Consider the following 47,523-nt stretch of genomic DNA (forward strand, 5'->3'; position numbering starts at 1 on the left):
GTGGCTTTGCCTTATCCGGCCTGCAGTCAGGACGAGGCTCTGTGGTAACACAAATGCAATAACGGATATGGCTGCCCAAGATCGTCGACCTCTGCACGCCCTGTCACCCTGAATCCCATCTTCTTATAGAATCCAACAGCTTGTTCATTCTGCTCGTTCACGTTAGTGGTCAACGCGGGCGCTAGCGAAAGCGCATGCTCAATCAACAGTTTACCCACGCCACAGCCCCGAATATCGGGATCAACAAACAGCGCATCCATATGCTCTCCAGTGAGCAACATAAACGCGACGGGCTCATCCTGCTCATTAGCGGCAACCCATAAAGGGGCTTCGGGTAAAAACGAGCGGACCAGCTCCTCCAGCTCGATGCGGTACTCTTTAGACAGAAAATCATGCGTGGCGTCGACCGAACGGCACCAGATTGCAATCAGTTTGTCCCCTTCATCATGCCGCGATCGGCGTATGTTAATAACCATATTCTCTCCTTTTCATTATGCTTATATTCTAACGTATCCGTCGTCGTGAAACTTTCTCACCTTTAACATGCAGGCTCGACATTGGCGTGATTTCTGAGTATCTTCAGCTATCTGGATGTCTAAACGTTTAAACGTATGTAGTGAGGTTATCAGGTTATGCCGATTCGTGTGCAGGACGAGCTACCCGCCGTCAATTTCTTACGCGAGGAAAACGTCTTTGTTATGACGACTTCCCGTGCTTCAGGTCAGGAAATTCGTCCGCTAAAGGTACTCATCCTCAACCTGATGCCGAAAAAAATCGAAACGGAAAATCAGTTTTTGCGGCTGCTGTCGAACTCTCCGTTGCAGGTGGATGTACAGTTACTGCGCATTGATGCGCGTGAGTCGCGTAATACGCCAGCAGAGCATCTGAACAACTTCTACTGTAACTTTGAGGATATCTGCGATCAGAACTTCGATGGCTTGATCGTCACCGGCGCGCCGCTGGGTCTGGTGGAGTTCAATGATGTTGCCTACTGGCCACAGATCAAACAGGTGCTGGAGTGGGCGAAAGATCATGTCACCTCAACGCTGTTTGTCTGTTGGGCGGTCCAGGCAGCGCTTAATATCCTCTACGGTATTCCGAAACAGACCCGCACTGATAAGCTTTCTGGCGTTTATGAGCATCATATTCTTCACCCTCATGCACTGCTGACGCGGGGTTTTGATGATTCGTTCCTGGCCCCACATTCACGCTATGCTGATTTCCCGTCAGTGTTGATCCGTGACTACACCGATCTTGAGATCCTCGCCGAGACTGAGAATGGTGATGCCTATCTTTTTGCCAGCAAAGATAAACGCATTGCGTTTGTCACGGGCCATCCGGAATATGATGCCAACACATTAGGTAGCGAATATTTCCGCGATGTAGAAGCCGGATTAAACCCCGACGTTCCCTACAATTATTTCCCGCAAAACGATCCCCAAAACAAACCTCGCGCTACCTGGCGAAGCCACGGTAATTTGCTGTTCATCAACTGGCTCAACTATTACGTCTACCAGATCACACCATATGATCTGCGTCACATGAATCCAACGCTGGATTAATCGTCTGTCGCTGACGATCCTAAAGCGTTTCAGCATAGTGAATCAGGCACCTTCAGGTGCCTTTTTTATTTCCGAAATGCACTTCAACTTGTGATTAAACTTTATTTTTATTGTTATCAATAGGTTAATTGATAATTAAATTAAAAATGGAAATTGTTTTTGATTTTGAAATTTAAATGAGTAGTCTTAGTTGTGCTGAACGAAAAGCGCACAACGATCCTTCGTTCGCATTGGGAATGCTTTGTTATCAATGACGAGGAGTTACAGAATGAATCAACAGGCAACGACTACCGATGAATTGATCTTTACCAGGCCCCATGGTGAGCCAGAGAAGCAGATCCTGACCGATGAAGCGGTCGAATTTCTCACTGAACTGGTGGCGCGCTTTACGACGAAGCGCAATAAGCTGCTCGCGGCTCGTCTTCAGCAGCAGCGGGATATCGACAACGGTATATTGCCTGATTTTATTTCGGAAACTGTTTCCATTAGAAACGGAGGCTGGAAGATTCGCGGCATTCCGGAGGATTTACAGGATCGTCGGGTCGAAATCACCGGACCGGTTGAACGCAAGATGGTCATCAATGCGTTGAACGCGAATGTGAAGGTTTTTATGGCCGATTTCGAAGATTCGCTGGCACCGGAATGGAGCAAAGTGATCGACGGGCATATCAACCTGCGTGACGCGGTAAACGGCACCATCAGCTACACCAATGAAGCTGGCAAAATCTATCAGTTGAAGCCCAATCCGGCATTACTGATTTGCCGTGTTCGTGGTCTGCACCTGCCGGAAAAACATGTGACCTGGCGCGGTGAAGCGATCCCCGGCAGTCTGTTCGATTTTGCCCTCTATTTCTTCCATAACTACAAAGCGTTGCTGGCCAAAGGCAGCGGTCCCTATTTTTACCTGCCGAAAACGCAGGCCTGGCAGGAAGCAGCCTGGTGGAGCGAAGTCTTCAGCTATACCGAAGATCGTTTCAATCTGTCGCGCGGTACGATTAAAGCCACGTTGCTGATTGAAACCCTGCCGGCCGTGTTCCAGATGGACGAGATCCTGCACGCGCTGCGTGACCATATTGTCGGGCTGAACTGTGGTCGCTGGGATTACATCTTCAGCTATATCAAAACGCTGAAGAATCATCCGGATCGCGTTCTGCCGGACCGCCAGGTGGTGACGATGGATAAGCCTTTCCTTAGCGCCTATTCGCGTCTGCTGATTAAAACCTGTCACAAACGTGGTGCCTTCGCGATGGGCGGTATGGCGGCATTCATCCCGAGCAAAGACGCTGAACGCAATAATCAGGTACTCAGCAAGGTGAAAGCGGATAAAGCGCTGGAAGCCAATAACGGCCACGACGGCACGTGGATTGCGCATCCGGGACTGGCGGATACCGCGATGGCAGTCTTTAACGAGGTGCTCGGCGAGAACAAAAACCAGCTGTTTGTGACCCGTGATGAAGACGCGCCGATTACCGCAGAACAATTGCTGGCACCCTGTGAAGGCGAGCGTACGGAAGAGGGGATGCGCGCCAATATTCGCGTTGCAGTGCAGTACATCGAAGCGTGGATCTCCGGCAACGGCTGCGTGCCGATTTATGGCCTGATGGAAGATGCGGCGACAGCGGAAATCTCCCGTACGTCAATCTGGCAATGGATCCATCACGAGAAAACCCTGAGCAACGGCAAACCGGTCACTAAGGCGCTGTTCCGCCAGATGTTGGCTGAAGAGATGCGGGTCATCCAGGACGAACTGGGTGAACACCGTTACAGCAGCGGCCGTTTTGATGATGCCGCGCGCCTGATGGAGCAAATCACCACTTCTGACGAATTAATCGATTTCCTGACATTGCCAGGCTACCGCCTGCTGGCGTAAATGCCCAGGCTATTTTGTTCGCCATTTTGGCCCCGGGCCGTGCTCAAAATCCTCACGTACGATAAGTACGCTCCGGTTTTTGCGCGGCTTCCCGTGACCAAACAGCCTTCACCAATAACGCCTGGGAAGCCAGGAGAATAATATGGAGCATCTGCACATGAAAACCCGTACCCAACAGATCGAAGCATTACAGAAAGAATGGACACAACCGCGCTGGGAAGGCATCCGTCGCCCGTACAGCGCGGAGGAAGTGGTGAAATTACGCGGCTCGGTTAACCCGGAATGCACGCTGGCGCAGCTGGGCGCGGCCAAAATGTGGCGTCTGCTGCACGGCGAATCGAAAAAAGGTTACATCAACAGCCTTGGCGCGCTGACCGGTGGTCAGGCGTTACAGCAGGCGAAAGCGGGTATCGAAGCAGTGTATCTGTCGGGGTGGCAGGTCGCGGCGGATGCCAACCTGGCGTCCAGTATGTACCCGGATCAATCACTCTACCCGGCAAACTCTGTTCCGGCAGTGGTGGATCGGATCAACAACACCTTTCGCCGTGCGGATCAGATCCAGTGGTCCAGCGGTATTGAGCCCAACGATCCGCGCTATGTGGATTACTTCCTGCCAATCGTCGCCGATGCGGAAGCCGGGTTTGGCGGCGTACTGAATGCGTTTGAGCTGATGAAGTCGATGATTGAGGCCGGTGCAGCGGCTGTTCACTTCGAAGATCAACTGGCCTCGGTGAAGAAATGTGGTCATATGGGCGGTAAAGTGCTGGTGCCAACTCAGGAAGCGATTCAGAAACTGGTGGCTGCGCGTCTGGCGGCAGACGTTATGGGCGTCCCGACGCTGGTGATTGCGCGTACCGATGCGGATGCGGCGGATCTGATCACCTCCGACTGTGACCCATACGACAGCGAATTTATTACCGGCGAGCGCACCAGTGAAGGATTCTTCCGTACGCATGCCGGCATTGAGCAGGCGATCAGCCGTGGCCTGGCCTACGCCCCATATGCCGATCTGGTGTGGTGTGAAACCTCGACGCCGGATCTGGAACTGGCGAAGCGTTTTGCCGATGCGATTCATGCGAAATTCCCAGGTAAACTGCTGGCCTATAACTGTTCGCCGTCGTTCAACTGGCAGAAGAATCTGGACGATAAGACCATCGCCAGCTTCCAGCAGCAGTTGTCAGATATGGGGTACAAATACCAGTTCATTACCCTGGCAGGTATTCACAGCATGTGGTTCAACATGTTCGACCTTGCGCACTCCTACGCGCAGGGTGAAGGCATGCGCCACTATGTTGAGAAGGTTCAGCAGCCGGAATTTGCGGCGGCTAAAGACGGTTACACCTTCGTGTCCCATCAGCAGGAAGTGGGTACAGGCTACTTTGATAAAGTCACCACCATCATTCAGGGCGGCACTTCCTCGGTGACCGCGCTGACCGGCTCGACCGAAGAATCGCAGTTTTGATTAATGCCCGGTGGCGCTGCGCTTACCGGGCCTACGAAGGGATGTAGGCCGGATAAGCAGACGCGCTATCCGGCATGACGTTGTGCCGGATGAGGAGAAGCGATGACGCGTGGCCTGGAGTTACTGATTGCTCAGACGATTTTGCAAGGTTTCGACGCCCAGTATGGTCGATTTCTGGAAGTGACCTCCGGCGCGCAACAGCGCTTTGAACAGGCTGACTGGCATGCCGTGCAGCAGGCGATGAAAAGCCGTATTCACCTCTACGATCACCACGTGGGTCTGGTGGTGGAACAACTGCGCTGCATCACTGGCGGCAAAAGTACCGACGCCGCATTTTTGCTGCGTGTAAAAGAGCATTACACCGGGCTCCTGCCGGATTACCCGCGCTTCGAGATTGCGGAGAGCTTTTTTAACTCCGTATATTGTCGGTTATTTGACCACCGCTCGCTCACTCCCGAGCGGCTCTTTATTTTTAGCTCCCAGCCGGAACGTCGTTTCCGGACGATCCCGCGTCCGCTGGCAAAAGATTTCTTCCCGGATAGCGGTTGGGAACCGCTGCTCACCCGCATTCTCAGCGATCTGCCGTTGCGCCTGCCCTGGCAGAACAAAGGGCGCGATATTCGCTATATCATTGCACATCTGCGTGAAACCTTTGGTGAGGAGACGTTGCAGCAGTGCCATCTACAGGTGGCTAACGAGCTGTTTTATCGCAATAAAGCCGCATGGCTGGTCGGCAAACTCATCACGCCATCCGCCACGTTGCCCTTTTTGCTGCCGATTCATCGCACCGATGAAGGTGAATTGTTTGTGGATACCTGCCTGACCACCACGGCAGAAGCCAGTATCGTGTTCGGTTTCGCTCGTTCCTATTTTATGGTGTACGCGCCGCTGCCCGCCGCGCTGGTGGAATGGTTGCGCGAGATCCTGCCAGGAAAAACCACCGCTGAGTTATACATGGCGATTGGCTGTCAGAAACATGCGAAGACCGAGAGCTATCGCGAGTATTTGTTGTATCTGCGCAGCTGCGATGAGCAGTTCATTGAAGCGCCGGGCATACGTGGCATGGTGATGCTGGTCTTTACGCTGCCGGGGTTCGACCGGGTTTTTAAAATCATTAAAGATAAGTTCGCGCCGCAAAAAGAGATGTCTGCCGCCCACGTTCGCGCCTGCTATCAACTGGTGAAAGAGCACGATCGCGTGGGACGCATGGCAGATACCCAGGAGTTCGAAAATTTCGTGCTGGATAAACGTCAGATCGATCCGGCATTGATGGCGCTGTTACTTGAGGAAGTGCCGGAAAAGATAACCGATCTTGGTGAGCAGATTGTCATCCGTCATCTCTATATTGAGCGGCGGATGGTGCCGCTCAATATCTGGCTTGAGCAGGTCGAAGGTCAGCAACTGCGGGATGCGATTGAGGAATACGGCAACGCGATTCGCCAGCTTGCCGCCGCCAATATTTTCCCCGGCGACATGCTGTTCAAAAACTTTGGCGTCACCCGTCATGGTCGCGTGGTGTTCTACGATTACGATGAAATCTGCTACATGACGGAAGTGAATTTCCGGGACATCCCGCCGCCACGCTACCCGGAAGATGAGATGAGTGCCGAGCCCTGGTATAGCGTATCCCCTGGCGATGTGTTTCCTGAGGAGTTTCGCCACTGGTTATGCGCCGACCCACGCATCGGACCGCTGTTTGAGGAGATGCACGCCGATCTGTTTCGTGCCGATTACTGGCGCGCATTACAGACGCGCATTCGGGAAGGGCATGTTGAAGATGTTTACGCATATCGCCGTCGCCAGCGATTCAGCGTGCGTTATGAAACCGACCGGGCGCTTGCGCCGCCATCCGGCAATGTGCGCCGACCTGCCTGATGGCACGACGCTTATCAGGCTTGCCGAAAATGCTCCTGAGGAGGATTTTGTTTAACGAATCCCGCCGTATGCCAGCGTCACCTCTTTCGCCGCCTTGATCACCATCGCGCCAAACTCGGTCACGCGGTCGTCCGTGATGCGCGAAATCGGGCCAGAGATAGAGATTGCTGCGAACGGCTCGCGGTGTTCGTCATAAATGCACGACGCGACACAACGCAGACCGAGCGCATGTTCCTCATCATCAAAGGAATAACCGCGCTTGCGGGTCTGGGCGAGGTCGTCCTTCAGATGAACCGGGGAGACCAGCGTCGCGTGGGTGTATGCATGCAGCCCTTTGCGGTGCAGCAACTGGGTCACCTGTTCTTCGCTCAGTTGTGCTAAAAACGCTTTGCCTGCGCCAGAGGCGTGCATCGGCAGCTTACCGCCAATCGGCGCGGACATACGCATCAGTTGGGTACACTGTACCTGGTCAATGATAATTGCCTGATGATCACTTTGATCCAGCACCGCCAGATTCACCGTTTCGCCGGAATCTTCCATCAGTTTGCGCAGAATAGGGTGGACGATCGCCAGCAAATTGCGGCTCTGTAAAAAGCTGCTGCCGACGATAAACGCATGCGCCCCTATCGCCCAGTGTCCAAGGTCACCCACCTGACGCACAAAGCCCTGCTGCTGCATAGTGGTCAGTAAGCGATGAGTCGTGGAGTTCGGCAGGCCAGCCTGCTGTGCCAGCTCGGTCAATGCCACGCTGCCGTTGGATTCCGCGATCCATTCCAGTAGTTTCAGGCCACGGGTCAGCGACTGAACCTGTCCGGCAGCGGGTGCGGTCGTCGCGGCGGGTTTTCTGCCGCGTTTGGCGGGAACGGGTGCAACCATAGCGCATTCCTTTTCTGTATCGTGGAAATCATTTTCGTTTTATTCAATTATAATGCAAGAAGTCTTGTACTGATCGGATGAGTGAAGCTGAACATGTCTCATGTTGCCCGTTGTTGGCTTTTCCGTCAGCCCTGTTTATGCCACTATGTTTTGTTGACTTTTTCGGTCTGGTTAAGCGTTGTCGGGAGCAAGTGTGAGCAGCAAAGTTGAACAACTGCGTGCGCAGTTAAATGAACGTATTCTGGTGCTGGACGGCGGCATGGGCACGATGATCCAGAGCTATCGTCTGAGTGAAGAGGATTTCCGTGGTGAACGCTTTGCCGACTGGCCGTGCGACCTGAAAGGCAACAATGACCTGCTGGTGCTGAGTAAGCCAGAGGTGATCGCCGCGATTCATAACGCGTACTTTGACGCGGGCGCGGACATCATTGAAACCAACACGTTTAACTCCACCCCCATCGCGATGGCGGATTACCAGATGGAATCCCTGTCGGCGGAGATCAACTTTGCCGCCGCGAAACTGGCGCGTGCCTGTGCCGATGAGTGGACTGCCCGTACCCCGGAAAAACCGCGCTATGTTGCGGGCGTTCTCGGCCCAACCAACCGGACCGCATCGATCTCGCCGGATGTGAATGACCCGGCATTTCGTAATATCACCTTTGATCAACTGGTGGCTGCTTACCGCGAATCCACCAAAGCGCTGGTGGAAGGTGGCAGTGACCTGATTTTGATCGAAACCGTCTTTGATACGCTGAACGCGAAAGCGGCGATTTTTGCGGTGAAAGAAGAGCTGGAAGCGCTGGGCATCGACCTGCCGATCATGATTTCCGGCACCATCACCGATGCTTCTGGACGTACCCTTTCCGGGCAAACGACAGAGGCGTTTTACAACTCCCTGCGCCATGCTGAACCTCTCACTTTCGGCCTCAACTGCGCGCTGGGGCCGGATGAACTGCGTCAGTATGTGCAGGAACTGTCTCGCATTGCTGAATGTTACGTGACTGCACATCCGAACGCCGGGCTGCCCAACGCTTTCGGTGAATACGATCTCGATGCCGATACGATGGCAAAACAGATCCGCGAATGGGCCGAAGCGGGCTTCCTGAATATCGTTGGCGGCTGCTGCGGCACCACACCGGAACACATCGCGGCAATGAGCAGGGCGGTCGAGGGACTGGCACCGCGCCCGTTGCCGGAGATCCCGGTGGCCTGCCGCTTATCCGGTCTCGAACCGCTGAATATTGGCGACGACAGCCTGTTTGTAAACGTCGGTGAGCGTACCAACGTTACCGGCTCCGCCAAATTTAAGCGCCTGATCAAAGAAGAAAAATACAGCGAAGCGCTGGACGTTGCCCGTCAGCAGGTAGAAAGCGGCGCACAGATTATTGATATCAACATGGATGAGGGGATGCTCGACGCCGAAGCGGCGATGGTGCGCTTTCTCAACCTGATCGCCGGTGAGCCTGACATTGCTCGTGTGCCGATCATGATTGACTCCTCAAAATGGGACGTCATTGAGAAAGGGCTGAAGTGCATCCAGGGGAAAGGCATCGTTAACTCCATCTCAATGAAAGAGGGGGTTGAAACCTTTATCCATCATGCGAAGCTGCTGCGCCGCTACGGTGCGGCGGTGGTGGTGATGGCCTTTGATGAGCAGGGCCAGGCGGATACGCGTGCGCGTAAAATCGAGATTTGCCGCCGGGCGTACAGGATCCTCACCGAGGAGGTGGGCTTCCCGCCGGAAGACATCATTTTCGACCCGAATATTTTCGCGGTGGCGACCGGTATTGATGAGCACAATAACTACGCGCAGGACTTTATCGGTGCCTGTGAAGACATCAAACGCGAGCTGCCGCATGCGTTGATCTCCGGCGGCGTGTCCAACGTATCGTTCTCGTTCCGTGGTAACGATCCGGTGCGCGAAGCCATTCACGCGGTGTTCCTCTACTATGCCATTCGTAACGGTATGGACATGGGGATTGTCAACGCCGGGCAACTGGCGATTTACGACGATCTCCCTGCCGAGCTGCGCGATGCGGTGGAGGATGTGATCCTCAACCGGCGTGATGACGGCACCGAACGATTGCTGGAGTTGGCGGAGAGATATCGCGGTAGCAAGAGTGATGAGGCGGCCAACGCACAACTGGCGGAGTGGCGCACCTGGGAAGTGAAAAAGCGCCTCGAATACTCGCTGGTTAAAGGCATCACCGAGTTTATCGAGCAGGACACCGAAGAGGCGCGTCAGCAGGCGGCCCGCCCGATTGAGGTGATTGAAGGGCCGCTGATGGACGGGATGAACGTCGTCGGCGACCTGTTCGGCGAAGGAAAAATGTTCCTGCCGCAGGTAGTGAAATCCGCCCGCGTAATGAAACAGGCGGTGGCGTATCTCGAACCGTTTATCGAAGCCAGTAAAGAGAAAGGCTCCAGCAATGGCAAAATGGTCATCGCCACCGTGAAGGGCGATGTCCACGATATCGGCAAAAATATCGTTGGCGTGGTCCTGCAATGTAACAACTACGAAATCGTCGATCTTGGCGTGATGGTGCCGGCGGAGAAAATTCTCCGAACCGCCAAAGAGGTGAATGCGGATCTGATAGGCCTTTCCGGGCTGATTACCCCGTCGCTGGACGAAATGGTCAACGTGGCGAAAGAGATGGAGCGTCAGGGCTTCACCATTCCGCTGCTGATTGGCGGCGCGACGACCTCGAAAGCGCACACGGCGGTGAAAATCGAGCAGAACTACAGCGGCCCTACGGTGTATGTGCAGAACGCTTCGCGCACCGTCGGCGTGGTCGCCGCGTTGCTTTCTGATACCCAGCGCGATGACTTTGTCGCCCGTACCCGTAAAGAGTATGAAACCGTGCGCATCCAGCATGGGCGTAAGAAACCGCGCACGCCGCCGGTGACGCTCGCCGCCGCGCGGGATAACGATCTGGCGTTTGACTGGGAAAGCTATACCCCGCCAGTGGCGCACCGTCTGGGTGTGCAGGAGGTCGAAGCCAGCATCGAAACGCTGCGTAACTACATCGACTGGACGCCGTTCTTTATGACCTGGTCGCTGGCCGGGAAGTATCCGCGCATTCTGGAAGATGAAGTGGTAGGTGAAGAGGCGAAGCGCCTGTTTAACGATGCCAACGACATGCTGGATAAATTGAGCGCAGAGAAGGCGCTGAATCCGCGGGGTGTGGTGGGGCTGTTCCCGGCAAACCGCGTGGGTGATGACATCGAAATCTATCGTGACGAAACGCGAACGCACGTGCTGACGGTCAGCCATCATCTGCGTCAACAGACTGAAAAAGTGGGCTTTGCTAACTACTGTCTGTCTGACTTCGTGGCGCCGAAGCTGACCGGCAAAGCGGACTACATCGGTGCTTTTGCGGTGACCGGTGGTCTGGAGGAGGACACGCTGGCGGATGCGTTTGAAGCGCAGCACGATGATTACAACAAGATCATGGTGAAAGCGCTTGCCGACCGTCTGGCGGAAGCCTTCGCGGAATACCTGCATGAGCGCGTGCGTAAGGTCTACTGGGGCTATGCGCCGAACGAAAATCTCAGCAATGAAGAGCTGATTCGCGAAAACTACCAGGGGATTCGTCCGGCGCCGGGGTACCCGGCCTGTCCGGAGCATACCGAGAAAGGCACCATCTGGCAGTTGCTGGAAGTGGAAAAGCACACCGGCATGAAGCTTACCGAATCCTTCGCCATGTGGCCTGGCGCATCGGTTTCCGGCTGGTACTTCAGCCATCCGGACAGCAAGTATTACGCGGTTGCACAGATTCAGCGCGATCAGGTGGAAGACTACGCGTTCCGTAAAGGGATGAGTGTTTCTGACGTTGAGCGCTGGCTGGCCCCTAACCTGGGCTATGACGCCGACTGATTCACGAAACTGTCATCTTTCCTTACAACTAACAGGGTGCTTGTCGGGCACCCTGTCTCTTTCTTGCGTTTAAACCCTTATACTGGAAGAAGGCGATGACCTCTCTGGTTATATTTTTACACGCAATCATTCAAGTTGCGTCGAGGCGGCAAGCCTGGGAATCTCCAGGAGCTTACTGAAGTAAGTGACTGGAGTGAGCAGGCGCAGCCAACAAAGAGGCAGCTTGAAGGATAAAGTGTAAATGATAAGGAGTACCTGATTCCGTGCTAACCCTGCTCCACCTGCTTTCTGCTGTCGCCCTGCTGGTCTGGGGTACCCATATTGTGCGTACTGGCGTGATGCGTGTGTTCGGCGCTCGCCTGCGAACCGTGCTTAGCCGTAGCGTCGAAAAGAAACCGCTCGCCTTCTGCGCGGGAATTGGCGTCACTGCGCTGGTGCAGAGCAGTAATGCCACCACCATGCTGGTAACCTCGTTTGTTGCTCAGGATCTGGTCGCACTGACGCCTGCGCTGGTGATTGTGCTTGGTGCAGACGTAGGGACCGCGCTGATGGCGCGTATCCTCACCTTCGATTTATCGTGGCTCTCGCCGCTGTTGATTTTTATCGGCGTGATCTTCTTCCTCGGCCGTAAACAGTCACGCGCCGGACAACTGGGGCGCGTGGGGATCGGCCTTGGCCTGATCCTGCTGGCGCTGGAACTGATTGTCCAGGCCGTCACCCCTATAACCCAGGCCAACGGCGTACAGGTCATTTTTGCCTCGCTGACCGGCGATATCATGCTGGATGCGCTCATTGGCGCGATGTTCGCGATCATCAGTTATTCCAGCCTGGCGGCGGTACTGCTCACGGCCACCCTGACCGCGGCGGGGATCATCTCCTTCCCGGTGGCGCTGTGTCTGGTGATTGGCGCCAACCTCGGTTCCGGCCTGCTGGCGATGCTCAACAACAGCGCGGCCAATGCCGCGGCTCGTCGCGTGGCGCTTGGCAGTCTGTTGTTTAAGCTGGTGGGCAGCCTGATTATTCTGCCATTTGTCCATCCGCTGGCGAATCTGATGGATGAATTGCCGCTGGCGAAATCCGAGCTGGTGATCTATTTCCATGTTTTCTACAACCTGGTCCGCTGCCTGGCAATGATTCCTTTTGCCGAGCCGATGGCGCGCTTTTGTAAGCGCATCATCCGCGACGAGCCTGAGCTGGATGCGCATCTCAAGCCAAAGCATCTGGACGTTAGCGCGCTGGATACGCCGACCCTTGCGCTCGCCAATGCCGCCCGTGAGGCGCTGCGCATCGGCGATGCGATGGAACAGATGATGGAAGGGCTGAAGAAGGTGATGCATGGCGAGCCGCGCGAAGAGAAGGAACTGCGCAAAATCGCGGATGACATCAACGTGCTCTACACTGCCATCAAACTCTATCTGGCGCGGATGCCGAAAGAGGAACTGGCGGAAGAGGAGTCGCGCCGCTGGGCGGAGATCATCGAGATGTCGCTTAACCTTGAACAGGCGTCGGATATTGTGGAGCGCATGGGGAGCGAGATTGCTGATAAATCGCTGGCGGCGCGGCGGGCGTTTTCTATTGAGGGGTTAAAAGAGCTGGATGCGCTGTACGACCAGTTGCTCAGCAACCTGCAACTGGCGATGTCGGTCTTCTTCTCCGGCGACGTGACCAGTGCCCGGCGGTTGCGCCGTAGCAAGCATCGTTTCCGCATACTGAATCGCCGTTACTCGCATGCGCACGTTGATCGTCTGCATCAGCAGAACGTACAAAGTATCGAGACCAGCTCCCTGCACCTGGGATTATTGGGGGATATGCAACGTCTGAACTCGTTGTTCTGTTCCGTGGCTTACAGCGTGCTGGAACAGCCGGACGAAGATGACGAGCGGGATGATTACTAACAGGCGGTAATGCCGGATAGCGCTTATCCGGCCTACAAATTGCGCTCATTGCAGGCCGGATAAAGCATTTACGCTGCCATCCGACAACGTCGGTTAAAAGCAGTGACCTGCCTCAACGGCAACGGCGTCTTTACCGGCTTCGAACACGTAGGTGGTGTTCGGACCGCCAAGCACCGCCTGACCCTTACTCACTTTAATCCAGTTGCCTTCCGGCAGACCGATCACCGTCAGTTCAGGCGCGACAACCAGCAGCTCGCGAATACGCTGTTCACGCGTTTCGCCTTTGTGTCCTTCCGGCAGCGCGTTAGTGAAATGCGGGTTAATCTGCAACGGGAACAGGCCCAGCGCATCAAAACCTTGCGGATCAACAATCGGCATGTCGTTGGTGGTGCGGATGGTCTTGCAGGCGAGGTTGGCACCCGCACTCCAGCCAATGTACAGCGCACCGCGTTTAACCACGTCAACAATCGGTGCCAGCAACCCGCGCTCGCGGCTCTCTTTCAGTAACTGAAAAGTATTACCGCCGCCGACAATCACCACTTCCGCATTTTCAATGGCCGCCACCGGATCAGTCACGGTGTGAATACCCACCACCTTGACGCCCATCGGGGCGAAGATTGCAGCCGTTTTTTCTGTGTATTCATCCCAGGTTTGTGTGACGCCTGCAAAGGGGATAAATACTGCCGAACGGCGCCCCTCCAGTTGCTCCGCAATCAGCGGCAGCGCATGCTCCATCCAGCCTTTACCCGGCAGTGTCGAGTTACTCAATAAAAGCAGTTCCATCCTTTCTCCCTGTAATCAGTAAATGACAAAACGCGGTCATGCTACCACTGACAGTGTAGCGCCTTACTGACATGGCTCACGATGTTGGAAGGGGGTGTAGAAAGGACCACTGACTCAATGATGAAAAATGCACGATGTGCGTATTAAAGCGAGTGAAGATATTTCTCACTCTGCCAGTATGAACATGTAACGCCTTGATAATACAATAAACCAGGCGTGATTGAATTTATCGTAGTTGAGATGTTTATTCACTCTTTATGAAAAGTGAGAAGGGGATTTTTAAATTTTGACGGTTACTAATTTAAAACAGCAACATTGCGGCATTGCCCTGGATTTATCCCGAACAGGCTTAAGCGTATTGCGATAAGCACTATGAGGTTTCTGGCCCATGCTGAAGCATTGACGTCTGTCCTCTGATCAACAACAGTGTCGCTATTTTCATTATTATGTAACTAAACATTTCAATTCGAATGGAAAAATTATTGTAACTCACTGAAATATAGGATTTTTACCAAAAATTAAAATTTATGTATCTTTTTGTTTTACTTACAAACAGTAAGGTAAATTCCGAAAAAAAGATCGATTACAACGATCGATACCTTTCAAGTGATAGTCTTTAACTATTGATTTTGTTTTATCGATCAGGTTTGACAATCAATATTGCTCATGTACTATTCTGTTTGAATCAATATTATACCGACAGCAGCAGAGTGGGTGTGCCGGACATCGTCAGAATAAATAACCTCGCCGGATAATAAATACCCCCTGAAAATAAAAAACAGGCTGTCCAGGATATAGGGAGCATCATCTGTATGACAAAGGAATATGTAAAGAAGAGCCATATTGCCAGTTGGCCTGAAAATGATGTTTATTTTTCCACGGGTATCTCTGCGCTGGCCAGAAAAGTGACTAATTCTCATTCCGGCTCAGACTATCTGTTTATTAATCTTAATAGTTATACCTTAAAGCTTTTTTTTCGATCGTTCTCTCAATTGAGCAAGAGTGGTTATCAGTTGATTATTATTTCAACCCAACGACTCATGCCGCTGGCTTTTTTCTGGCACCTGAAATGTCACGCCGTCAGCGCAATCTTCGAATCGCGTTGCTCTGTTCATGATGTTATTCGCGGTCTGGATACTGTCGCGACCGGGCGGCAAATCGTCTGGTCCTTCCCGGGGCCTGCCTGTTTACTCTCTTCAAGAGACGTTTTACTTCTGCGGCATTATCTTGAAGGGGGAAGTATGGGCTATTTACAAGAGAAACACTGCCGCGCGTATTCCACCTTGCAGGGATGGAAGACCACGGTCGCGCGGAAATTTAAAGTACGAAAACTCGAACATCTCCTTATTTCGAATTAATAATCATTGTCCAGTATGAATATTTCTGATGCCTGAGCGTCCAGTGGAATATTTATAAGCAAGATAGAACTGCCCGTTTAATAGGGATCTTATTAACTATGGATGTAGATATGAAACGCGTTTTTTACCATACTTTTTTCCCCGCGTTATGTTTAACCGCGTACCCACTGACTGCGGCGGAAATGCTTCCCACACCTTATCCACCCGTGCAAACTACCACGATGCCGGACGACTTATTATCGAATTCGGATTATACGAATCACTGGGATTGGGTGAAAGAAACCTGGGAGAAAGGCTATTCCACTTTTTCCATCAAAGATAAAAAATATATTGCTAACCAGGAAATTACGCTGATCAATCCTGCTTTTTCTAAACAGGTCGTGACGTTATTAAATGAGTCGTATAGTTATAACAATACGTTGAATTCTGTGCAGCTTAATATCGGTGACGGTATATACGATGCCGCCGGTTCTGAAGCCGTGAATACCACGGTGAAAGGGGAATACACCAATAGTAAAGGGAACATTGAAACAGGTGTATTGCAACTTAATGGCGATGGGAAAGCCTTCCATACACTGGTTGAGAATAACGGTGCCCTGACGATGAATGGTGATTCACAGGCGTATGACACCGTGGTGAAAGCCGGTGGTCGACAGACTGTTGGAGGCCGTGCTTATGCTCAGGCGAATCTCATCGATGGCGGTATTCAGGTGCTCTCAGTCACCAGTACGGCGTTGGCTGAAGATACCATTGTGCAAAATGGCGGCCAGCAAATCATTTATAACGGGACCGCGAAAAACTCGCACATAGGCGCCAACAGCTATCAGCTTGCCAGCGGTCTGGCTTTGGATACGTACCTGTATAACGGCGCCTTCCAGCAGGTGTTTAGCGGTAAAGGCGAAGAGTTCGTTGCGGACCGCAATACCACCGTTTATGCCGGTGCGCGACAAACGATAACCTCGGGTATTTCAGAAAATGCGCAGGTCTATGGCACGCAGGTGATTACTGGCGTAGACGGTCAATGGAGCGATGGAGACTGGGTTTCCGACAGTAATTCCAACGTTCGTGTCAATGGGCAGCAGGCGAAGGACGCCACCATCCATGCCGGTGGTTTGCAACGTATTCAAACCGGCAATGCCGATGGCACACAGGTCTATGGCACTCAACTTGTCAATGGTCAGAAAGGTGGCTGGGTTGGGGGAAACTGGGTGGAGCAATCTGGATGGACCGGTGGCATTCGCGCTAACGCGACAAATACGACCGTTCATGCGGGCGGCCTTCAGCAACTTGCCTGGTACGGTGAAGCCAGTAATACGGTTATCGATGGCGGCCGTCAGGAAGTGCTTGCGCTGGGGCATATTTCGAACACAACGCTTCGCAATGGCGGGAGCAGCCTGATTGCCTATGGAGGCTATTCAACGGGGGCACTGACGGTAGAAGACGGTTCACTGACTATGGAAGGGGGAAGTGTACACGACTGGACGGGGAATCTGGGTAAGGGCGCCTGGGCCGCGTCGGTGGACTTACAAGGCCCTTCTTCCGTTCTGTACTTAAAACACAACGCGGATACTGCGGAATCCGTCACGACGATTAAAGCCTTAACGCATAATGGTGTGGTCAATTTTAGTGCGCCAGAGGGACGCAACGCGGGGCAATTTAACCGTCTTGAACTCACCACGCTGGAGGGGACCGGGACTTTCGTTATGAACACCAATCTGTCCGGCGGGATTGGGGATTTTCTGAACGTTTCCGATGCCGTGATGGGGCAATTTAAGGTCACGGTGCATGATTCCGGAAGTGAGTTACGCAGTCGAGCGGCTACTCCTTATCACTTAATTTATGCGAATGGGAGCGGGGCAGACACCTTTGCGATGACCAACGGCAGCGTCGATCTTGGTGCGTACAAATACTATCTGGTGCATGGCGCCGATAGCGATAAGGATAACTGGTATTTGTCACCGCAGGCGAATACGCCAGAACCTGAGCCAGGCCCGGATCCTGAGCCGGGTCCGGGACCTTCGCCTGAACCGAATCCTGAACCGGGAGTTAAGCCGGATTTATCAGAAAGCGCGAAAGCGGTTATTGCCATGGCGAATGTGACACCCACTTTGTGGGACGCTGAGTTGTCAACGCTGCGAACCCGTCTCGGTGAAATTCGTCAGATGCGTGACTACGAAGAGGGCGCATGGGGTAAATACATCAGTAGCCGCTACCGCGTTTCCACAGAGCACGTGGCTTACCGTCAGGATGTGAACGGTGTGATGCTCGGTGGTGATAAGCGTTTTGATTTAGAAAATAGCGCACTGATTATGGGCAGTATGGCTTCCTATACGCGTGCGGATCTCGACTCATCCAGTACCAACGGCAAAGCGGACAGTTACGGCATTGGACTGTACACGACCTGGTTACACAACAGCGGTTATTACATCGATGGTGTGTTGAAAGCCAACTATTTCCGTACGGAGAACAACCCCTACTTCAACGGCGGACGCACCCATGCGAAAGATAATACCGTTGGCGGCGGGGCTTCAGTCGAGATCGGTAAGCATATTGCGCTTGAGACGTGGTTTGTTGAACCCTATCTCCAGGCATCATGGTTTATTGGCGACCAGACCCACTACAAACTCGACAGTGGCATGTCGGTTAAAGCGGATGCTGCGCGATCGTTAAAAGGGGAAACCGGGTTAACCTTCGGTAAGAATGTGACGCTGGTAGATGGGACACTGTTACAGCCGTATGCGAGAGTGGCCGTTCGTCATGAGTTTATGAAGAACAACGACGTCGTCATTAACCACACTGAGAAGTTCAAAAATGACCTGTCGGGGACAAGCGGCAAATATGGCCTGGGGATGACCGCGAAGCTAAACGATCGGTGGTCCGCATGGGGAGAAGTCAGCTACGAAAAAGGCCAACATATCGAGACGCCTTATAGTGGTCAACTGGGTATCCGCTACAGTTTCTGAACGTTGTGATTACGCGTTTAATAACCCTCCTCAGCGTCATCAGAGGAGGGTTATTTGCACATGTTACCCCGCCCGGGCAAATTCAGCGGCTTCACTAATCAGCGCGTCATCCGGGCGTACGCCGGTGTACATTGCGAACTGCTCCACGGCCTGCAACGCAATTACTTCTGCGCCGCTGATGGTCTTTTTACCCAGCTTCTGCGCCAGTTTGATCACCGGGGTATCCGGCGGCAGGGCAACGACATCGAACACTACGCTGGCGCTGGCGACCATGGCTTCGCTGTACGCCAGCTCTTCGCTCTCTTTACCTCCGGCCATGCCGACGGGCGTGACATTGACCAGAATGTCGCAGGCAATGCCTTCCGGCAGCGGCTGCCACTGAAAGCCATACTGTTTCGCCAACGCCGGACCGCTGTCCCGGTTACGAGCGGCGACGATCACATCGCGAAAACCGGCGTCGCGAAAGGCGGCAATCACCGCTTTGCCCATCCCGCCGCTGCCGCGAATCATCACCCGCGCAGTGGTGTCGAGCTGGTGGCTGGCAATCAGGCTTTTTACCGCCATATAATCGGTGTTGTAGCCTGTCAGTCTGCCGCCGTCATTGACGATGGTATTGACGGAATCAATGACTTTTGCCGATGGATCGACCGCGTCGAGAAACGGCATACAACTCTCTTTAAACGGCATCGATACCGCGCAGCCACGAATGCCTAACGCGCGAACCCCTTTCACCGCCGCTTCAATATCCTGGGTGGTAAACGCCTTGTAGATGAAATTTAAACCCAGCTTTTCATACAGATAGTTGTGAAAGCGGGTACCAAAGTTGCCGGGCCGACCGGCAAGCGACATGCACAACTGGGTGTCGCGGTTAATCATGTTAAATCTCCTCGGCGTGCGACAGTAAATACTGTTCGGCTTCCTTAGACCAAATCCCGTAATGGCGTTCCAGAATAGCGCACAGCACGGGATCGTCAATCTGGCTGAGAGCGGTTAGCGGTAACGCTTTCCCGGTATAGACCAGCTTTTTACCGCCGCCCACTTTCGGCAGCTCCAGCGTGGTTTCTCCTGCGGCATTCAGCCCAAGAATGTGCGTGACCACTTTGGCGGCCTGCACTTTCTTCTCTTCAATCAGTTTAACCGCCGTGCGCATATCGTCAGTGTTCCCACCCGAGGTGCCCACGTAGTGAGTGAAGGCGTAATGCACATCGTAGAAGTTGATTGGGGCGCTGAACTGCTTGTCCTGCGGGCCGGCAAAGAAGTTCATACAACCGTCGGGGGCGAGCAGGGAAGAGGCCAGGGTGACCAGTTGTTCGTTCGGCACGAAGACAAAAATATCATCAAAACCGTGGCCGCCGGTCAGCGCCATCAGCGTGTCGTAAGCGGCATCCTGTGCGTGCAGGTAGTGGATCAACGTTTGCGGTTCAGAAGGATAGTGTTTACGGGCATAGCTCAGCTTGTCGTGGTTAGTATCGGTCACCACCAGTAACGCCGGGTTGATCGGGCCATGCAGCGCATAGTCGATCGCCAGCAGCCCCATTGGCCCCGTCCCGCCGAGGATCAGCGTGCGACCCTGTGGACGAATCCCCATGTTGTGGTTATAGGTGCCTTCCTGCAGGTGATAGTTGGCGTTGAACGCGCCGATCACGCAGGAGAGCGGCTCGACCAGCGATCCTTCAAAGTACGTTTCGCCTTCGTAAGCCAGCAGGCAGTCCTGTTCCATCACTACATTGGGGATCACGACGTGTGTGGCTTCGCCGCCCACCCACGGGAAGGAGTAACCGGGGCAATCCGGGCGATCCGCCAGTTGCAGGTTCGCCTGAATCACATAGCGCTGGCCGGGCTGGAACTTGTGCTGCCACTTTTTCCCCACGGCGATAATATCGCCGCAGAACTCGTGGCCGATGATGATCGGGTGGGTCGCTACATCGTCCGGCACCTTTTTATGATCCTCACCCTGATTAGCCTCTTTCCAGGAGGAGAGGCACAGGCTGTCGGTGACCACGGTAGCCAGAATTTCATCGTCCTGCATCTCTGGAAGTTCGAACGTTTCCAGGCGCAGGTCGCGTTTGCCATAAAGGCGCAGAGCTGTTGTTAACATATATTCCACCTCATGTTGAGCGATAGTCCCGGCTGACCACCGGGGCGAAAAAATCAGGACAGGAAGCCCAGTGCGTTACCCATAATCCCCAGACCAAACAGGGCGAAGATCAGCCATACCGGGTTAATTTTCTTGTTGAGCAAACGAACCATCAGCATCGTCAGGCCCAGCGCCAGCAGGCCGGGGCAGAGCTGATCGAGGATGTTCTGCACGGTCATCGTGACGGTGCCGCCGTCCGCGCCGGGGGTTTGCGATACCACCAGTGGCACGTTGATGCTGGTCCACTTGGTGACCAGCACCCCCATCACAAACAGGCCGAGAATCGATGCGCCTTCAGTCAGTTTTTGCAGCAGGTTGCCGCCCATGTCACTGACGATGTTGACCCCTTTATTGAAGCCAATTTGCAAGCCGTACCATTTCATCGCCAGACGGACTGCGTTGAAAATAAAGAAGAACAGCAGCGGGCCGAGCACGTTGCCGGACAACGCCAGCGACGCGCCGAGCGCGGCGGTGATCGGTCGCAACGTGCCCCAGACTAACGGGTCGCCAACGCCCGCCAACGGCCCCATCAAACCGACTTTGATGCCGTTGATCGCACCATCATCGATTTCCGCCCCGTTCGCTCGCGCCTCTTCCATCGCGGCGGTAACGCCAATCACCGGGCCGCACACCGCTGGCGTGGTGTTGAAGAACACCAGATGACGCTTGAGTGCCGCCACCTGATCTTCTTTCAGCGGGTACAGGCGCTTGATGGCGGGGATCATGTCGTAGCAAAAACCCAGCCCATGAATACGTTCAAAGTTGAAAGACGCCTGCTGCAGGTTGGAGCGAACAAACATGCTAAACAGGTCAGATTTGGTCAGTTTTTTCTGTTCCATGATGGGCTCCGTTAGTCATCAAGCTGGTCAAGAGCGGTGGAGGAGGAGGTCTGCGTCTGCGGTTCGGCCTTACGCCACTGTGGGTTCAACTGGATATAGACCAGCGCAATAATCGCGCCGACGCCGCCAAAGGCCAGCAGACTCAGGTCGAGGTAACCACCGGCGATAAAACCGAGGAAGAAGAAGGGCATCAGGTACTTCACGCCCATCATGCGCAGCACCATGGCGTAACCGACCACCACGATAAAGCCACCGGCAATCTGCAGGCCGCGAGTGACGAATTCCGGGATGGCGTTGAGCATATTGCTGACCATATCTGCACTGACAAACAACGAGACAATTAACGCCGGAATGGCGACGCGTAACGCCTGGACGCCCAGCGCAGAGACATGGAGGATGTCGATGGTGCGAAAACGCGCATCTTCTGCGGCCTTATCCGCCGCATGCTGGAACACCACGGTGATAGTCCGGGCGAAGACGGTCAGGACCTGGCCTGCCGCCGCGACCGGCAGTGCGATGGCGATACCGGTTGCGATGCTCTGTTGCCCGACGATAACCAGAATGGCGGAGATAATACTGGCGAGCGCGGAGTCCGGAGATTGCGCGGCACCAACGTTCATCCAGCCAAGCGCGATCAGCTCCAGTGTTCCGCCGAGCATCACTCCGGTTTTTAAATCACCGAGGATCAGGCCGATAACCGTACAGGCAATGAGCGGGCGGTGGGTCTGAAATTCATCCAGCACGCTGCCCATTCCGGCAATACAGGAAAATATAAATATGGCGATAATTTGTAGGGTACTGATTTCCATAATGGGTCACCTTAAAATGTGAATATCCCTGCCTGTTAAAGCATTTACACGTCGTCCTTCAGGTTGCCTCTTTGTTGGCTGAATTACTCGTCTCATCCATGAGACTCGCYCTGACGGGCCGTCGCTTCGCAACGTTCAAATCTKTTCCYGACAGATTTGTSACTCACCCCCAGTCACATCGTTATYTATGYKCCKGWGGATTCACTCATTTGCCGCCGCGATGCTTCCAGAATGACTGTGTAATAAATACAGGCGCTTTTATTTATTCCGCGAACGACTGTTCTTTTATTTTTTCGAGAATATTAATGGAGGGATCGGAGGCGACCACGCGTAAATCCAGGGTGACGCCAAATTTATCCAGTTCGCGAAACGCATTAATATCATCGTCATCTAAGGATACGGCTTTGGTTAATTGTTTTTTACCCGGTCGCCAGGCCATGCCGCCAATATTTAAGGTGGCAATTTTTACGCCCTGTTTGACCATCGCCAGCGCATCCTGTGGGCGGGTAAATAAATAAAATACAGTCTCGTCCTGATACTGTGGATTATGATAAACCGCGACGGCTTTTTCGATATTCACCACGTTGACCTTCATTCCCGGTGGGGCGGCCTGGCGTAATAATGTCCGGCGCACTTCATCATTATAAACGTCGTCATTACAGATAATAATCCGCTGGGCATTCGCCACCTTCGACCAGACGGTGGTGACCTGACCGTGGATCAAGCGGTCATCAATACGGGCAAGGGTAATATTCATCAGAAATCCTCTTCGGTCGTTTCCAGATGCTGCCAGACCACGCAGGTTTGTTGTGCAATGGTCGTCAGGTGTTCGCACAATTCATCCACATTCATACTGCTCTGGTTATCTACCAGTTCCAGCGCCAGCGGCAGGGAAAGGCCGCTGATCACCCGGATGGCCGGATTGCGCATCGCCAGCGTTGCCGCGGCGTTCCACGGACTGCCGCACTGCAGGTCTACGGCAATCAGCCATTCGCTATCAGTGTGAGCACTCACTAACTTTTCCAGCTTTGTGACGATGTCGCTGGCGTTCTCGCCGGGGACAAAGGCGACCGCCTCAACGTTGGCGTCACCGTAGACCATGTGCACCGATTCCAGCATGGCGCAGGCTAGTTTGCCGTGAGCACAGAAGATTGCATGGACCATAACGCCTCCTTAGCCGCGCGTTTTTCCGCCCGCAATGTTAGTGGTTACTCCGGTAATGTAGCTGGCACGTTCAGACAGAAGATAACAAACGAAATCAGCAACTTCGCTCAGGCGTCCCGAACGGCCAATCGGAATCGCGTTCTTGCTATAGCCTTCACGCAGCTGATCAACGGTGATATTGCGGGTCCAGGCCAGCGCTTCTTCATATTCTGGCGTGCGCAGTCCCGTTTTTTCCAGAATCCCGGGAGCAATGCCGACCACGCGAATGCCGTGTTTGCCCAGCTCTTTTGACCAGGAACGGGTGAAGCTATTCAGCGCCGCCTTCGTTGCGGCATAGCAGCTCTGGCCTTCTGACCCTTCCAGCCCGCTTTCCGAAGAGACGTTGACGATAACGCCGTTACGCTGTTTCACCATCTGGCGCGCCACTGACTGTGACATTAAAAACACGCCTTTCTGGTTGATATTGACCATTTTTTCAAACGCGGCTTCGTTTAATTCATACTTTCCTGCAGGCGCTTTTTCATCGACCAACAGGCGGGGAAAGTTAACGCCAGCGTTATTAACCAGACCATCAATACGACCAAAGCGCTGGATGATTTCATCCACGGTGTGATTAACCTCTTTGGCGCTGGAAATATCCGTCGGCCAGAAGTGGTAGTCGTTATTACCTTCATGCCTTGCTTCGCCGCCATGAATATCCGCCATCTGGACATTTGCACCTTGTGCTAATAATTCTTCGACAATGGCTAAGCCAATTCCGGATGCGCCGCCGGTTACAATAATGACTTTATCCTGTAGATTTAACCACGTTTGCATAATTAACTCCCAAATTCAGAGAAGGGGACCCTGCATAAAATAAATTACGTCAGGATCAAGATGAGTATATTTACTTCAACAATAATTCAGCGGTATGGCTATTAGTGACCAGCGCATTAATATAGTTTCCACGTAATGCGCCGAGAATGCCGCTAAGCTTTTCTTCACCCATTGCGATGCCGATGGAATAACGCGCTTGCTTTAATTTGTTGGTTTCGATGGAAAGCGTTTTTTCGCTCATCGTAGTCTCCACCGTCACGCCGTTAATATCGTAAAAGCGCGAGCAAATGTCTCCGGCAACCTGCCGGGCATGCAGGTCGTCACTCTCTTCGCTGCCGTAAAAGGCATGCCAGTTTGCACCGTCGCGAATTGCCGGAGAACCGATCCCTACCAGCGCAACATCCAGATTGTCCCAGTAGGCAGAAATCGAATTAAAGTGCTGGGACTGCATAATACCGTTGCGAATCAATGGATTTTCCAGCAGTGCCGGAAAATCAGCCAGATGTGATTCGCCTTTCAGCTTTGCCGCCGCGCCGTAGGTCAGCGTATTGACGTGATAGCGGCTCTCGAGCTTCCCGGATGGCCCGCCGATAATCGGCACGCAGATCAGCTGGCGTGACTGGCTGGCTGGCGACAACCCTTCGACCAGTGCGCGTACTGCGCGTCCCCAGGAAAAACCAATGATGTCGCCGGGTTCCAGTAAACGTTCCAGCAACTGCGCGCCGTGCACGCCCATCATGGCAAGTTGTTCCTCTTCCTGCTCGTTGTCGCAGGTGATCACCACCGCTTCTTTGAGGCCGAATCGTTGTTTAAGCTGCTGTTCCAGCCACAGGTTTTCGTTGTAATCGTAGTTGATGGCGATAGTGACGATGCCCTGTTCACGACCGCGTTTCAGCAGGCGGCTGATGGTGGTGCGATAAATCCCCAGTTCACGGGCGATCTGCGCTTGTGTCATATCCTGTTCGTAATAGAGCTGCGCTATTTTTACGATCAGGCGGATATCATCACTGTTTTCCATCGCCATTTGTAGACTCCTGCACATTTGTGCAAATCACCAATCTGCCCTCTTGATCTGATATAACCTCATAAAAGGGGGAGTTCAAAGCGATTTTCTCTTCTTTGTGCGTCATGAGCTGGCGATTAATGTTGCACATATGATGTGCGGAGCGCTCGTTGTTGGCACAGATGTGCACATAATCCTAATCTCTTGATTCTGTTAATTTTCATTCAACAAAATTGCACGTAAAGATCGGAGACACTTTTGTGTCGAAAGGTGGGGCGGATCACAAATAGCGCTGAGGCCAATTTGCACGATTATTTTTTATCGCCAGCAAGGTAAGGTATATTCCGCATTCAAAGGAGAAATTATGCTGCCCGACTCATCCACACGACTCAACAAATACATCAGTGAAAGCGGAATCTGCTCGCGCCGCGAAGCGGATCGCTTCATCGAGCAAGGGAATGTCTTCATTAATGGCAAACGCGCCACCATTGGCGACCAGGTGATGCCTGGCGACGTCGTGAAGGTGAATGGTCGGTTGATTGAGCCGCGTGAAGCGGAAGATCTGGTCTTTATCGCGCTGAACAAGCCGGTGGGGATCGTGAGCACCACCGAAGACAGCGAGCGCGACAATATTGTTGATTTCGTTAACCACAGCAAGCGCGTATTCCCGATTGGCCGTCTGGATAAAGATTCCCAGGGACTGATCTTCCTGACCAACCACGGCGATCTGGTGAATAAGATCCTGCGTGCCGGTAACGATCATGAAAAAGAGTATCTGGTCACGGTCGACAAACCGGTTACGGATGAGTTTATTCGTGGGATGAGTGCCGGCGTGCCGATTCTGGGTACTGTCACAAAAAAATGTAAGGTGAAGAAAGAGGCGCCGTTTGTATTCCGCATTACCCTGATCCAGGGGCTGAACCGTCAGATCCGCCGCATGTGCGAACATTTCGGTTATGAAGTGGTGAAGCTTGAACGCACGCGCATCATGAACGTTGGCCTGTCCGGTCTGCCACTGGGAGAATGGCGTGACCTGACGGATGATGAGCTAATTACGCTGTTTAAGCTTATCGAAAACTCTTCTTCAGAAGCGAAACCGAAGGCGAAAGCGAAGCCGAAAACCGCGGGAATCAAGCGTCCGGTGGTGAAAATCGAAAAGACGGCGAACAAAGAGAAAGCGCGCCCGGCGGCAAACGGCAAACGCTTTACCTCGCCGGGGCGTAAGAAGAAAGGACGTTAACGTCTGCCGCGCGTTGGCGTGTTCGCTGACCAGGAAAATGACGCTTCAGCATCCGGTTTATAAGCCTGCTTTTTCTTCAACTGGCGGGCTTTTTTTGCCTCGGCTTCGCGCAAGACCATCAGCTTATCAATGTACTCTTTCTTCACGCTGTTGGTCTCTGCGTTGGTCAATTGACGACCATGCGCGATACGGGCGCGATCCAGCAACGTTTTCAGTTCGCGCTGTTCGCGCTCGGTCATCTCTTTTTGGGTAATGCGGGGGAGTGCCATACGGGTGCCCTCTGTCTGCCTGGTGATTTCAGTGTACGGCAATACGCCTCGGGCGGATAGCGCTCAGTCAGCAATACGCAGTTTTCCGGCGAAATCCTGTTGTGTATAACCCGTTGTTTTAAATCCCTTATCCGTAATGACGTAATCGATCTCTTTGAGAGTCGCGATACACATCACGCCGTCCTGACCAAATTTAGTATGGTCAGCGAGAATCACGGATTTTTTACTCATCGCAATCATCGCTTTGGCAACGTATGCCTCGTCAAAGCTCTTCACGAGTACACCATGCTGCGGCGAAATGCCACCCGCACCGATAAAGCAAATATCAGCGTGAATCGCATTAATCTGCTGGCACACAGAGACGCCCAGATTGGCGCGGAAATGGTAATCGTATTCACCGCCTAAGACATAGACTCGCGCCTGGAGATTATGCTCTTTTATTTTATCGGCAATTAAGGCGGAATTGGTAATAACGGAAAACGCGAGAGGGGGTAAGTGTTCGGCAAGAATAAGATTCGTGGTACAGGAATCAATAAATAGCGTATCGCGCTCGCTGACCATTCCCGCCGCCGCTTTGCCAATCGCCATTTTTTCTTCGCGATGGGCATCAATTCTCGCGCCAAATGCATCTTCCTGAACAACCTGTTTTTTGACCGCGCCACCGTGAATTTTGGTGATTTGACCTTCAGACTCCAGCAAAGAGAGATCGCGGCGAATGGTTTCCGAGGTCACGTTCAGCGTTTCTGATAATTTAATAACGGTCACTTCACCGAACTTGTTTAATTCATCAAGAATATGCTTTCTTCTTTTAATCGGGTTCATTATTTTCCGCCAGGGTCGAACTTTGCCGCATGGTAACTGGATGCGCAGAGCAACGCAACCACTCCAGCGCGCAGACGATACCCTCATCATCATTGGTGGTGGTTACATACCGCGCCTGATGTTTCACGCTATCTGGCGCGTTGCCCATTGCGATGCCGAACCCGGCAACGGCGAACATGCTGATGTCATTCTGTTGATCGCCAATGGCGGCAATCCCGGTGGTTGGCAGATTTAATTGGCGGGCGATTTCATTTAGCGCATAGCCTTTATTTATTTCGCTACGTTGAATATCAATATAATTCCCACCGGTGATTGTCGCCTTATAGTCATTGGGTAACTGACGACTTATTTCCCGACAGAGATCGTCGATCCTGGCGTGTTCTGCGACCAGCGTAATTTTAAATATATCGCGACGATTAAAGATATTCCCTGGTGCGGCGCTAATAAGCGGTAACGCAAATAAACTGGCCTCATAGGATGTCCACGGGGCGATAAGGCGATCGTCGCGGTGATAAATCGCCTGGGCAGTAAAAAAATGGTGAGGATAACGGGACAGCGAAATATGGCGGTCAATCTCTCTGAGATCCATCCGGGTAAGGGCCGCAGAATGCAGAATGCGGTGTGACGCCAGTTCAAGGATCTGTCCGCCGTTGAAGCCTGCGCACCAGTCAAACAGTGTCTCAACCTGCTGCTGTTGTAACAGGCGCGCCATTGAGGAGACCGGTCTGGCGGAACAGGCGGCCAGCAGACCGCCGCGCTGTCGAAAGTCAACCAGCGCCTGACGTGTGCGTGGCGTGATAGTCTTCTGCGACGTCAGCAATGTTCCATCCAGATCGGTAACCAGTAGCATTATTGTTCTCTGTCGTTAGGCATGAGCGATAAACGGGGTCACGGCCTCTTTGGCGGCATTGCAGACCATATTGTCGATTGCCGTACCGACGACCAGGATATTAACCCCGGTGTCCTTAAATGCTTTGGCATTGGCGAGGTTAATGCCTCCTTCCGCCAGCGTCGGGACGTCCACCGCGCCAACCAGCGCCCGAAGACGGTCTTTAATCATCTGCGGGATATCGCCTGCCGCCACGCCTTCATAGCTCATGCCGGTCATCAGGCCGATCATATCGACGCCAATTTCCTGCATACGCTTCGCTACGCTGGCGACCTCTTCCGGGGTGCGTGCCGGAATACCGAAGGTATGCAAATCATCCGGATGACCAATGTAGGCATCCACGGTCAGGCCATACTGATGGGCGAGGTTGACGATGTCCTGCAGGTCGTCCCAGTCTGATTTATGGGTATGTAAACCGTCAGCTCCGGCGCGGGCAATCTCCAGAATCTCTGTTTCGCTGAGCGGGACGGGCAGCGTTTCGGTAAACCCGCCCGCAATGCCCACGGTGATGAAGATGTCGTCCGGGACCACATTACGCACGCCGTGCACAGCTTCTGCCATCTGACCGTTGGTGATTTCGTGGCGGATTTGCTCCGCCGCGTGCATGTTACTCACCCCTTTGTGTCCGCGCGCCAGCGCCAGCGCAGGATGGTTCGGCTCGAGCAGTTTCACGCCTGCCTCACAGACCGCTTTTGCCAGGCGCGCATCGTCGCCGGTGATCCCCGTGCTGAGGATGGTTTGCCCGCCGTGCAGCGCGATGGCATCTTTCACTTTCTGTAACGCTTTGGCGCGTTTTTTATTCATATCGCCTTTAAACATGGTGTACCTCTGGTGTTGGTGCATTTATTAACGGGCAGACGCCACAGATTCACTCTGTACGACAGCCTTAAAACGGTTCGCAATGATGGTGGTGATACAGGTCATTGCCATGACAGTGAACATCACAATCGCCATCTGTAATGCGTTGCTGGATAAGAACGGTGAGGCGAACGCCGGGACGTAGGCCACCCCTTTGATGTTAAAGAAGCCGAGCATCATGCCGCCCATTCCGGCCCAAAAGATGGCGGAACCAAAGACGATTTTGTTGGCGAACATGAAGGGGTAGGCGGATTCCACAAACGTTCCGAAGCCCAGGTTGATAAGCAGGCCTGGTGTGGCGACGGCCGCTTCGCTTTTTTCGCGTGGTGCGATGACGTTAGCCAGGTTAATGCCGGCAGCAACCATCACCAGACCCACCATATCCACAGCGCCGAGGAAACTGACGCCGGATTTCTCCATCTCCAGCAGCACCAGCGGTAGAATGACCGCGTGATAGACACCGCCCAGAATGGCTGGCCAGATCACCAGACCGGCCAGCAGCCCGGCAAGAATCGGACTGAATGCCAGCGTGCTTTCGATAGCCAGCTTGATGTAGTTACCGGCGGAGAGCGCCAGGGGACTCAGCAGATAATGCATGATCAGGCCAGCAGTCAGACCCGAAATCCCGCCGGCAACGATGTTGACGGTGGTCATCGGGAAACGCCAGTTCAGGCACAGCTCAAACAACCAGCGCACAAAAATCCCGGCCATCAGACCGCCGATAATCCCCCCGATCAGGCCGCCTTCAACGGAAAGCACCCCGGCGACGACCCCGGCCACAATGGAGACTTCATCAAGTTCGGAGATCTGTTTTGCCGCCAGCACGGCAACCAGCACCGGCAGACCCTTCAGCAGGATTTCAAAGATATCGTTGAGTTTTTCCAGCCCGGGGATGTGGCTCAGGGCGAGTACGATCGCCATCGCGATAAAGCCTGGCAGCGCCGGGATCATGATGCTGCGGATGTTAAAGCGCTTAAGCAGACTCTTTCCGGAACCGCCTTGTGCAGGCGACGCGCTGCCCAACTGGGGTTTGTATTTGATACCCCAGTATTTACACAGCGAGGCGACGAAAGAGACCGCGCGAGTGCGGCTGGTGGTCCCCGTGGTGCCTGAGGTGGCGACCACATTGGCGCCCTTTGCGGCGACCAGCGCCATCGAGGTGCCGCCGGTGCCGACAATCGGGGTTTTCATTTCTACGGCGGCATCAAAAACGGCCTGGTTAGCTTTTACCGGATCGGCGCTCATCACTACGATCCCGTCGATCTCACCGCGGCGGATCATCCCGGCTATCTGGCGATCGCTCTCAACGACGGAGGCATTCACCTCGGAGAGTTTGCCCTGGAAGATACGTTGTGGTTTTGTGTTGTTTTCTGTGGTTAAGGCATAGACGGCTGCTGGGGTGTCAGGTTTGGCGACATCCATCGACGCCTCTGCTGCAATGAACTGCACGGCAGCGACGGTGACACCCGCGGCTTCACACTGCTGATAAATCTCCTGGAGTAACTTCTCTGGCTCAGCGCCACCCAGGTTGTAGAGGTTGCCTCCACTGCTTCCAATAATCGCAATTTTTTTCATAGCGGCCTCAAAGAAAAGATAGGGTAGGGGGTTATCTGTGTTGTAGTGGGATCATATTCCCAAGCAAAACAAAATAAAGCAACATTAAAAGAACGAATACAGCTCTCGATAAAATAATAAATTTATAATAATTAACTGAAAATAAAGGTATTAATTATATTTTTGTTTTGTGTTGATATTTGTTGTTTTGTGATGAGGTTCAAACAAGGAAGGCAAGGAATGGGGGAAATCCCCCATTCGCAGGGGATCAATTTTCTTTGACAGCACTCTGCTGTTCATCAATCGGTTTACCGGACCAGTACCCTGCCAGCAGAGAGCCGGAAAGGTTGTGCCAGACCGAGAACAGTGCGCCGGGGAGGGCCGCGAGCGGGCCGAAGTAGATTTTACCCAGCGCGGCGGCGAGACCGGAGTTTTGCATTCCCACCTCGATCGCCAGCGTGCGGCAGGTTGACTCGTCAAAGCCAAACAAGCGCCCGCCCCAGTAACCGCCGAGCAGGCCGATGGTGTTGTGTAGGATCACCGCGATAATCACCACGAAGCCGACGGACGCGATATGCGCGGCGGAACCGGCAACCACTGCGCTGATGATCGCCAGAATGCAGACCATCGAAAACGTGGGCAGGTAAGGTTCAACTGCCTTCACGACGCGCGGGAACAGATGATGGATCACCAGGCCCAGCGCAATTGGGATCACCACAATTTGCAGGATGCTGAGCAGCATCCCCATCACATCCACCTGAATGTGCGCATCGACATACAGACGCGTCAGCAGCGGTGTGGCGACCACGCCCACCAGAGTGGAGACGGAAGAGATCGTTACCGAGAGTGCGACATCGCCTTTCGCCAGGTAGATCATGACGTTAGATGCCGTGCCGCTGGCGACGCTTCCGACCAGCACCATCCCGGCGGAGAGTTCCGGCGGCATGTTAAATGCCATCGCCAGTACCCAGGCCGCCAGCGGCATCACCAGATAGTGCAGGAAAATTCCCGCCGCAACCGGTGCCGGGCGTGAGAGCACACGTTTAAAATCATCCACTTTCAGGTGGACGCCCATGCCGAACATAATCAGCATCAACAATGTCGTCACCCACGGGCCGACAGGCGTAAAGGTGGATGGCGTGTAATACGCAATAGCAGAGAGCAGCAGCGCCCATAACGGGAACAGCCTGGTGAGAGTGGCGAGCATGTTGTTTTCCTTGCACATATGTTGTGTTTGCTTGTTATTAACGGGTTGGGATCGAGCCCAACCATCATTATTGTGTATCGTGTGAAGAGGTATTATTCAAACAAATTATGCTTATGTTCTGACTTTGAGATTTTCCCAGCTCAGACCAAACCGAGCCAGGTACTTACGCAGACGGTCGGCATCGTTGGGATTGGCTTTCTTTTGTCGTGAGACGGCGAAGAGTTCACGTCCGGCTTCGGACAATGATGCGCTGCGGCGACAGACCTCAAGCACGGTTTCCAGTTGGCGGCGGTCAAAGAGGTCGAGTTCCATCTCCAGTTCCGGTTGCGACGGCGCCTCTCCCCAGCTCTCCTGCAAAAGCGCAATCTCTTCGTCGACAAGGGCCTGCGTGATACGTCCTTGCTCGGCCAGCGTCGCCATTCGCGCGACGGAGGAACTCAGTTCGCGGAAATTGCCACGCCACTGCGCCTGAGGTGAACAGGCAAACGCCAGATAGCGTTCACGCGCCTCCTTATCAAAACGAATCTGATTCTGTCGGCTGCGGGAGAAGCGTTGCAGCTCATACTCCACGTTAGGGGCGATGTCTTCACGCCGCTGTGCAAGGCCGGGCAGGGCAAAGCGCCACATGTTTATCCGTGCGTAGAGATCTTCGCGAAAACGCCCTTCGGCGACCCACTGCGGCATATCGCGATGGGTTCCGGCTATCAACTGGAAATCGCTGTACACCTCTTTATCTGAGCCAAACGGGAAGAAGGTTTTCTCCTCGATCGCTTTCAGTAGCATGGCCTGTTCATCCAGCCCCAGTTCCGCGATCTCATCCAGAAACAGCACCCCGCCGTCGGCTTCACGTAACAGTCCCGTTCGTGACGACAGTGCGCCCGTAAACGCACCTTTCACATGACCAAACAGCGTCGACATGGCGTTATCGCCGCGCAACGTCGCGCAGTTCACTGCCACCAGTTTTCCACCCACCAGATGCCGTGACTGACGAAGCTGAAAAATCCGTTTTGCGAGGAAGGATTTCCCCGCACCGGTGGGGCCAGTGAGCAGGATAGGATCGCCAGAGCGCAAGGCAACGCGCTCAATACGGTCAATCAGTTTATTGAACGTGGCATTGCGCGTCTCGATACCGCCTTTGAGGAAGGAGATCGATTGCTGCTGCTCACGCTGAAAGCGACTGGTGAGTGTGGCATAACGGCTTAAATCAAGATCGATCACCGAGCAGGTGCCAGCGGCAACATCCTCCTGCGGAGCGCCCTTCGGTGCGGGTCCGGTTTGCAGAAGGCTGGCGGGCAGATAGCGGGCTTCCGTCAGCAGGAACCAGCAAATTTGCGCCACATGAGTGCCGGTAGTGATGTGCACCAGATACTCTTCATTCTCGGTATCGAAGATGTAATGAGTGGCAAAGTCGAGGAACGCGGCGTAGACCTCTTCGAAATCCCAGGGATCGGTAATGGGAATGGCATGTGGACGAACCTCAGTATGTGGTGAGAGCAGGCTAATATCTTCCGCTAACTGCTGACACATCCCGGCATCGCGTGGCTGGTGGATAAGCTCCAGCCGATCGACCGGGAAATCCGGCTGTTGGCACAGTCCGACCGTGGGCCGCCATTTCTTTAACCGGTTTGCCCGTTTGCCGCGTTTATCCAGCACCGTGCCCAGTACACCAATCACCACCCGTCGCTTTTTCATGTTTATCCAAAAAGATAAAGTTCGATAGGTAAGGATAAAAAACAGGCGAGACGTCTGCAATCATCATTTTTGGTGATGAAAATTAATTCCTTATTAATCAATAAAGTAAAAAATAATTTCGTCTTTTTTTCGTTCTGGCACGCTTCTGGCAATAACTCTCTCGTCAACACGTTGAAAGCGCAGGGGGTTAAACCCCGCCGGCACGTCAGGAACGGCTGAGGCTGTATTCCGGAAGTGTTCCGTCAACCGATGACACCTGAACAATGGGTTCGATTCCCGATTCATTCTCCCAATGAAACTGGTTGTTAATCATAGAAATAAAAACGGGCACTGCGCAGTTAACAGGCCCCAAAACAGGTCGCCGGTCACGATGCCGCGCCGCAGGCAAAAGGGAATTCCCCTGTGGCCTCGCCTCCGCACCCGCACCTGACTTGATAAGGAAAAAAGAAAAATGACGAAGAAAATCACGATCCGTAAAGGGCAATTAGGTCTGTTAGCCAAAAACGGCGACTACTATCAGGTTCTGGAGGCGGGTGAACACCGTCTGCCGTGGTTCAACACGCCAGAGGTGCTGGTGGTTAATCTGGACGGCAGCGAAGTGCCGGAAGCGCTGGCGAATTATTTACGCCGCTTTCAACCAGACTGGGTATCACGTTATGCCCTGGCCGTTGATCTTAACGACAGCGAAGCGGGCGCGTTATACATGAATGAGGTGTTGCAGGAGATCCTGCCGCCGTCAACGCGCCGTTTGTACTGGCGGGCCGACGAGGCGTTGAAACTGGTACGGATGGATACGCGTCAGGTTCAGGTGCCTGCTGAGGTCATGAATGCGGTTCTGCAACCGCGACGTAGCGGCGCGGTAAAAGGTCGTGAAGCGATGCTTACCGTACAGGTGCCTGCCTGGCACGCCGGAGTGTTGAAAATTGATGGCGAGACGCAGGCACTGTTGCCGCCGGGTCTGACGGCGTACTGGAAAGTGAATCATCTGGTTGACGCTGAAGTGGTGGATACCCGTTTGCAGGTGCTGGAAGTGGGCGGTCAGGAAATTTTGACCAAAGATAAGGTCAACCTGCGCTTGAATCTGGCAGCGAACTGGCGTTACCGCGATGTGTTGCTGGCGTTTGCACAGCTCACTAAACCGCTCGATCATCTGTACCGCGAACTGCAGTTTGCGCTGCGGGAGGCCGTCGGGACGCGCACGCTTGATGAGCTGCTGGAAGATAAACAGGTAATTGATGAGGTGGTCAGCGCACAGGTGAAAGACCGGTTGGCGCCATATGGTATCGACGTGGCGTCGCTGGGTGTGAAGGACATTGTGTTGCCGGGGGATATGAAAACGATTCTGTCCCGTCTGGTTGAAGCGGAAAAATCGGCGCAGGCCAACGTGATCCGCCGTCGTGAAGAAACGGCAGCGACGCGTTCGTTGTTGAATACGGCGAAAGTGATGGAAAACAACCCGGTGGCTTTGCGTTTAAAAGAGCTGGAAACCCTCGAAAGAGTGGCAGAGCGTATCGATAAAATCTCGGTATTCGGTGGCCTGGACCAGGTTCTGCACGGCTTAGTGAACATTAAAGGATAAGAAACATGGCACATCACGACTATGCGCTGTTGACGTCGCAGAACGCGGCGCCGGTGAAAATGTGGACGCACGGCGTCCCGGTGGAACCCGAGGCACGCCAGCAACTGCTGAACACGGCGAAGATGCCATTTATTTTTAAACACCTGGCGGTCATGCCGGATGTGCATCTGGGGAAAGGGTCAACGATTGGCAGCGTGATCCCGACCAAAGGAGCGATTATTCCGGCAGCAGTGGGGGTGGACATCGGCTGTGGGATGATTGCGGTACGTACCTCGCTGCTGGCTGGCGATCTGCCGGATAACCTCAGCGGGTTGCGGAGCGCGATTGAGCAGGCCGTTCCCCACGGGCGAACCAATACGCGATCCCGTCGCGATAAAGGGGCGTGGGACACGCCGCCAGAGGAGGTGAGTACTCACTGGGGGACACTGGCACCGCGCTTTACGCGCCTGACTGACAAGTATCCCTCGCTGCTGAAAACCAATAACTATAAGCATCTCGGAACGTTGGGAACCGGTAATCACTTCATTGAAGTGTGTCTGGATGAGCAGCAGCGCGTCTGGGTGATGTTGCACAGTGGTTCGCGTGGTGTGGGGAATGCCATCGGCAACGTCTTTATCACGCTGGCGCAGCAGGATATGCAACAACATATCGCGAATTTGCCTGACCGAAACCTGGCGTATTTCCAGGAAGGGAGTCGGCACTACAACGACTACATTGAAGCGGTGGAATGGGCGCAGGATTTTGCCCGACAAAACCGGGAGGTCATGATGTCCCGCGTGCTGGCCGCGCTGTCGCGTAGCGTGAGTAAACCGTTTATCACGCAACAAGAAGCAGTGAATTGCCACCATAACTACGTGCAAAAAGAGCGTCATTTTGGTGAAGAGGTGCTGGTAACGCGTAAAGGTGCCGTTTCCGCACAAAAAGGCCAGATGGGGATCATCCCCGGATCTATGGGGGCGAAAAGCTTCATTGTGCGTGGGTTGGGAAATGAAGAGAGCTTCTGTTCCTGCAGTCATGGTGCGGGAAGAACCATGAGCCGAACGGCGGCTAAAAAACGCTTTACCGTAGCGGATCAGATCCGCGCGACGGCCCACGTTGAATGCCGTAAAGACAGCGAGGTGATTGATGAAATTCCGCTGGCCTACAAAGACATTGATGCCGTGATGGCGGCGCAGTCTTCGCTGGTGGAGATCGTGCATACGTTGCGGCAGGTGGTATGTGTAAAAGGATAAAAGAAGATGACCAAAAATGCAGTGAGTGCCGCAATGTGCGAACGGGTCATGCGGCAGCTCAAAGAGATAGAAACCCGCTACGGTGTCAGGGTGCTGTATGCCTGCGAATCGGGGAGTCGTGGCTGGGGATTTGCCTCGCCGGATAGCGATTACGATGTGCGGTTTTTGTATGTTCATCCGCCGGAGTGGTATCTGCGGGTTGATGCGCCGCGTGACGTGATCGAGCTGCCAATCGACGATGAGCTGGATGTGTGCGGCTGGGAGTGGCGTAAAGCGCTGGGTCTGCTGAAGGGCGCTAACCCAACGCTGATCGAGTGGCTGGATTCCCCGGTGGTTTATCAGCAGGATGATGCTACGGTCAGTGCGCTTAAAGCGATGATACCGCAGTGGTTTTCTCCGCTTCGTGCGCGCTGGCACTACTACTCGATGGCGCGAAAAAACTTTCGCGGCTACTTGCAGGGGGAAACGGTGCGTCTGAAAAAGTACTTCTACGTCCTGCGTCCGCTGTTGGCGGTGCGTTGGGTTGAAGCAGGAAAAGGCGTTCCGCCCATGCGGTTTGCCGAACTGCTGGCAGGAAGCGAACTGGATGCGCCGTTACGTCAGGAAATAGATGAACTGCTGGTGCGCAAACAGCGGGCTGGGGAGGCGGAGTATGGTCCGCGTCGTCCGCTGCTGCATGCGTTTATCCACGCCGAACTGGCGCGAGGCGAAATCCCGCCAACGTTACCGGATAGCCGCGAAGGCGACGTGAAGGCACTGGATCGACTGCTTTACGAGACGGTGATGTCATGACCGTGTTGCCCGATGATGCTCACGCTTATCGGGCCGACACCGGCTGGCCTCCAGGCCGGATAAGGCGTTTCATCGCCATCCGGCATTCAGGCCTGTCTCACTCAAACAAATTATGGTGCAGCTTCTGTACCACCTGTTCTGCTTCGGTGCCAGGCACCAGGAAACAGAGGTTATGGCTGGAAGCGCCATAGCAAATCATGCGGATATTGAACGGTTCCAGTACGCCGAACACCTCTTTGCCGACACCGCAGGCTTTCGACAGATCGTTACCAATCAACGCGACCAGCGCGAGACCTTCTTCCACTTCCACCCGACACAAGGCCGACAGTTCCATTAGCAGCGACTGCGTCAGCAGCGTATCGCCGGTGGAGGTGGAACCGGTGGTGTCCAGCGTCAGCGCCACGCTCACTTCAGAGGTGGTGATCAAATCTACGGAGATATTATGGCGCGCCAGAATGCCGAACACTTCAGCCAGGAAACCGCGCGAGTGCAGCATATTCAGGCTGTGCAGGGTCAGCAGCGTCTGCTTACGACGCAGCGCCAGCGCACGGAACAGCGGTGGATTCTGCGTTTTGTTACAAACCAGCGTGCCGCCTGCTTTCGGATCTTTACTGGAGCCAACGAAGACCGGGATATCGCTGCGCACCGCCGGCAGCAGGGTGGCCGGATGCAGCACTTTCGCGCCGAAGGTGGCCATTTCCGCCGCCTCTTCAAAGGCGATTTCATCGATACGCTGGGCGGCAGGCACCACGCGAGGATCGGTGGTATAGATGCCCGGAACATCCGTCCAGATATCGACACGCGCCGCATGCAGCGCTTCGGCCAACAGGGCGGCCGTGTAGTCGCTGCCGCCGCGTCCGAGTGTGGTGGTACGCCCTTTGCCTTCGCTGCCGATGAACCCTTGCGTGATCACCAGCCCTTCGCTCAGACGCGGGGTCAGTTGCAATGTCGCCAGCTCCGCCAGCGCCGCTACGTCAGGTTCGGCACGGCCAAAGCGATCGTTGGTTCGCATCACTTTACGCACATCAAACCACTGCGCCTGAACGTTACGCTCACGCAGGATCTCAACAAACAGCAGGGTGGACATCAGTTCGCCGTGGCTGACCAGTTCATCCGTCAGTGCCGGGGAGGTGGCTAATGAGGCCGCTTCCGCCAGCGTGGTGATATTTTCCAGCAGGCGTTCAATCTCTTCACGAATGACGTTGGGATAACGCAGACGCTCCAGGATATCGAACTGAATTTTACGGATGGCGTCGAGCTTCTCAAAGCGAGCCTGTGGTTCCAGTCCTTCTGCCAGCGCCACCAGCAGATTGGTGATGCCAGCAGAAGCTGAGAGCACCACTACGCGCACGTTTGCATCGGAAAGCACCACGTCGGCGCTGCGGTTCATGGCATCAAAATCAGCGACGCTGGTACCGCCAAATTTGGAAACAACGATTTCTGTCATAACAACCTCGTGTCAGGGAGTGAGAAAGCGACCTGGGCACAAAGGCAGAACAGAAACCGGTGCAGGCGCAAATACCGTATTTATAAATAAAATGTGCAGACGACACTGTCAACGCCGGGATTATGCGGATTTTTCATGCTGGCAAGTGGCTGAGTAACCGTACTTATAACAACGCGGTTTTTTCACTGTATTTGACCGAAGCCAGGGCAACGGCACTAAAACAATCACACTTTTCTGTGACTGGCGTTACAATCGATCTCAGTCACAATTCTCAAATCAGAAGAGTATTGCTAATGAAAAACATCAATCCAACGCAGACCTCTGCCTGGCAGGCACTACAAAAACACTTTGACGACATGAAGGACGTTACCCTCGCGGATTTGTTCGCGAAGGATAACGATCGCTTCAGCAAATTCTCCGCAACGTTTGACGATCTGATGCTGGTGGATTACTCCAAAAACCGCATCACCGAAGAGACGCTGGCGAAACTGCAGGATCTGGCGAAAGAGACCGATCTGGCGGGCGCCATCAAGTCCATGTTCTCCGGCGAGAAAATCAACCGTACGGAAGATCGTGCCGTGTTGCATGTGGCGTTGCGTAACCGTAGCAATACCCCGATTATGGTTGACGGCAAAGATGTGATGCCGGAAGTCAACGCGGTGCTGGAGAAGATGAAATCTTTCTCCGAAGCCATTATTTCGGGTCAGTGGAAAGGTTATACCGGTAAAGCGATCACCGACGTGGTCAACATCGGTATTGGCGGCTCCGACCTCGGCCCGTTCATGGTGACCGAAGCGCTGCGCCCATACAAAAATCACCTGAATATGCACTTTGTTTCTAACGTCGACGGTACCCATATCGCCGAAGTGCTGAAGAAAGTGAATCCGGAAACTACCCTGTTCCTCGTGGCGTCCAAGACCTTCACCACGCAGGAAACCATGACCAACGCCCACAGCGCGCGTGACTGGTTCCTGAAAACCGCCGGTGATGAAAAACACGTTGCGAAACACTTCGCTGCACTGTCTACCAATGCGAAAGCGGTTGGTGAGTTCGGTATTGATACCGCCAACATGTTCGAGTTCTGGGACTGGGTGGGCGGTCGTTATTCTCTGTGGTCAGCGATTGGTCTGTCGATCATCCTGTCTGTCGGCTACGACAACTTTGTGCAACTGCTGTCCGGCGCGCATGCGATGGATAAGCACTTCTCGACCACGCCTCTGGAGAGCAACCTGCCGGTGCTGCTGGCGCTGATCGGCATCTGGTACAACAATTTCTTCGGTGCTGAAACCGAAGCCATCCTGCCGTACGACCAGTATATGCACCGTTTCGCGGCCTACTTCCAGCAGGGCAATATGGAGTCCAACGGGAAATATGTTGACCGTAACGGCAACCCGGTGGATTACCAGACGGGTCCGATCATCTGGGGTGAGCCGGGAACCAACGGTCAGCACGCGTTCTACCAGTTGATTCATCAGGGAACCAAAATGGTGCCTTGTGACTTTATCGCCCCGGCGATTACCCATAACCCGCTGTCCGATCACCATCCGAAGCTGCTGTCTAACTTCTTCGCCCAGACTGAAGCGCTGGCGTTCGGGAAATCCCGCGAAGTGGTGGAGCAGGAATACCGTGACCAGGGTAAAGATCCGGCCACGCTGGAACACGTGGTACCGTTCAAAGTGTTTGAGGGCAACCGCCCGACTAACTCCATCCTGCTGCGTGAAATCACCCCGTTCAGCCTGGGGGCGCTGATCGCCCTGTATGAGCACAAAATCTTTACACAGGGCATCATCCTGAACATCTTTACCTTCGACCAGTGGGGCGTTGAGCTGGGTAAACAGCTGGCAAACCGTATTCTGCCGGAGCTGAAAGATGATAAGGCGATCGAAAGCCACGACAGCTCGACTAACGGATTGATTAACCGTTATAAAGCCTGGCGTTAATCTGCCAGCGTGCCGGATGGTGGCGAATGCCTTATCCGGCAAATTAATAATGAAATCAGCCGATATTATTATCGGCTTTTTTTATAAGATAATTCCGGTTGTCCGTGTTGTTCTCCACCGTTCTATATTGAGCATAATCCTAAAATAATAAATAACCGGAAAATAACGCCGTGTTATTTTAGGATAATACGGATCGTTCAGATGTCAGGTTTTAATGATAACTAATTGTTTTTAATGTTTATTCTTATTTTAATTAAAGTAAATAATTCAACAAAAGTCCAATTATCCTAAAACCATTCCGCTATTTCCCCCTACCGTAATTCGCATGCTTTAGTTGTGTATACTCGATCCCGCCCGAAACGCTTTTGGGCAAATCTCCATTCATTCAATGAAGGGAAATTGTTATGAAAAAAGTTCTGTATGGCATTTTTGCCATATCTGCGCTTGCGGCGAGTTCTGTCTATGCAGCCCCCGTTCAGGTGGGTGAAGCAGCAGGCTCGGCAGCAACGTCGGTGTCGGCGGGTAGCTCCTCGGCATCCAGCGTGAGCACCGTAAGTTCGGCGGTGGGTGTCGCTCTGGCGGCAACCGGCGGCGGTGACGGTTCCAATACCGGGACCACCACCACAACCACCACCAGTACCCAGTAACACCGGTACGTTTAACTCTAACCACACTTCGGTGTGGTTATTTTGCCCCTCTGGAGAAGAGTCGTGAAGCGACCTGCGCTCATATTACTTTGCCTGCTGTTACAGGCCTGCTCAGCCACCACAAAGCAGCTGGGCAACTCACTGTGGGACAGTCTGTTTGGCACGCCCGGCGTCCAGCTAACGGACGATGATATCCAAAACATGCCCTACGCCAGCCAGTACATGCAGCTCAACGGCGGGCCGCAGCTGTTTGTGGTGCTCGCTTTCGCAGAGAACGGGCAGCAGAAATGGGTGACGCAGGATCAGGCCACTCTCGTGACCCAGCATGGTCGTCTGGTGAAAACGTTGCTTGGCGGCGACAACCTTATCGATGTGAATAACCTCGCAGATGACCCGCTGAGTAAACCGAATCAGATCGTCGACGGTGCCACCTGGACCCGCACGATGGGCTGGACGGAATACAAGCAGGTGCGCTATGCCACCGCGCGCTCCGTCTTTACATGGGATGGCAACGACACGGTAAAAGTCGGTAGCGAAGAGACGCCGGTTCGCGTGCTGGACGAAACCGTCACGACCGATCAAGCGCGCTGGCATAACCGTTACTGGATCGATAACGAAGGGCAAATTCGCCAGTCGGAGCAGTATCTGGGCGCGAACTTTTTCCCGGTGAAAACCATGCTGATTAAGGCGGCAAAATCATGATGAAACGGACTCTTGCAGCGCTGATCTTCAGTTTGAGCGCATCATCTGTTTTTGCTGCGGGGACCGTTAAGGTCTTTAGCGCCGGTAGCACAGAGCCGAAAACGCTTACCGGCGCTGATCATCTTATCGATCTGGTGGGACAGCCCAGACTGGCGAACAGCTGGTGGCCTGGCGCGGTGATCGCTGAAGAGAAAGCGACCGTGAAAGCGCAGGGCCAACAGCAGGCGCTGCTGGCGCGCCTGGCGGCGTTAAGCGCCAACGCAAGCGGGGACGATGCCGCCGCCATTAACGCGTTGCGCCAGCAAGTTCAGGCGCTGAAGGTGACGGGTCGACAGCTGGTGAATCTCGATCCGGACATCGTGCGGGTCAGCGAACGCGGCAATCCGCCGTTGCAGGGCAACTACACGCTGTGGGTCGGCGGGCAGCCGACGGACGTCACGCTCTTTGGCCTGATAAGCCGTCCCGGAAAACAGCCGTTTATGCCCGGACGCGACGTCGTCAGCTATCTCGATGGACAAGACCGGCTCAGCGGCGCGGATCGCAGCTATGCGTGGATTGTTTATCCCGATGGCCGAACGCAGAAGGTGCCGGTGGCGTACTGGAATAAGCGTCACGTTGAACCGATGCCTGGCAGCATCATTGTTGTCGGGCTGGATGATTCTCTTTGGAGCAGCGAACCGGAAGCGCTGAACGCCGACATTCTTCATACCCTGACGCAGCGGATACCTGAATAATGAAAAAAACATATCTGCTCAGCTTACTGGCGCTGGGCATCAGCGCAGCCTGCCATGCCGAAACGTACCCGGCGCCGATTGGACCCTCTCAGTCGGATTTTGGCGGCGTGGGATTATTACAGACCCCAACCGCGCGCATGGCGCGTGAAGGGGAGTTGAGCCTCAACTATCGTGATAACGATCAGTACCGTTACTACTCCGCCTCCGTACAGCTTTTCCCCTGGCTGGAAACCACGCTGCGCTACACCGATGTGCGGACCAAAAAGTACAGCAGCGTCGAATCGTTTTCCGGCGATCAAACCTACAAAGATAAAGCGTTCGATCTGAAGTTACGCCTGTGGGAAGAGAGCTACTGGATGCCGCAGGTGTCGGTCGGTGCGCGAGATATCGGCGGGACTGGCCTGTTTGATGCGGAATACCTCGTGGCGAACAAAGCCTGGGGACCGTTTGATTTCTCACTCGGCCTCGGCTGGGGATACCTGGGAACCAGCGGCAACGTCAGTAACCCGCTCTGTTCGTACAGCGATAAATATTGCTACCGCGATAACCGCTATAAACAAGCTGGCTCCATTGATGGCAGCCAGATGTTCCACGGCCCGGCATCGTTGTTTGGCGGCATTGAGTACCAGACGCCGTGGCAGCCCCTGCGGCTGAAGCTGGAATATGAGGGCAATAACTACCAGCAGGATTTTGCGGGCAAGCTGGAACAGAAAAGCAAGTTTAACGTCGGCGCCATTTACCGCGTCACCGATTGGGCCGACGTTAACCTCAGCTATGAACGTGGTAACACCTTTATGTTTGGGGTAACGCTGCGGACTAATTTCAACGACTTACGCCCATCGTATAACGATAACGCGCGGCCGAAATACCAGCCGCAACCGCAGGACGCGATCCTGCAACACTCAGTGGTGGCGAATCAGTTGACGCTGCTGAAATACAACGCCGGACTGGCAGATCCGCAGATTCAGGTGAAAGGCGATACGCTGTACGTGACCGGCGAGCAGGTGAAATACCGCGACTCGCGTGAAGGTATTGAACGGGCGAATCGGATCGTGATGAACGATTTGCCAGAGGGGATCCGCACGATCCGCGTGACGGAAAACCGTCTCAACCTGCCGCAGGTCACTACCGAAACGGACGTCAGCAGCCTGAAACGCCATCTGGAAGGCGAACCGCTGGGACAGGAAACGCCGCTGGCGCAACAGCGCCTTGAGCCGATAGTGCCGGAACGCACTGAGCAGGGCTGGTATATCGACAAGTCGCGCTTCGACTTCCACCTCGATCCGGTGCTGAACCAGTCCGTGGGCGGACCGGAAAACTTCTACATGTACCAGTTGGGTGTGATGGCGACGGCGGATCTGTGGGTGACCGATCACCTGCTGACCACCGGAAGCTTGTTTGGAAATCTCGCCAATAACTACGATAAATTCAACTACACCAATCCGCCGAACGATTCGAAGCTGCCACGTGTGCGTACCCGCGTGCGTGAATATGTGCAGAACGACGTTTATGTGAACAACCTGCAAGCTAACTATTTCCAGTACTTGGGTAACGGTTTCTATGGTCAGGTCTACGGGGGTTATCTTGAAACCATGTATGGCGGGGCTGGGGCAGAAGTGCTGTACCGTCCGGTCGACAGCAACTGGGCGTTTGGTCTGGATGCAAACTACGTGAAACAGCGTGACTGGCGCAGCGCGCAGGACATGATGAAATTCACCGACTACAGCGTGAAGACCGGACACTTGACGGCCTACTGGACGCCGTCATTCGCCCAGGACGTGCTGGTGAAAGCAAGCGTCGGTCAGTATCTGGCGGGGGATAAAGGCGGCACGCTGGATATCTCTAAACGCTTTGACAGCGGCGTGGTGGTGGGTGGTTACGCCACGCTTACCAACGTCTCGCCGGATGAGTATGGCGAAGGGGATTTCACCAAAGGCGTCTACGTGTCGATTCCGCTGGATCTCTTCTCTTCCGGCCCGACCCGCAGTCGTGCGGCCATCGGCTGGACGCCGCTGACGCGTGATGGGGGTCAGCAGCTCGGACGTAAATTCCAGCTCTATGACATGACCAGCGATAAAAGTGTGAATTTCCGCTGAGTTAACGTGGTTTTATCCAGCCGGAAGACGGCGTAATAATCTGGCTGGATTACCCGCATATACGCCTTTTTCGGTGATTGATTTGGTCACCACGCTACCCGCACCGATAACTACGCCATCGCAGATACTGACCGCCAGTATTGTCGCGCCGCTACCAATGGAGACATCGTCACCAAGAGTAATTCGTCCCCAACTGCTGCGGTCGGCATTGGGTTTTCCTTCCCGAAACATATCGTTAGCGAACATGACGCCGTGGCCGATAAAGCAGCGGGAACCGATGGTGACATATTCGCAAATGAAGGTACGCGACTGGATTTTTGTCTCTGCGCCAATCTGCGTATTTCCCTGAATTTCGACAAAGGGGCCGACAAAAACGTTGTCGCCAAGCCGGCAGTCGTAGAGATTGGCGGGTTCATAAATCACCACATTTTCACCACAGGTGACATTGCGGAGGGTGGACTGATGAGTCGTTGCCATTTTGGGTCTCTCAGAGCGGTTTTTCCATGACGTGAAGCGTAGTGGTCTGCGACGTGGTGGAAAAAAAAGTGTTTTTCACAAAGGTCATTCCCTGCTGTTCATAGAACTGACGTGCCCGGGGGTTATCCGCCAGTACCTCCAGCCAGATCCGTGTTTCCCCTTGCGCTTTGGCCTGACGGACCACTTCGGCAAAAAGCTGTTCACCGTACTGTTTGCCAGTTTCGCCCGGCAGAAGGTAGATCTTATGCAGCAATGTCCCCGGCGGGTCTTGTGGCTCAAGGGCCTGATGTAACGAATACTTCGCAAAACCAATCGGGACGTCAGTAAAAGCGATCAACCAGAAGGTGCCCGCTTCTGCGAGACTTCTGGCGATGGCGGGCAGAGAATATTCCTGCTCAAGATACGCCGCCAGTTCGTCATCATTTTTCCACAGATGGGCAAAATGATGACGATAGCTGGTATATCCCATTGTGCTCAACAGGCTGGCATCATCTTGTATTGCCATTTGAAACCGAAGCATTTCGCCTTCCTTTCAGAATGTTAGGGTTGAAAGGATTGTCACACCCTTTTCTGGTTGCACAAAACATAAACAAAAAATATAGATCTCCGTCACATTTTTGCGTTATACAGGAACCTCACCACTGAGAAAGAGGTGCTGTTATGACGTCACTATCTCGTCCGCGCGTGGAGTTTATCTCTACGATCCTACAGACCGTGTTGAACCTTGGGCTGTTGAGTCTGGGCCTGATCCTGGTCGTATTCCTCGGCAAAGAGACACTGCATCTGGCTGATGTGCTTTTCGCGCCTGAACAAGCCAGCAAGTATGAGCTGGTGGAAGGGCTGGTTGTCTACTTTCTCTATTTCGAATTTATCGCGCTGATTGTGAAGTACTTTCAGTCAGGTTTTCACTTTCCGCTGCGCTATTTCATCTATATCGGGATCACCGCGATTGTCCGGCTGATCATCGTCGATCACAAATCACCAATGGACGTGTTGATCTATTCGGCGGCGATCCTGCTGCTGGTAATCACCCTTTGGATGTGTAATTCGAAACGCCTGAAGCGCGAGTAAAAAAAGGGCGCTCCGTGGAGCGCCGAATTACAGTCACAAGTTGGATAAAACAAGTTGAGGGTGCAGTGGCATTACAGGTACTTCGATGAAACTTAACCTTTGACTCCGCCCGCCGTCAGGCCGTTGACCAGCCAGCGCTGCGCCAGCAGGAAGACCAGAGTGATTGGAATCGCGGACAGCACGGCGGCAGCGGCAAAATCGCCCCACAGATAGTTTTGTGGGTTGAGGTACTGCTGCATCCCGACCGCCAGGGTGTAGCTGTTCACATCACGTAGCAACAGTGAGGCAACCGGTACTTCGGTGATGGCGGCAATGAACGACAGAATAAAGACCACCGCCAGAATGGGCACCGACAGCGGCAGCAACACCAGACGGAACGCCTGCCACGGGGTTGCTCCATCCAGTGCGGCCGCTTCTTCCAGCGAGCCGTCGATGGTTTCGAAATAGCCTTTGATGGTCCACACATGCAGTGCGATACCGCCGAGATAGGCGAAGATCACCCCGCCGTGGGTGTTCAGACCGATAAACGGAATGTACTGACCGAGGCGATCGAACAACGCGTACAACGCGACCAGCGACAGCACCGCCGGGAACATCTGGAAAATCAGCATTCCTTTGAGCAGCGTGGCTTTGCCAGGGAAGCGCATACGGGCAAAAGCGTAGGCACAGGTAGTGGACAGCGCCACGATACCCATTGCGGTGATCCCGGCGATTTTCACCGAGTTCCACAGCCATAACAGTACCGGGAAGGGGGGCGGCGTGACGCGGCCATCAGCGTGTTCAACGCTAAAGCCCAGCGCCAGCCGCCAGTGCTCCCAGGAGATTTTTTCCGGGATCAGGCTCCCGGTCGCAAAGTTACCTTCACGCAGCGAGATGGCGATAACCATCAGCAGCGGGAACATGATCGCCGCGATAAATATCAGTAGCAGCAGGTGCGTGATAAAGAGGCGCAACTTTTGAGATTTCGGTTGGACCATAGCCATAAT

Annotated in this window: 40 protein-coding genes; 18 read left to right on the forward strand and 22 right to left on the reverse strand. The window is 53.9% G+C overall.

The annotated features are described in order from the left end of the window. Positions 1–26: 26 nt before the first annotated feature. A complete protein-coding gene (locus JTI98_RS06570; protein ID WP_216082057.1) occupies positions 27–476 on the reverse strand; it encodes an acetyltransferase in 450 nt (149 codons plus the stop codon). A gap of 156 nt (positions 477–632) precedes the next feature. Between JTI98_RS06570 and metA the strand changes: the two genes are divergently transcribed. The 4 genes from metA (at position 633) to aceK (ending at position 6,769) form a co-directional block, all read left to right on the forward strand. Further along, positions 633–1,562 (forward strand): homoserine O-succinyltransferase, encoded by a 930-nt coding sequence (gene metA, locus JTI98_RS06575; RefSeq protein WP_042998991.1) that lies wholly within the window; start codon positions 633–635, stop codon positions 1,560–1,562. 268 nt (positions 1,563–1,830) lie between these two features. Continuing rightward, positions 1,831–3,432 carry a malate synthase A gene (gene aceB / locus JTI98_RS06580; protein WP_216082058.1) on the forward strand — a complete coding sequence of 534 codons (1,602 nt, stop codon included), beginning with the start codon at positions 1,831–1,833 and terminating at the stop codon, positions 3,430–3,432. A 157-nt stretch (positions 3,433–3,589) separates the two neighbouring features. Beyond that, positions 3,590–4,894: an isocitrate lyase gene (aceA, locus tag JTI98_RS06585; protein ID WP_043001801.1), complete on the forward strand. Its 1,305-nt coding sequence runs from the start codon at positions 3,590–3,592 to the stop codon at positions 4,892–4,894. Positions 4,895–4,996: 102 nt separating this feature from the next. Further along, positions 4,997–6,769: a bifunctional isocitrate dehydrogenase kinase/phosphatase gene (gene aceK / locus JTI98_RS06590; protein ID WP_042998993.1), complete on the forward strand. Its 1,773-nt coding sequence runs from the start codon at positions 4,997–4,999 to the stop codon at positions 6,767–6,769. A gap of 51 nt (positions 6,770–6,820) precedes the next feature. Here the strand turns inward: aceK and iclR are convergent, their stop codons facing one another. Then, a complete protein-coding gene (gene iclR, locus JTI98_RS06595) occupies positions 6,821–7,645 on the reverse strand; it encodes a glyoxylate bypass operon transcriptional repressor IclR (protein ID WP_042320966.1) in 825 nt (274 codons plus the stop codon). Between the two features lie 193 nt (positions 7,646–7,838). Here iclR and metH point away from each other — a divergent pair, with 193 nt between their 5' ends. Further along, positions 7,839–11,522, forward strand: coding sequence for a methionine synthase (gene metH / locus JTI98_RS06600; RefSeq protein ID WP_046401377.1), 3,684 nt, complete (start codon positions 7,839–7,841; stop codon positions 11,520–11,522). A 263-nt stretch (positions 11,523–11,785) separates the two neighbouring features. Next, on the forward strand, positions 11,786–13,417 hold the full coding sequence (locus JTI98_RS06605; protein WP_042998996.1) for a Na/Pi cotransporter family protein: 1,632 nt from the start codon (positions 11,786–11,788) through the stop codon (positions 13,415–13,417). Between the two features lie 93 nt (positions 13,418–13,510). Here JTI98_RS06605 and pepE read toward each other — a convergent pair whose 3' ends face one another. After that, entirely contained in the window at positions 13,511–14,200 is a 690-nt protein-coding gene (gene pepE, locus JTI98_RS06610; protein WP_044253414.1) for a dipeptidase PepE, read from the reverse strand. An 812-nt stretch (positions 14,201–15,012) separates the two neighbouring features. Here pepE and JTI98_RS06615 point away from each other — a divergent pair. Then, complete coding sequence (locus tag JTI98_RS06615) at positions 15,013–15,558, forward strand: hypothetical protein (protein WP_042998998.1); 546 nt, start codon at positions 15,013–15,015, stop codon at positions 15,556–15,558. 272 nt (positions 15,559–15,830) lie between these two features. After that, on the forward strand, positions 15,831–18,521 hold the full coding sequence (locus JTI98_RS06620; RefSeq protein WP_252869626.1) for an autotransporter outer membrane beta-barrel domain-containing protein: 2,691 nt from the start codon (positions 15,831–15,833) through the stop codon (positions 18,519–18,521). Positions 18,522–18,584: 63 nt separating this feature from the next. On the opposite strand, the gene JTI98_RS06625 is transcribed toward JTI98_RS06620, so the two are convergent. From JTI98_RS06625 to JTI98_RS06660, 8 genes are all read right to left on the reverse strand, one after another. Further along, positions 18,585–19,397 (reverse strand): shikimate 5-dehydrogenase, encoded by an 813-nt coding sequence (locus JTI98_RS06625; protein ID WP_054176737.1) that lies wholly within the window; start codon positions 19,395–19,397, stop codon positions 18,585–18,587. A 1-nt stretch (position 19,398) separates the two neighbouring features. Next, positions 19,399–20,619 (reverse strand): L-sorbose 1-phosphate reductase, encoded by a 1,221-nt coding sequence (gene sorE / locus JTI98_RS06630; RefSeq protein ID WP_216082060.1) that lies wholly within the window; start codon positions 20,617–20,619, stop codon positions 19,399–19,401. A 53-nt stretch (positions 20,620–20,672) separates the two neighbouring features. Beyond that, the gene (locus JTI98_RS06635) at positions 20,673–21,497 is read right to left on the reverse strand and encodes a PTS system mannose/fructose/sorbose family transporter subunit IID (protein ID WP_042999002.1); all 825 of its coding nucleotides are present in this window, start codon (positions 21,495–21,497) and stop codon (positions 20,673–20,675) included. 11 nt (positions 21,498–21,508) lie between these two features. After that, positions 21,509–22,306 carry a PTS mannose/fructose/sorbose transporter subunit IIC gene (locus tag JTI98_RS06640; protein ID WP_042999003.1) on the reverse strand — a complete coding sequence of 266 codons (798 nt, stop codon included), beginning with the start codon at positions 22,304–22,306 and terminating at the stop codon, positions 21,509–21,511. Positions 22,307–22,568: 262 nt separating this feature from the next. Then, a complete protein-coding gene (locus tag JTI98_RS06645; protein WP_042999004.1) occupies positions 22,569–23,063 on the reverse strand; it encodes a mannose/fructose/sorbose PTS transporter subunit IIB in 495 nt (164 codons plus the stop codon). Next, positions 23,063–23,470 (reverse strand): mannose/fructose/sorbose PTS transporter subunit IIA, encoded by a 408-nt coding sequence (locus tag JTI98_RS06650; protein ID WP_054176735.1) that lies wholly within the window; start codon positions 23,468–23,470, stop codon positions 23,063–23,065. Before JTI98_RS06650 ends, JTI98_RS06645 begins: the two co-directional genes overlap by 1 nt. A 9-nt stretch (positions 23,471–23,479) precedes the next feature. Next, positions 23,480–24,286, reverse strand: a complete 807-nt coding sequence (locus tag JTI98_RS06655; protein WP_044328435.1) for an SDR family oxidoreductase — start codon at positions 24,284–24,286, stop codon at positions 23,480–23,482. Positions 24,287–24,356: 70 nt separating this feature from the next. Continuing rightward, complete coding sequence (locus tag JTI98_RS06660; protein WP_044268586.1) at positions 24,357–25,304, reverse strand: sugar-binding transcriptional regulator; 948 nt, start codon at positions 25,302–25,304, stop codon at positions 24,357–24,359. Between the two features lie 349 nt (positions 25,305–25,653). Here JTI98_RS06660 and rluF point away from each other — a divergent pair, with 349 nt between their 5' ends. After that, positions 25,654–26,529 carry a 23S rRNA pseudouridine(2604) synthase RluF gene (rluF, locus tag JTI98_RS06665; RefSeq protein ID WP_054176733.1) on the forward strand — a complete coding sequence of 292 codons (876 nt, stop codon included), beginning with the start codon at positions 25,654–25,656 and terminating at the stop codon, positions 26,527–26,529. On the opposite strand, the gene JTI98_RS06670 is transcribed toward rluF, so the two are convergent. The 7 genes from JTI98_RS06670 to rtcR all read right to left on the reverse strand — a co-directional run bounded on the left by JTI98_RS06670 (position 26,526) and on the right by rtcR (position 33,820). Next, positions 26,526–26,798, reverse strand: coding sequence for a DUF3811 domain-containing protein (locus JTI98_RS06670; RefSeq protein WP_042321003.1), 273 nt, complete (start codon positions 26,796–26,798; stop codon positions 26,526–26,528). The two genes, rluF and JTI98_RS06670, sit on opposite strands and share 4 nt — an antisense overlap. A gap of 63 nt (positions 26,799–26,861) precedes the next feature. Beyond that, on the reverse strand, positions 26,862–27,620 hold the full coding sequence (locus JTI98_RS06675; protein WP_104445921.1) for a DeoR/GlpR family DNA-binding transcription regulator: 759 nt from the start codon (positions 27,618–27,620) through the stop codon (positions 26,862–26,864). Further along, positions 27,607–28,470 (reverse strand): Cof-type HAD-IIB family hydrolase, encoded by an 864-nt coding sequence (locus JTI98_RS06680; RefSeq protein ID WP_216082061.1) that lies wholly within the window; start codon positions 28,468–28,470, stop codon positions 27,607–27,609. The genes JTI98_RS06675 and JTI98_RS06680 overlap by 14 nt, the downstream gene beginning before the upstream one ends. 15 nt (positions 28,471–28,485) lie before the next feature. Next, positions 28,486–29,328: a histidine biosynthesis protein gene (locus JTI98_RS06685; RefSeq protein ID WP_044253395.1), complete on the reverse strand. Its 843-nt coding sequence runs from the start codon at positions 29,326–29,328 to the stop codon at positions 28,486–28,488. 27 nt (positions 29,329–29,355) lie between these two features. Beyond that, a complete protein-coding gene (locus tag JTI98_RS06690; protein WP_216082062.1) occupies positions 29,356–30,942 on the reverse strand; it encodes a PTS sugar transporter in 1,587 nt (528 codons plus the stop codon). A 247-nt stretch (positions 30,943–31,189) separates the two neighbouring features. After that, positions 31,190–32,128: a ketopantoate/pantoate/pantothenate transporter PanS gene (gene panS / locus JTI98_RS06695; RefSeq protein ID WP_216082063.1), complete on the reverse strand. Its 939-nt coding sequence runs from the start codon at positions 32,126–32,128 to the stop codon at positions 31,190–31,192. Between the two features lie 111 nt (positions 32,129–32,239). After that, positions 32,240–33,820, reverse strand: a complete 1,581-nt coding sequence (gene rtcR / locus JTI98_RS06700) for an RNA repair transcriptional activator RtcR (protein ID WP_216082064.1) — start codon at positions 33,818–33,820, stop codon at positions 32,240–32,242. A 451-nt stretch (positions 33,821–34,271) separates the two neighbouring features. Here rtcR and JTI98_RS06705 point away from each other — a divergent pair, with 451 nt between their 5' ends. From JTI98_RS06705 to JTI98_RS06715, 3 genes are read left to right on the forward strand one after another with little or no spacing between them, the layout of a single operon-like run. Further along, a complete protein-coding gene (locus tag JTI98_RS06705) occupies positions 34,272–35,399 on the forward strand; it encodes a slipin family protein (RefSeq protein ID WP_216082065.1) in 1,128 nt (375 codons plus the stop codon). A gap of 5 nt (positions 35,400–35,404) precedes the next feature. Next, positions 35,405–36,631, forward strand: coding sequence for an RtcB family protein (locus tag JTI98_RS06710; RefSeq protein WP_042999016.1), 1,227 nt, complete (start codon positions 35,405–35,407; stop codon positions 36,629–36,631). 6 nt (positions 36,632–36,637) lie between these two features. Further along, on the forward strand, positions 36,638–37,423 hold the full coding sequence (locus JTI98_RS06715; protein ID WP_216082066.1) for a nucleotidyltransferase domain-containing protein: 786 nt from the start codon (positions 36,638–36,640) through the stop codon (positions 37,421–37,423). Between the two features lie 97 nt (positions 37,424–37,520). Here the strand turns inward: JTI98_RS06715 and lysC are convergent, their stop codons facing one another. Continuing rightward, positions 37,521–38,870, reverse strand: a complete 1,350-nt coding sequence (lysC, locus tag JTI98_RS06720) for a lysine-sensitive aspartokinase 3 (protein ID WP_042999018.1) — start codon at positions 38,868–38,870, stop codon at positions 37,521–37,523. A gap of 293 nt (positions 38,871–39,163) precedes the next feature. Between lysC and pgi the strand changes: the two genes are divergently transcribed. The 5 genes from pgi (at position 39,164) to JTI98_RS06745 (ending at position 44,989) form a co-directional block, all read left to right on the forward strand. Then, a complete protein-coding gene (gene pgi, locus JTI98_RS06725; protein WP_042999019.1) occupies positions 39,164–40,810 on the forward strand; it encodes a glucose-6-phosphate isomerase in 1,647 nt (548 codons plus the stop codon). A gap of 404 nt (positions 40,811–41,214) precedes the next feature. Then, entirely contained in the window at positions 41,215–41,457 is a 243-nt protein-coding gene (gene yjbE / locus JTI98_RS06730) for an exopolysaccharide production protein YjbE (RefSeq protein WP_042321038.1), read from the forward strand. A 63-nt stretch (positions 41,458–41,520) separates the two neighbouring features. Continuing rightward, positions 41,521–42,159, forward strand: a complete 639-nt coding sequence (locus JTI98_RS06735; RefSeq protein ID WP_216082067.1) for a YjbF family lipoprotein — start codon at positions 41,521–41,523, stop codon at positions 42,157–42,159. Further along, positions 42,156–42,893: a capsule biosynthesis GfcC D2 domain-containing protein gene (locus JTI98_RS06740; protein ID WP_044328942.1), complete on the forward strand. Its 738-nt coding sequence runs from the start codon at positions 42,156–42,158 to the stop codon at positions 42,891–42,893. Before JTI98_RS06735 ends, JTI98_RS06740 begins: the two co-directional genes overlap by 4 nt. Then, on the forward strand, positions 42,893–44,989 hold the full coding sequence (locus JTI98_RS06745) for a YjbH domain-containing protein (protein ID WP_216082068.1): 2,097 nt from the start codon (positions 42,893–42,895) through the stop codon (positions 44,987–44,989). Before JTI98_RS06740 ends, JTI98_RS06745 begins: the two co-directional genes overlap by 1 nt. A 12-nt stretch (positions 44,990–45,001) precedes the next feature. On the opposite strand, the gene JTI98_RS06750 is transcribed toward JTI98_RS06745, so the two are convergent. Together JTI98_RS06750 and JTI98_RS06755 are read right to left on the reverse strand one after the other, a co-directional pair. Beyond that, a complete protein-coding gene (locus JTI98_RS06750) occupies positions 45,002–45,466 on the reverse strand; it encodes an acyltransferase (RefSeq protein ID WP_216082069.1) in 465 nt (154 codons plus the stop codon). Positions 45,467–45,476: 10 nt separating this feature from the next. Next, the gene (locus JTI98_RS06755; RefSeq protein ID WP_044253372.1) at positions 45,477–45,986 is read right to left on the reverse strand and encodes a GNAT family N-acetyltransferase; all 510 of its coding nucleotides are present in this window, start codon (positions 45,984–45,986) and stop codon (positions 45,477–45,479) included. Between the two features lie 140 nt (positions 45,987–46,126). Here JTI98_RS06755 and psiE point away from each other — a divergent pair, with 140 nt between their 5' ends. After that, positions 46,127–46,537, forward strand: coding sequence for a phosphate-starvation-inducible protein PsiE (gene psiE / locus JTI98_RS06760; protein ID WP_042999025.1), 411 nt, complete (start codon positions 46,127–46,129; stop codon positions 46,535–46,537). A 92-nt stretch (positions 46,538–46,629) separates the two neighbouring features. On the opposite strand, the gene malG is transcribed toward psiE, so the two are convergent. Then, positions 46,630–47,520, reverse strand: coding sequence for a maltose ABC transporter permease MalG (gene malG / locus JTI98_RS06765; protein ID WP_044253369.1), 891 nt, complete (start codon positions 47,518–47,520; stop codon positions 46,630–46,632). Positions 47,521–47,523: the final 3 nt, after the last annotated feature.

The sequence above is a fragment of the Citrobacter sp. MGH 55 genome, from assembly GCF_016906145.1.
Classification (GTDB): Bacteria; Pseudomonadota; Gammaproteobacteria; order Enterobacterales; family Enterobacteriaceae; genus Citrobacter_A; species Citrobacter_A amalonaticus.

Bases quoted from the DNA above. Each gene is read 5' to 3' on its own strand.
- JTI98_RS06570 (WP_216082057.1), bottom strand. From the start codon at position 476: ATGGTTATTAACATACGCCGATCGCGGCATGATGAAGGGGACAAACTG.
- metA (WP_042998991.1), top strand. From the start codon at position 633: ATGCCGATTCGTGTGCAGGACGAGCTACCCGCCGTCAATTTCTTACGC.
- aceB (WP_216082058.1), top strand. From the start codon at position 1,831: ATGAATCAACAGGCAACGACTACCGATGAATTGATCTTTACCAGGCCC.
- aceA (WP_043001801.1), top strand. From the start codon at position 3,590: ATGAAAACCCGTACCCAACAGATCGAAGCATTACAGAAAGAATGGACA.
- aceK (WP_042998993.1), top strand. From the start codon at position 4,997: ATGACGCGTGGCCTGGAGTTACTGATTGCTCAGACGATTTTGCAAGGT.
- iclR (WP_042320966.1), bottom strand. From the start codon at position 7,645: ATGGTTGCACCCGTTCCCGCCAAACGCGGCAGAAAACCCGCCGCGACG.
- pepE (WP_044253414.1), bottom strand. From the start codon at position 14,200: ATGGAACTGCTTTTATTGAGTAACTCGACACTGCCGGGTAAAGGCTGG.
- JTI98_RS06615 (WP_042998998.1), top strand. From the start codon at position 15,013: ATGACAAAGGAATATGTAAAGAAGAGCCATATTGCCAGTTGGCCTGAA.
- JTI98_RS06625 (WP_054176737.1), bottom strand. From the start codon at position 19,397: ATGATTAACCGCGACACCCAGTTGTGCATGTCGCTTGCCGGTCGGCCC.
- sorE (WP_216082060.1), bottom strand. From the start codon at position 20,619: ATGTTAACAACAGCTCTGCGCCTTTATGGCAAACGCGACCTGCGCCTG.
- JTI98_RS06635 (WP_042999002.1), bottom strand. From the start codon at position 21,497: ATGGAACAGAAAAAACTGACCAAATCTGACCTGTTTAGCATGTTTGTT.
- JTI98_RS06640 (WP_042999003.1), bottom strand. From the start codon at position 22,306: ATGGAAATCAGTACCCTACAAATTATCGCCATATTTATATTTTCCTGT.
- JTI98_RS06645 (WP_042999004.1), bottom strand. From the start codon at position 23,063: ATGAATATTACCCTTGCCCGTATTGATGACCGCTTGATCCACGGTCAG.
- JTI98_RS06650 (WP_054176735.1), bottom strand. From the start codon at position 23,470: ATGGTCCATGCAATCTTCTGTGCTCACGGCAAACTAGCCTGCGCCATG.
- JTI98_RS06655 (WP_044328435.1), bottom strand. From the start codon at position 24,286: ATGCAAACGTGGTTAAATCTACAGGATAAAGTCATTATTGTAACCGGC.
- JTI98_RS06660 (WP_044268586.1), bottom strand. From the start codon at position 25,304: ATGGAAAACAGTGATGATATCCGCCTGATCGTAAAAATAGCGCAGCTC.
- rluF (WP_054176733.1), top strand. From the start codon at position 25,654: ATGCTGCCCGACTCATCCACACGACTCAACAAATACATCAGTGAAAGC.
- JTI98_RS06670 (WP_042321003.1), bottom strand. From the start codon at position 26,798: ATGGCACTCCCCCGCATTACCCAAAAAGAGATGACCGAGCGCGAACAG.
- JTI98_RS06675 (WP_104445921.1), bottom strand. From the start codon at position 27,620: ATGAACCCGATTAAAAGAAGAAAGCATATTCTTGATGAATTAAACAAG.
- JTI98_RS06680 (WP_216082061.1), bottom strand. From the start codon at position 28,470: ATGCTACTGGTTACCGATCTGGATGGAACATTGCTGACGTCGCAGAAG.
- JTI98_RS06685 (WP_044253395.1), bottom strand. From the start codon at position 29,328: ATGTTTAAAGGCGATATGAATAAAAAACGCGCCAAAGCGTTACAGAAA.
- JTI98_RS06690 (WP_216082062.1), bottom strand. From the start codon at position 30,942: ATGAAAAAAATTGCGATTATTGGAAGCAGTGGAGGCAACCTCTACAAC.
- panS (WP_216082063.1), bottom strand. From the start codon at position 32,128: ATGCTCGCCACTCTCACCAGGCTGTTCCCGTTATGGGCGCTGCTGCTC.
- rtcR (WP_216082064.1), bottom strand. From the start codon at position 33,820: ATGAAAAAGCGACGGGTGGTGATTGGTGTACTGGGCACGGTGCTGGAT.
- JTI98_RS06705 (WP_216082065.1), top strand. From the start codon at position 34,272: ATGACGAAGAAAATCACGATCCGTAAAGGGCAATTAGGTCTGTTAGCC.
- JTI98_RS06710 (WP_042999016.1), top strand. From the start codon at position 35,405: ATGGCACATCACGACTATGCGCTGTTGACGTCGCAGAACGCGGCGCCG.
- JTI98_RS06715 (WP_216082066.1), top strand. From the start codon at position 36,638: ATGACCAAAAATGCAGTGAGTGCCGCAATGTGCGAACGGGTCATGCGG.
- lysC (WP_042999018.1), bottom strand. From the start codon at position 38,870: ATGACAGAAATCGTTGTTTCCAAATTTGGCGGTACCAGCGTCGCTGAT.
- pgi (WP_042999019.1), top strand. From the start codon at position 39,164: ATGAAAAACATCAATCCAACGCAGACCTCTGCCTGGCAGGCACTACAA.
- yjbE (WP_042321038.1), top strand. From the start codon at position 41,215: ATGAAAAAAGTTCTGTATGGCATTTTTGCCATATCTGCGCTTGCGGCG.
- JTI98_RS06740 (WP_044328942.1), top strand. From the start codon at position 42,156: ATGATGAAACGGACTCTTGCAGCGCTGATCTTCAGTTTGAGCGCATCA.
- JTI98_RS06745 (WP_216082068.1), top strand. From the start codon at position 42,893: ATGAAAAAAACATATCTGCTCAGCTTACTGGCGCTGGGCATCAGCGCA.
- JTI98_RS06750 (WP_216082069.1), bottom strand. From the start codon at position 45,466: ATGGCAACGACTCATCAGTCCACCCTCCGCAATGTCACCTGTGGTGAA.
- JTI98_RS06755 (WP_044253372.1), bottom strand. From the start codon at position 45,986: ATGCTTCGGTTTCAAATGGCAATACAAGATGATGCCAGCCTGTTGAGC.
- psiE (WP_042999025.1), top strand. From the start codon at position 46,127: ATGACGTCACTATCTCGTCCGCGCGTGGAGTTTATCTCTACGATCCTA.
- malG (WP_044253369.1), bottom strand. From the start codon at position 47,520: ATGGCTATGGTCCAACCGAAATCTCAAAAGTTGCGCCTCTTTATCACG.